This window comes from Candidatus Woesearchaeota archaeon (assembly GCA_027858315.1).
In the GTDB taxonomy this organism is placed as follows: domain Archaea; phylum Nanobdellota; class Nanobdellia; order Woesearchaeales; family UBA583; genus UBA583.
Genome location: JAQICV010000098.1, coordinates 1 through 48,698 on the forward strand (window position 1 = coordinate 1; position 48,698 = coordinate 48,698).

General features: G+C 27.8%; 55 protein-coding genes and 6 tRNA genes. 18 read left to right on the forward strand and 43 right to left on the reverse strand.

The window, feature by feature from the left end:
- Positions 1-237: helix-turn-helix domain-containing protein (locus PF569_09455; GenBank protein MDA3856462.1), on the forward strand; the 237-nt coding region annotated here is incomplete at its 5' end.
- Between the two features lie 8 nt (positions 238-245).
- On the opposite strand, the gene PF569_09460 is transcribed toward PF569_09455, so the two are convergent.
- From PF569_09460 to PF569_09475, 4 genes are all read right to left on the reverse strand, one after another.
- On the reverse strand, positions 246-542 hold the full coding sequence (locus tag PF569_09460; GenBank protein MDA3856463.1) for a hypothetical protein: 297 nt from the start codon (positions 540-542) through the stop codon (positions 246-248).
- Positions 543-545: 3 nt separating this feature from the next.
- Entirely contained in the window at positions 546-2,744 is a 2,199-nt protein-coding gene (locus tag PF569_09465) for a hypothetical protein (GenBank protein MDA3856464.1), read from the reverse strand.
- On the reverse strand, positions 2,734-2,988 hold the full coding sequence (locus tag PF569_09470) for an HxsD-like protein (GenBank protein MDA3856465.1): 255 nt from the start codon (positions 2,986-2,988) through the stop codon (positions 2,734-2,736). The genes PF569_09465 and PF569_09470 overlap by 11 nt, the downstream gene beginning before the upstream one ends.
- 68 nt (positions 2,989-3,056) lie before the next feature.
- Complete coding sequence (locus tag PF569_09475; GenBank protein ID MDA3856466.1) at positions 3,057-4,397, reverse strand: hypothetical protein; 1,341 nt, start codon at positions 4,395-4,397, stop codon at positions 3,057-3,059.
- Between the two features lie 109 nt (positions 4,398-4,506).
- Between PF569_09475 and PF569_09480 the strand changes: the two genes are divergently transcribed.
- Positions 4,507-6,552: a minichromosome maintenance protein MCM gene (locus tag PF569_09480; GenBank protein MDA3856467.1), complete on the forward strand. Its 2,046-nt coding sequence runs from the start codon at positions 4,507-4,509 to the stop codon at positions 6,550-6,552.
- Positions 6,553-6,555: 3 nt separating this feature from the next.
- Here the strand turns inward: PF569_09480 and PF569_09485 are convergent, their stop codons facing one another.
- The gene (locus tag PF569_09485) at positions 6,556-7,083 is read right to left on the reverse strand and encodes a hypothetical protein (GenBank protein MDA3856468.1); all 528 of its coding nucleotides are present in this window, start codon (positions 7,081-7,083) and stop codon (positions 6,556-6,558) included.
- A gap of 170 nt (positions 7,084-7,253) precedes the next feature.
- On the opposite strand from PF569_09485, the gene PF569_09490 reads away from it, so the two are divergent.
- The 5 genes from PF569_09490 to PF569_09510 all read left to right on the forward strand — a co-directional run bounded on the left by PF569_09490 (position 7,254) and on the right by PF569_09510 (position 10,092).
- Positions 7,254-7,326, forward strand: a tRNA-Val gene (locus PF569_09490).
- Between the two features lie 125 nt (positions 7,327-7,451).
- Positions 7,452-7,523, forward strand: a tRNA-Gly gene (locus PF569_09495).
- Positions 7,524-7,576: 53 nt separating this feature from the next.
- Positions 7,577-7,716, forward strand: a tRNA-Ile gene (locus tag PF569_09500).
- Between the two features lie 153 nt (positions 7,717-7,869).
- Positions 7,870-8,190: a 50S ribosomal protein L44e gene (gene rpl44e / locus PF569_09505; protein ID MDA3856469.1), complete on the forward strand. Its 321-nt coding sequence runs from the start codon at positions 7,870-7,872 to the stop codon at positions 8,188-8,190.
- A 138-nt stretch (positions 8,191-8,328) separates the two neighbouring features.
- Complete coding sequence (locus PF569_09510; protein ID MDA3856470.1) at positions 8,329-10,092, forward strand: ribosome biogenesis/translation initiation ATPase RLI; 1,764 nt, start codon at positions 8,329-8,331, stop codon at positions 10,090-10,092.
- An 812-nt stretch (positions 10,093-10,904) separates the two neighbouring features.
- Here PF569_09510 and PF569_09515 read toward each other — a convergent pair.
- From PF569_09515 to PF569_09530, 4 genes are all read right to left on the reverse strand, one after another.
- The gene (locus PF569_09515; protein MDA3856471.1) at positions 10,905-11,375 is read right to left on the reverse strand and encodes a DUF2892 domain-containing protein; all 471 of its coding nucleotides are present in this window, start codon (positions 11,373-11,375) and stop codon (positions 10,905-10,907) included.
- Positions 11,376-11,426: 51 nt separating this feature from the next.
- Positions 11,427-12,122, reverse strand: a complete 696-nt coding sequence (locus tag PF569_09520; GenBank protein MDA3856472.1) for a rhomboid family intramembrane serine protease — start codon at positions 12,120-12,122, stop codon at positions 11,427-11,429.
- A gap of 41 nt (positions 12,123-12,163) precedes the next feature.
- On the reverse strand, positions 12,164-12,598 hold the full coding sequence (locus PF569_09525) for a hypothetical protein (protein ID MDA3856473.1): 435 nt from the start codon (positions 12,596-12,598) through the stop codon (positions 12,164-12,166).
- 228 nt (positions 12,599-12,826) lie between these two features.
- The gene (locus tag PF569_09530; protein ID MDA3856474.1) at positions 12,827-13,567 is read right to left on the reverse strand and encodes a TraB/GumN family protein; all 741 of its coding nucleotides are present in this window, start codon (positions 13,565-13,567) and stop codon (positions 12,827-12,829) included.
- A gap of 180 nt (positions 13,568-13,747) precedes the next feature.
- Here PF569_09530 and PF569_09535 point away from each other — a divergent pair.
- From PF569_09535 to PF569_09545, 3 genes are all read left to right on the forward strand, one after another.
- Positions 13,748-13,820: transfer RNA gene (locus PF569_09535), tRNA-Asn, on the forward strand.
- A gap of 40 nt (positions 13,821-13,860) precedes the next feature.
- A tRNA-Ile gene (locus PF569_09540) sits at positions 13,861-13,935 on the forward strand.
- A 184-nt stretch (positions 13,936-14,119) separates the two neighbouring features.
- A complete protein-coding gene (locus tag PF569_09545; protein MDA3856475.1) occupies positions 14,120-15,352 on the forward strand; it encodes a DEAD/DEAH box helicase in 1,233 nt (410 codons plus the stop codon).
- A 3-nt stretch (positions 15,353-15,355) separates the two neighbouring features.
- On the opposite strand, the gene PF569_09550 is transcribed toward PF569_09545, so the two are convergent.
- The 8 genes from PF569_09550 to PF569_09585 form a co-directional block, all read right to left on the reverse strand.
- Positions 15,356-15,580 (reverse strand): hypothetical protein, encoded by a 225-nt coding sequence (locus PF569_09550; GenBank protein MDA3856476.1) that lies wholly within the window; start codon positions 15,578-15,580, stop codon positions 15,356-15,358.
- Between the two features lies 1 nt (position 15,581).
- Positions 15,582-15,734, reverse strand: a complete 153-nt coding sequence (locus PF569_09555) for a hypothetical protein (protein ID MDA3856477.1) — start codon at positions 15,732-15,734, stop codon at positions 15,582-15,584.
- A 70-nt stretch (positions 15,735-15,804) separates the two neighbouring features.
- Positions 15,805-15,993: a hypothetical protein gene (locus PF569_09560; GenBank protein MDA3856478.1), complete on the reverse strand. Its 189-nt coding sequence runs from the start codon at positions 15,991-15,993 to the stop codon at positions 15,805-15,807.
- Positions 15,994-16,048: 55 nt separating this feature from the next.
- Positions 16,049-16,474, reverse strand: a complete 426-nt coding sequence (locus PF569_09565; protein MDA3856479.1) for a hypothetical protein — start codon at positions 16,472-16,474, stop codon at positions 16,049-16,051.
- Between the two features lie 102 nt (positions 16,475-16,576).
- Positions 16,577-18,577, reverse strand: coding sequence for a hypothetical protein (locus PF569_09570; GenBank protein MDA3856480.1), 2,001 nt, complete (start codon positions 18,575-18,577; stop codon positions 16,577-16,579).
- Entirely contained in the window at positions 18,571-18,966 is a 396-nt protein-coding gene (locus PF569_09575; GenBank protein MDA3856481.1) for a hypothetical protein, read from the reverse strand. The genes PF569_09570 and PF569_09575 overlap by 7 nt, the downstream gene beginning before the upstream one ends.
- A 71-nt stretch (positions 18,967-19,037) precedes the next feature.
- Positions 19,038-21,821 carry a hypothetical protein gene (locus PF569_09580; GenBank protein ID MDA3856482.1) on the reverse strand — a complete coding sequence of 928 codons (2,784 nt, stop codon included), beginning with the start codon at positions 21,819-21,821 and terminating at the stop codon, positions 19,038-19,040.
- Complete coding sequence (locus tag PF569_09585; GenBank protein ID MDA3856483.1) at positions 21,818-22,648, reverse strand: hypothetical protein; 831 nt, start codon at positions 22,646-22,648, stop codon at positions 21,818-21,820. The genes PF569_09580 and PF569_09585 overlap by 4 nt, the downstream gene beginning before the upstream one ends.
- A gap of 241 nt (positions 22,649-22,889) precedes the next feature.
- Between PF569_09585 and PF569_09590 the strand changes: the two genes are divergently transcribed.
- Entirely contained in the window at positions 22,890-23,387 is a 498-nt protein-coding gene (locus PF569_09590) for an RNA pyrophosphohydrolase (GenBank protein ID MDA3856484.1), read from the forward strand.
- 8 nt (positions 23,388-23,395) lie between these two features.
- Here PF569_09590 and PF569_09595 read toward each other — a convergent pair whose 3' ends face one another.
- Positions 23,396-23,971 carry a hypothetical protein gene (locus PF569_09595; protein ID MDA3856485.1) on the reverse strand — a complete coding sequence of 192 codons (576 nt, stop codon included), beginning with the start codon at positions 23,969-23,971 and terminating at the stop codon, positions 23,396-23,398.
- A 51-nt stretch (positions 23,972-24,022) separates the two neighbouring features.
- Between PF569_09595 and PF569_09600 the strand changes: the two genes are divergently transcribed.
- The gene (locus tag PF569_09600) at positions 24,023-24,454 is read left to right on the forward strand and encodes a DUF1947 domain-containing protein (GenBank protein MDA3856486.1); all 432 of its coding nucleotides are present in this window, start codon (positions 24,023-24,025) and stop codon (positions 24,452-24,454) included.
- A 75-nt stretch (positions 24,455-24,529) separates the two neighbouring features.
- Here the strand turns inward: PF569_09600 and PF569_09605 are convergent, their stop codons facing one another.
- Positions 24,530-24,706, reverse strand: a complete 177-nt coding sequence (locus PF569_09605; GenBank protein MDA3856487.1) for a hypothetical protein — start codon at positions 24,704-24,706, stop codon at positions 24,530-24,532.
- 197 nt (positions 24,707-24,903) lie between these two features.
- On the opposite strand from PF569_09605, the gene PF569_09610 reads away from it, so the two are divergent.
- Positions 24,904-25,926, forward strand: a complete 1,023-nt coding sequence (locus tag PF569_09610; protein MDA3856488.1) for an AI-2E family transporter — start codon at positions 24,904-24,906, stop codon at positions 25,924-25,926.
- A 59-nt stretch (positions 25,927-25,985) separates the two neighbouring features.
- Positions 25,986-26,321 (forward strand): translation initiation factor IF-1A, encoded by a 336-nt coding sequence (locus tag PF569_09615; protein ID MDA3856489.1) that lies wholly within the window; start codon positions 25,986-25,988, stop codon positions 26,319-26,321.
- 27 nt (positions 26,322-26,348) lie between these two features.
- Here the strand turns inward: PF569_09615 and PF569_09620 are convergent, their stop codons facing one another.
- Entirely contained in the window at positions 26,349-27,560 is a 1,212-nt protein-coding gene (locus PF569_09620) for a hypothetical protein (GenBank protein MDA3856490.1), read from the reverse strand.
- Between the two features lies 1 nt (position 27,561).
- Positions 27,562-28,113 (reverse strand): hypothetical protein, encoded by a 552-nt coding sequence (locus PF569_09625; protein ID MDA3856491.1) that lies wholly within the window; start codon positions 28,111-28,113, stop codon positions 27,562-27,564.
- Positions 28,114-28,220: 107 nt separating this feature from the next.
- On the opposite strand from PF569_09625, the gene PF569_09630 reads away from it, so the two are divergent.
- Positions 28,221-28,970 carry a hypothetical protein gene (locus PF569_09630; protein MDA3856492.1) on the forward strand — a complete coding sequence of 250 codons (750 nt, stop codon included), beginning with the start codon at positions 28,221-28,223 and terminating at the stop codon, positions 28,968-28,970.
- Positions 28,971-29,030: 60 nt separating this feature from the next.
- Here the strand turns inward: PF569_09630 and PF569_09635 are convergent, their stop codons facing one another.
- From PF569_09635 to PF569_09730, 20 genes are all read right to left on the reverse strand, one after another.
- Entirely contained in the window at positions 29,031-29,555 is a 525-nt protein-coding gene (locus tag PF569_09635) for a KH domain-containing protein (protein MDA3856493.1), read from the reverse strand.
- Between the two features lie 54 nt (positions 29,556-29,609).
- Positions 29,610-30,101: a hypothetical protein gene (locus PF569_09640; protein MDA3856494.1), complete on the reverse strand. Its 492-nt coding sequence runs from the start codon at positions 30,099-30,101 to the stop codon at positions 29,610-29,612.
- Between the two features lie 73 nt (positions 30,102-30,174).
- Positions 30,175-31,164: a hypothetical protein gene (locus tag PF569_09645; protein ID MDA3856495.1), complete on the reverse strand. Its 990-nt coding sequence runs from the start codon at positions 31,162-31,164 to the stop codon at positions 30,175-30,177.
- 10 nt (positions 31,165-31,174) lie between these two features.
- Entirely contained in the window at positions 31,175-31,780 is a 606-nt protein-coding gene (locus PF569_09650) for a hypothetical protein (GenBank protein ID MDA3856496.1), read from the reverse strand.
- Positions 31,781-31,834: 54 nt separating this feature from the next.
- Positions 31,835-32,701: a hypothetical protein gene (locus tag PF569_09655; protein MDA3856497.1), complete on the reverse strand. Its 867-nt coding sequence runs from the start codon at positions 32,699-32,701 to the stop codon at positions 31,835-31,837.
- 42 nt (positions 32,702-32,743) lie between these two features.
- Complete coding sequence (locus PF569_09660) at positions 32,744-32,959, reverse strand: hypothetical protein (protein MDA3856498.1); 216 nt, start codon at positions 32,957-32,959, stop codon at positions 32,744-32,746.
- A gap of 288 nt (positions 32,960-33,247) precedes the next feature.
- Positions 33,248-33,322, reverse strand: a tRNA-Arg gene (locus PF569_09665).
- Positions 33,323-33,404: 82 nt separating this feature from the next.
- Entirely contained in the window at positions 33,405-34,241 is an 837-nt protein-coding gene (locus PF569_09670; protein ID MDA3856499.1) for a type II secretion system F family protein, read from the reverse strand.
- A complete protein-coding gene (locus PF569_09675) occupies positions 34,222-35,214 on the reverse strand; it encodes a type II secretion system F family protein (GenBank protein MDA3856500.1) in 993 nt (330 codons plus the stop codon). The genes PF569_09670 and PF569_09675 overlap by 20 nt, the downstream gene beginning before the upstream one ends.
- The gene (locus tag PF569_09680; protein ID MDA3856501.1) at positions 35,198-37,168 is read right to left on the reverse strand and encodes a type II/IV secretion system ATPase subunit; all 1,971 of its coding nucleotides are present in this window, start codon (positions 37,166-37,168) and stop codon (positions 35,198-35,200) included. Before PF569_09680 ends, PF569_09675 begins: the two co-directional genes overlap by 17 nt.
- Before the next feature lie 2 nt (positions 37,169-37,170).
- Positions 37,171-37,554, reverse strand: coding sequence for a hypothetical protein (locus PF569_09685; protein MDA3856502.1), 384 nt, complete (start codon positions 37,552-37,554; stop codon positions 37,171-37,173).
- Positions 37,555-37,962: a hypothetical protein gene (locus tag PF569_09690; GenBank protein MDA3856503.1), complete on the reverse strand. Its 408-nt coding sequence runs from the start codon at positions 37,960-37,962 to the stop codon at positions 37,555-37,557.
- Positions 37,959-38,471 (reverse strand): hypothetical protein, encoded by a 513-nt coding sequence (locus PF569_09695; GenBank protein ID MDA3856504.1) that lies wholly within the window; start codon positions 38,469-38,471, stop codon positions 37,959-37,961. The genes PF569_09690 and PF569_09695 overlap by 4 nt, the downstream gene beginning before the upstream one ends.
- On the reverse strand, positions 38,440-38,910 hold the full coding sequence (locus tag PF569_09700) for a hypothetical protein (GenBank protein ID MDA3856505.1): 471 nt from the start codon (positions 38,908-38,910) through the stop codon (positions 38,440-38,442). The genes PF569_09695 and PF569_09700 overlap by 32 nt, the downstream gene beginning before the upstream one ends.
- 41 nt (positions 38,911-38,951) lie before the next feature.
- A complete protein-coding gene (locus PF569_09705) occupies positions 38,952-39,365 on the reverse strand; it encodes a hypothetical protein (protein MDA3856506.1) in 414 nt (137 codons plus the stop codon).
- A gap of 2 nt (positions 39,366-39,367) precedes the next feature.
- Positions 39,368-39,784: a hypothetical protein gene (locus tag PF569_09710; protein ID MDA3856507.1), complete on the reverse strand. Its 417-nt coding sequence runs from the start codon at positions 39,782-39,784 to the stop codon at positions 39,368-39,370.
- 95 nt (positions 39,785-39,879) lie between these two features.
- Complete coding sequence (locus PF569_09715; GenBank protein ID MDA3856508.1) at positions 39,880-40,872, reverse strand: hypothetical protein; 993 nt, start codon at positions 40,870-40,872, stop codon at positions 39,880-39,882.
- Positions 40,863-41,411, reverse strand: coding sequence for a hypothetical protein (locus PF569_09720; GenBank protein ID MDA3856509.1), 549 nt, complete (start codon positions 41,409-41,411; stop codon positions 40,863-40,865). Before PF569_09720 ends, PF569_09715 begins: the two co-directional genes overlap by 10 nt.
- Before the next feature lie 90 nt (positions 41,412-41,501).
- Entirely contained in the window at positions 41,502-42,785 is a 1,284-nt protein-coding gene (gene eno, locus PF569_09725) for a phosphopyruvate hydratase (protein ID MDA3856510.1), read from the reverse strand.
- A gap of 66 nt (positions 42,786-42,851) precedes the next feature.
- Positions 42,852-43,076: a hypothetical protein gene (locus PF569_09730; GenBank protein ID MDA3856511.1), complete on the reverse strand. Its 225-nt coding sequence runs from the start codon at positions 43,074-43,076 to the stop codon at positions 42,852-42,854.
- 134 nt (positions 43,077-43,210) lie between these two features.
- Here PF569_09730 and PF569_09735 point away from each other — a divergent pair, with 134 nt between their 5' ends.
- From PF569_09735 to PF569_09745, 3 genes are all read left to right on the forward strand, one after another.
- Positions 43,211-43,408, forward strand: coding sequence for a 30S ribosomal protein S17e (locus PF569_09735; protein ID MDA3856512.1), 198 nt, complete (start codon positions 43,211-43,213; stop codon positions 43,406-43,408).
- A 68-nt stretch (positions 43,409-43,476) separates the two neighbouring features.
- On the forward strand, positions 43,477-44,442 hold the full coding sequence (locus PF569_09740) for an AsnC family transcriptional regulator (protein ID MDA3856513.1): 966 nt from the start codon (positions 43,477-43,479) through the stop codon (positions 44,440-44,442).
- Between the two features lie 51 nt (positions 44,443-44,493).
- Entirely contained in the window at positions 44,494-45,015 is a 522-nt protein-coding gene (locus PF569_09745; GenBank protein ID MDA3856514.1) for a nucleotide exchange factor GrpE, read from the forward strand.
- 5 nt (positions 45,016-45,020) lie between these two features.
- Here the strand turns inward: PF569_09745 and PF569_09750 are convergent, their stop codons facing one another.
- Both PF569_09750 and PF569_09755 read right to left on the reverse strand, forming a co-directional pair.
- Complete coding sequence (locus PF569_09750; protein ID MDA3856515.1) at positions 45,021-45,755, reverse strand: hypothetical protein; 735 nt, start codon at positions 45,753-45,755, stop codon at positions 45,021-45,023.
- Positions 45,756-45,881: 126 nt separating this feature from the next.
- Positions 45,882-48,446, reverse strand: a complete 2,565-nt coding sequence (locus PF569_09755; protein ID MDA3856516.1) for a hypothetical protein — start codon at positions 48,444-48,446, stop codon at positions 45,882-45,884.
- Positions 48,447-48,698 lie beyond the last annotated feature (252 nt).

The window sequence follows — 48,698 nt, forward strand, 5'->3', positions numbered from 1 at the left end:
GCATTTCAAAAAATAAAAATAATTAAAATTTCAGATAAAATAAATAAAAATGAAGATTTAACATTAAAACAAAAAGAAATTTTAGAAACAGCTCATATGCTAGGTTATTTTTCATACCCTCGAAAAATTTCTTTAACAGAACTTGCAAAACATCTTAAAGTCTCAAAAGCAACACTTTCAGAAAATTTAAGAATCTCTGAAAACAAAATCATATCTAATTATTTTTTAGAAAAATAGTTAAAATTCTAATTCAAAATAACATATTTTAATTCTTTTAACTCATTTAAAATTTTATCAAAATCTTCAGGAAAATAACACCTAACATTTTTAATCTTTGAAGAACTATCGGATAATTTTCTAAAAAATATAACCATATGTTCAACATCATCAAATTCAAATAAAGAGACATAACTATTTAATTTAAAATTTTTCAAAGAAACTTTCTTTCTAAAATTAAATACTCTAAACATATTTTTCAAACTAACATCTATATTTTCAAAATCTTTCACTAAAACTAATAATTTTCTTTCATCTATGCCCATTATTTATTTACCAAAAAAATCATTCAATGATTTTTGTTGTTCAAGTTCTTTACCAAAAACTCCCTCAACTCTTAGATTTGCAAGTTCTAAAGTTTCAATAATATAAGGATCAACTCTATACTCCTTAATAATCCTAAAAGAAGGATCAATATATTTTTTTATAGACCCTTCAGAAATTGTAAAATTAATTGAAGGCTCTCCACACTTAGTACACTTTCCAATTAAAGGTGGTCGTCTATACTTTTCATTACACTTAGTACACCTAAAAGTTTGCATAGAAAATTTTCTCAAATTTCCTTTAATATCTTTCATAAAATGTTTATCAATAACAAATGAACCAACCTTATTCTCATCAACTGCTCTAATTTTACGACCCAAATTTAATTGTAAATCAAGTTTCTCATTCATTGAAGGAACACTCTTATAAGATGAACACATTATAGTATTATTCATATCATAAGTATCATGAGTAAACTTATATCCTAAATAAGCCTTATCATAATCTTCAATACTTATCCTATGTTCAACTTTTTCAATCTTAATCGCCTTTGGAGAAGCATGTTCCTTGTTCATTCTATAAAATTCAAGTGGATAATAAGGAACAATGTCCATTCCATGAACCTCATCATCAATCTGATCCAAATACAAATGAGAAGTTAAAACCAAACTAACATCCATAGTCCTCGAACCTCTTCTATCTGGTAAATACTCTCTTGAAAAATTAATCAAACCATCAAGTAAAAGCATAATACCATTTTCATCTCCATCAAGATTTCTTCTCTGAGCAGCATGCCAAACAGGATGAGAAAAACAACCTTGGGTCTTTGAATAACCAATAATTCTTCCAACAATTCCTGCAGAAGTATGAGGTGCAAGTCCAATAATTAAATGACCAATAGTATCTTCTTTAGTTTTAAAATTATAAAACCTATCCAAACCATATAATTTTTCAAGCAAATCATCAACATATTTTCCAGTATTTACAACATAATCTGAAGCAAATTCATCTCCACTCTCAGCGCAATCAGGTAAAACTACATCTTGAGGAAAAATCTCAATTAGTTGATCATCTTTTTTTAACTCATCACCATTATAATCATGAGTGTAACCTAATTCTTTTAATTTTTCAATACTAGTTCCTATTTCAAAAGGTCTAAAATGAGTAAGACCCATCTCAATCATATCATACCTAACAGTTCCGTCCTTATTCACAAAAACATTATTTAAAGCCCTCAAAAAACCCTTCGAAACATGTTCTACAGTATGATGCTTATTAATAGTTGAAGAAATACCTTTTACAGCTTTAGGATACTCAACATTTTTTCCTAAAATCAATCTCAAATTTTTATCAATAGTTGTAATGTCAAGTTTTAATTTCTCATAATAAATCGTCTTCTCATTCTCTGAACTCTGAGGCATATAAGTATATTTCTCAAAAAATAACTGTTTACCTTCTGAGCCACAAACCTCACATCTTGAATAAATAATATGTTTATCACATTTCTCACAATGATATCTTCTAAACTCCTCTTCAATAAAACCAACATTTTTCAAAACATCAACAATATTCTTACTCCTACCACCCTGATCTCCAACTGGAAAAAGTCCATGAGATTTTGTCTCATCATTAAATTGTTTTCTCATTTTAGCCTTCTCAGGCCTACCCATTCTAGCTCCAATATAAGTCCCACCTTTATCACGAATTCCAACATAAGAACACATATTTAAAATCTCAATACTAGATTTAGCCAAATTTTCCTTAGCACAAACAATAATCTTATCAAGTTGAGAAATCCAGTCTTTAAAAGTTTGAACTCCTAAATTAATCATCAAGATTTTACTATTAAACTCATCTAAAATAATCAAATTAGCTTCCTTCTCAGATTTTATAGTCTCAATAGATGAAACTTCAAGTGTGTGCTCAATTCCTAAAATCTCAAAAATTCTTTTATTTTTATCACAAGTAAATTTAAGTTTTCCAAAACCATTTCTAACATCAGTTTTCAAATGCTCCAAAAAAGATACAAGTTCAGATGCAGAAAGCTCATTCCAATAAAATAAATATCTAGGATGTAAATCCATCCCATATTTCTCACAAATTTCAACAGCTTTCTCAAAAGAAGGAACATTCTTAAAAGGATTTTCTAAATAATCCTTAACCCCTTCATCAATATTTCCATTAATTAAACTATTATAATCCATTTTTTGAAATTTCTGAATACTCTTCCCCAATCAAATAATTTGAAAACTCATTTACTACTTCCTTTAAAGTAAAATCAACCCCTTTAGCTGAAATCTTTAAAATATTATCTTTTGTATTCTCAAACAATATATAATCACTAAAATCTTTATAAACATCAAGTGAGCTTAAAATTGCCGCCTTAGAATAAATCTCTTTATTCAAATAAACAAATGCAAAATTATCTTTAAACTCGACTCTACTCATCTACTTAAAAACAAAGATTATTCTTTTAAATAGTTTTGGGAGAAGAATGTTGGATAAAAAATAAAAAATTAATTATAAAGATTTTTTAACCAATCAAAAAACATATCTATCAAATTCTCTGATACAGGTTCCAAAACTGGTTCTCCCAAAACTGGATCTCCAACCAAAGGCTCTCCCATCAAAGGCACTCCTAAATTAACAGTAGAATTATCTTCAGGAGTCTCATCTATCTTATCAATAATTCCAGATGGTTCAATTACTGTTCGAATAATACTATTACAAGAATAATAACCAGCACTAACTGGAGGAGATAACCCTACCCCAAAACCAAAACTATCTTGAGTCCCAACTGTATCTCCTGCATTATCAAAAACTTGTGCAGTTGAAATAGAAACAAATTCACCAATACCTGTTGATCCACTTAAAGATTTCGACCCTGAAATAAAAGCGTCATAAGAATCATACAACCCAACTGTTGAATAACTTGAAATTCCAGCACTCAATTCTCCACCACTACAATAAGATAAATAACATCCATACCTACCATCATCTCCATATATTGTTCCAAGCTCAGTTGTTGCTCCAACCCCAACTACAGCTACGCTTCCTGTCCCAAAAGTTCTAGTTTCTTTTTCATCCTTTGAAGATTCATGAACTATTGAACTATAAATAGAAAGACATTCATCCTTATCAATAATTTCATCACTTGGCTTAGGAAAACACTGGGAATTAAAATTACAATTTTCAGATAAACATATTCTACATTCAAGATCTTCTTCACAATCTACTGAATCAAAACATTCCTCTCCAGTTTTCCTAGTTGAATCGCAACGCAAAACATTACAAAATAAATCTTCAGAACATGTTGGAACCACAGGATTTGATTTATCACACAACTCGCCGATTAATGGAGCATCATGACGACACTCACCATAAACATCACAAACTAATCCTGACTCACAACTTCCTTGCCCAATCCCAACACATTTCTCTGTTGAATCTCCTCTTTCTTGACAGGAAAAATCAACACAAAACAAACCAGATTCACATGCCCAATCAGCTGTGCAACTTCCGCCAACAGATTTTTTGCTCTTACAAGTAAACAAATCGCAATACAATCCCGAATCGCAATCAACATTTGTTACGCAACTAGTTCCTAAAACTCCTTGAGGTTTGCATACCTTATTAACACATTGCAAACCAGATTTACAATAAGCAATTGGAGATCCCCCACATCGCTCTCCAGAGCCAGACATACATGCTCCAAGACAAACATCAAAAACACAACCAACACCACCATTACATTCTATACCACTTCCACAACCACATTCAGCACTAACACTTGTAGCAAATATTAGAATAAAAAATAATGAAATAAGAATATTAAATGAAAATAATTTATTTCTCATACCTATTTCCAATTTAATAAGTATATAAACATAACTTATATTTTCTAGCATTTTAAAAAAACACAAAAAAAAGAAAATATTTATAATTGAACAACATTCATACATTTATATGAGCATCATAGATAGCAAATCTCTTGTAAAAAAATTTCACAAATTCTTTGAAGAATATAAAAAAAAGGAGATAAAACAAGCAATCAATGAAGATTTAAATGTAATTAAGCTTAGTTTTTCAGAAATTTCAGAATTTGATTTCGAATTAGGGGATAAAATTCTTGCAAATCCACAAGAAGCTATCTCAATCATAGAAGAAACTCTAAAACAATTCTATGAAGATGAGGATACAACAAAATTTCTAAAAGTAAGATTCACATCACTTCCAATAACTGAACAACTAATGATTAGAGATATCAGAAGTGAGCACTTAGGAAAACTAGTAATGCTCGAAGGTCTCGTTAGAAGAAAAACTGATGTAAGACCAAGACTACAATATTTAGAATACCTATGTACAAATCCTTCCTGTAATTTTTCTGAAAGTAAACTAAAAATTCCTCAATTAGAAGATAAAGCAAGAACTCTAAAAACTTGCCCAAAATGTAAATCTAGTGTTGAATTAGTAAATAAAGTACTTTTAGATTCACAAAACTTAATTCTAGAAGAGATTCCAGAACAATTAGACAATTCATCAGACCAACCAAAAAGAATCAATGTACTACTTCAAGACGACCTTGTAAGTCCATTTAAAGATTCCAAGACAAACCCTGGTTCAAGAGTATATGTAATAGGACTTGTAAAAGAAATTCCTATTGCAACAAGAACTGGAGCTGAAAGTATCAATTACGATTTAATAGTAGAAGGAAACCATATTGATTTAACAGAAGACGATTACAGTGAGATTAAAATTTCAAAAGAAGAAGAAAAAGAAATCAAAGAACTTGCTGCAAAAGATGATGTTATGGAAATTTTAGTAAAAAATACTGCTCCATCCATTTATGGTAATAATAGAATCAAAGAAGCAGTACTGCTTCAAGTCTTTGGAGGATGTGGAGGAACAAAAGGAGATGGAGTTAAAACTAGAGGAAATATTCATATGCTTCTACTAGGAGATCCAGGTGCTGCAAAATCTCAACTACTAAAAGCAGCTTCAAAAATTGCACCTAAATCAATGTTTGTTTCAGGAAAATCAGCATCAGCAGCAGGACTTACTGCAACCGTTATGAAAGATGAACTAACAAAAGGTTGGGCTCTAGAAGCAGGTGCAATGGTACTTGCAAATGGTGGATTATGCGCTATTGATGAATTAGATAAAATGAGTGATGAAGATACTTCAGCAATGCACGAAGCACTAGAACAACAAACAATTAGTATCGCAAAAGCAAACATTAGAGCAACTCTAAGATGTGAGACTACAGTACTTGGAGCAGCAAATCCAAAGTATGGAAGATTCGACCCATATGGAGACATCATGAAACAAATTGACTTCCCACCTGCTTTAGTTTCAAGATTTGATTTAATATTTATCATAAGAGATATTCCTGATAAAAAAAGAGATGACTTAATTGCAGACCATATTCTTAATAGTCATAGAGACACATCAAAAACTATTCCAGATATCTCTACTGACTTCCTGAAAAAATATGTAGCATTCACAAAAAAAATCAAACCAGTCTTAACACAAGAAGCAATTGATAAAATCAGAAATTATTATGTTGCAATAAGAAACGCTACAGGAGAAGATGATAATGGTGTAAAATCTGTACCAATTACAGCAAGGCAACTAGAAGCAATCGTAAGACTAGCTGAAGCTTACGCAAAAATCAAACTAGACAAAAAAGTTAGAGGAGAACATGCTCAACTTGCAATCGATTTACTAATGTATTGTTTAGAAAAAATTGGAATCGACCCAAGAACAGGACAACTAGATATTGACAAAATTACTTCAGGAGTAACTGCATCAACAAGAAATATTCACAAGATAATAATTCAAATAATTGAAAAATTAGAAACAGAAAAACCTGAAATCATGCTTGAAGATATCCTAGAAGAAGCAACAAAAGTAAATATTACAAAACCTGAAGTTCAAAAAATGCTCGATAAACTAAAACAAGATGGAATAATATTTGAACCAAGGAAAAACACATTTAAAAAATTACCATAAAAATTAATTTTTTATTTCTTTTGAAATTGAAACATTAACAATATCTAAAATTTTATCATCTAATGAAGATATTACTTTCTTCTTATTTTTACTGGCAAAAAAACTTCCAATCAAATAACAAGCTCCCAATCCGGCTAAAAAAGTAGCTCCCGAAACCAAAGAACCTGCTAGAACTGAGTATAATCCTTCCGATTCAGACACAATCGAACTACTCTGTTTAGGTAAATACTCACTTTGATTAATAAAAAAATTTTGCATAGCTTGATTTAAATAAAATTTTGCAGAAAAAATTCCTGAACTTACTGAAACTAACGAATTAACTCCTAAAAGAGATAAATACAAATTAGAATTATAATTTCGTATACCTTTGTTTAAATCTCTATATTCTTCAGTTAATTTTTCATGATGTAAATAATGAGGTTTCACCCCCTTTTCAGATATCAAACTATCTAATTTTTCCTTTTTTTCATTTAAATAAGTCAAATTAACCATTTTAGGTTTGTAAATATTATTAATGAAATCCCCAATCATAATTAAAGTAATACTCAAATATTTATAGCTTTTCCTCTTATAAATAGTAATGAAATGGATATTATTTATGCTGTATACTTTATCTTACATATAAAAATTAATTACTAAATATTTAAATCAAATAAAAAACTTTATAAACCAAATAGAATTCATTTTACATACTAATTAACGAGCCATTGGTCTAGCGGCTATGACGTTGCCCTTACAAGGCGAAGATCACCGGTTCAATTCCGGTATGGCTCATCAAGGTATATTCCCTTTTTTAGGGAAATGACCTAATTCTAAATACAAAAATCAACACTTAAAAATTTACTATTTCAATCTAAACAAAACTTTTATAAAGAGAATCAATTAATCTATAAATAGATGCAGTGGTGGTCTAATGGCTATGACGCCAGCTTGCCAAGCTGGTTATCCGGGTTCAAATCCCGGCCATTGCATTTTAAAATTTTACAACAAAAAAACAGTCAGATGTTATTATCTCTAAAATCATGGGGTTTTAGCTCAGCCTGGTTAGAGCGCAGGTCTTATAGGTACAACGAGTTAGTTGTGCTATCCAAATTGACGGCGCTTTATACAAAACATCTGTACTAAGAAAGCCTGAGGTCCCGGGTTCAACTCCCGGAATCCCCATTTTTCGTTTACGAAAAAAGGGGCGCCAGGAATTAAGCAATTAATTCCTTTTGTCCCACTTAAATTTTCAAACAAAGTTTATCAATAGATAAATTATCTGAAAAACTATATTCTTGTGGTAACATTTATAAACCAAATATCATTTTTTTTACTATGAAAATACCAAAAGAAATTAAAAGATATTGTCCAAAGTGTAAAATCCATACTACACAAAAGGTAAAAAACGAAAAAAATAGAGGAAAAAACAAAACACATCCTCTAACTAGATTCTCCAAAACTAGAATGCTTCTAAGAGGTTTAGTTGGTGGAATGGGTAATGATAATAAATTATCTAAAGGTGCACAAGGTGGTTGGAAGAGATTCAATAAGAAACACTCCAAAAAAACTGATTTAAGATACGCATGTACTGTATGTAAAAAGACTAACCTTTCCTCAAGCTCAGGAACTAGAACTAAAAAAGTTCAAATCGAATAAATATTTTTCAAATTCTTTTTAAACTCAGATAACAATTCGAAGAATTTTAAATGAGCACCGAACGAACCAAAGTGAGTGACTGTGTAAAAATTCAAAAAACTTTATAAAAATCACAACTTTCTTTTAAATTAGATTAAAATGGTAAGACTTGCAATTGTAGAAAAGGAAAAATGTAAACCAGACCTTTGTGGTTGGCTCTGTGAAAAAAAATGTCCTGTGAATATGACTGACTCTAATTGTATTTATGAAGGTCCAACAGGAAAAGCAGCAATTGACGAAATACTTTGTACGGGATGTGGAATTTGTCCAAAAATTTGTCCATTTCATGCCCTAACAATCATTAATCTTCCATCTGCTCTAGACAAACCACCAATTAATCAATATGGTAAAAATGGATTTAGAATCTTTGACCTACCTATTATTCAAGAAGATTCAATTACAGGAATCATAGGAAGAAATGGTATAGGAAAATCAACAGTAATCAATACTCTTGCAAATACAATAAAAGCAAACTTTGGAGATATAGAAAATCTCATCGAAAATGATGAAGATTATTTTAAAAAATTAAAAACTATATTTAAAGGAACTGTCTTACAAAATTATTTTGAAAAATTAGAAAAAAAAGAAATAAAAGTAGCATACAAACCACAACAAATAATTAGTATTCCTCAAATGTTCAAAGGAGAAGTTAGAACTCTCTTTAAAAAAATAACAAAAAATGAAAAATTAATTGAAGAAATTGCTACAAGATTAAATATTATAAAAATTCTTGACAGAGACATATCCGTTCTATCTGGCGGAGAACTTCAAAGAGTAGCAATTGAAGCTGCACTTCTAAAAGAAGGAGCAAATTTTTTCGTATTTGATGAAATTACAAATTATTTAGACATATACGAAAGATTAAACTCTTCAAGATTAATCAAGGAATCTGTTGAAGGAAAAACTGCACTTCTAGTAGAACACGACTTAGTAGTTTTAGATTATCTAGTAGATTACATCCATATCATGTATGGACAACCTAGCGCATATGGAACACTTACAGGAATCAAATCTGCAAAAGCAGGTATAAATTCATATCTTGAAGGATTCTCAAAAGAAGAAAATGTAAGATTCAGAGACAAACCAATAACATTTGAAAAAGAATCTGTAACTGAATCTAAAAGAATTGACTTACTTGCAGCTTGGGAAAAAAATAAAGTTGAAGTAGGAACTTTTAAATTAAATGTTGAAAGTGGAGATATAAAAAAAGGAGAAGTTATGGGAATCATTGGAAGAAATGCTCTAGGAAAATCAACATTTGTTAAAAATCTTGTTGATAATGGTCTTGGTGATGAAATAGTTATATCATACAAACCTCAACTAATCCCATTAAATAACAATCTAGTTTCAGAAGAACTATGTCAATTTCCAAACTACACAGATACATTCTACCAAGTATATGTTCTAGAACCTTTAAGTATTGAACCACTAATTGAAAAAAAAATATCTTCATTATCTGGAGGAGAACTTCAAAGGTATGCAATTGCAAGATGTCTTATTGAAGATGCAAACCTTTACTTATTAGATGAACCTACAGCATTTTTAGACATAGAAGATAGACTAAAAATTGCTAAAATGATTAAAAATTTCATATCTTTAAAAACAAAAAGTGCATTCATTATTGATCATGATTTAGTATTCATGGATTACCTTTCAGACAAACTAATTGTATTCCAAGGAGACCCAAGTATTCAAGGTAATGCACTAACTCCTCTATCAATGAGAGATGGAATGAATCTATTCCTGAAAGATTTAAACCTAACATTTAGAAGAGATGACGCAAATAAAAGACCAAGAGTAAATAAATCTGGCTCAGTTAAAGATCAAGAACAAAAAAAAATCGGCGAATATTATTACGCATGAAATTTTTAATTTCATGTGAGCCAAAAATATTTAAATATAATTAATAATAAAATTTATATATTAATCTATGAATAAATAAATATGAAAGTTGACCAAACTCTATTTAAATATTTTAAAGAAAGTTTATCAAAAGGACATACAATTGATCAATTAAAAAAAAGCTGTCTTGAACAAGGTTATATTGAAAATGACATTAATATTATAATTTCCGAGATTAATTCTGAAAAAAAAACATCTGAATTTTTATCATTTAAACTTTTTTTAGTTCCAACCTTAATAATTACTTTAATTTTAGTAATTTTAATTTTTTTAAAAAGCAATATCCCAATATTAAGAATATTTTACTTATTATCAATAATAATTACATTCATATTTTTATTTAAATCATTTTGGAAGAAAAAATATATTTTACCAAAAGATTTTTTTATTAGTTCTCTAATTTTTAATTTTGTTATAATTCCTATTTACTTATCATTAATACATTTTGGTTTATTATATTTAGATAATTTTTACTTATTAAAATCACAGATAAGCATAGTTTCACCTGAAACAAACCGATTCATGATTATAATTTTTAATAGTTTATTTGTAATATACTCTACAATTATATCTTTATTTTTCACAAAAAATATATTTTATATCTTATCAAAAAAAACAATTAATAAAACTGGATTATATCTATTAAATCTTTTATTATTTATTTTCTCATCCTTCATATTTTTTATTATTTCTATAAATATTTGGAAAATAATATCAAATCTACTATTTGGTTTTTTTGGAAATTATGTATAAAATAAAAAAATAATTTAATCTTACTTCTTCTTAGAAGTTGTTTTCTTAGGAGAAGCTTTCTTAGCTGGAGCCTTTTTCACTGCGGCTTTCTTAACTGGCGCCTTCTTTGCTGGAGCCTTCTTCACTGCAGCCTTTTTAGCTGGAGCTTTTTTTGCAACTACCTTAGTAGGTTTTTTCTCAGCAACTGTTTTTTTAGCAGGAGCTTTCTTCTTTGTAGCAGCTTTAGCTTCAAAATTTACTGCATTCTCTCTAACTGCCCTTTCAATATCCCTTTTAGTAATTTTATCAATACCTTTACCTTTAGAAGAATATCCAAGAAAACTAAAAAACGGACAAAACCCAATAAATCCAGTAATCAAAAAAATTATACCAAACAAATATGCAACAAAAGCATAATACGGTGTTGCATAATAGTAACCAACAATAAATAATATTAAAGCAATCACTACCCTTAAAAACATCTCAGTTCTTCCTATATTTTTATTATACATGAAAAATTATTGTCTTTAAGCTTTATAAATATTTCTAAGAATATCTAAAAATCATTTAACTTGTTTAATATAATCTTTAGTATCATCAGCTTTAACTTCTTTTTTCATCTTAAATTTTTTAAAATATTTGTTCCTTTTTTTATGCAAATAAAGACCATAAGCCAAACCAAAAAACATTCCAATCATATGTGCAAAATTTGCAACTCCAGTATCATAAAATAATCCAAAAAAATCAAGAGCAAACCATAAAATACCTAAAACCCATAATTTCATAGGAATTATAAAATAAAGTAATACTTTAGCTTGCGGATTAAGAACAATCAATGCTCCAATAACACCCATTATCGCTCCAGATGCTCCTAAAAGTATTGAATTTGGAGCATAAAAAAAAATTGCAATAAAAGATACTAAAACACCAATAATCAAATACATTGAAATAAATTTTTTAGGACCAATCCTCCTTTCAAGAAAAGCTCCAAAAAAGAAAAGAGCAATCATATTATACAAAAGATGAGAAATACTTGCATGCATGAAAACAGTAGTTAAAAGTGTCCATGGCTTTGAAAAAATAAGCGCTGGAACCAAAACTAAATTCTCAAAAATAAAAGGATAAATCTCACCTAAAACAAACAATAAAACATTAATAGAAATCAAAGGTAAGATATAACTTATATTCATAGAAGATTTAATATTATCTTTTACAGAAACCTTTTTTTCAACATCATCAATACTAACATACTCGACCATATAACTAAATAAAAACTAAAGATTTATAAGAATTATTATTTTTATTCAAGAGTAGGGAAATCTTTCAAATGTGATTCTAAAAGCATTCTTCCTTTTGTCAAAGTTTTTCTATTTTCAATACCTCTAATAGGTATGTAACTATCAATTGTTTTTTTTAAATTTCTCATTTGAACATTCAATAAAGCAGGATCACTACCAACTAAAGTTGAATGATGAAGTTTAATTTCTTTACAGTTCATTTCCAGATCCCTATAATCAAATTTACCCAATGAATTAACCAAACTTAAAACATCCTTTCTTAAACTAATATAACCTACAGGAAAATTTTGTTTAGCAATGCAAATATTAGGATTAACATCACAACCCCAATCATCTGGTAAATCAGAATATTTATCATCTACTTTAGTATCATCTTTTCCAATATGTCTATAACTTTTCGGCACTCCTGCACCCATATAACTTTTTCTATTTTCCATTTTTTAAATTTTTCACATCTTTGGCAAATAGAACTCTGTTAACTAGAAAAAATCAAGCCAACAAAATTCCAAATGTTAGCTTGGTTAATAAAATAACCCTTTAATAAAAACCTCTATGACATCATCAAATACATCAAGATTAGACTTTATTAAAACCACAAAGTTAAATTACATCAAAGAAGTATATAAATATTGTCAATATGTGTTAAAAAAATACACTATATATTATTAAATATTATCGGAATCAACAACATAAGAATAACTAATTTGAGAACTAGAATTTTTGAAAAGATTCTCATTTAAAATCTTCGAAATTCCTTCAACATGACCCGCTCCCATAACAGCAATAATTATTCCTTCATGTTTATCTTTTAGTGTCATTAATTTTTTAGCCATATATTTATTTCTATCATCAATTAAAATTTTGTATAGATCCGGAGTTCTCTTCTCTAAAACTTCAATCATTTTAATAACTACATCTTCATCAGGAACACTTTTCAAATCAAAATCAAGTAAATCCTTCTCTTCTTTTTTTGCAGGTCTCATAATACTTCCAAATAAAGATAATTTTTTGAAAAAAGAAAGTTTAGACATTTTTTTCAGAGTAACTTTAATATTAATATCTATTAAAGCAACAGGAATTTTATTATCTCTTGCAAAAATATAAGCTCCCTTCATATCAACACCAGGATCAACTCCAAGCTTTGTTCCAACTTTTTTTTGAACATAACCAGCAACTCTTGCAAAAACATAACCAAAAGCACCTAACTCAGAAATAGCGCTATAGCTCTTCTTAGCCTTTTTCTTATCATCTCCTTCACTCATCAAAGCTCTAAACCTAGGGGTATCAAGCTCCAAAGCTACAACTTCAGGAGCATATTTAGTAATTGTATCTTCTATCTCTTTAATAGAATTCTCTGCCACATGCGAAGTTCCTATCAAAACAATTCTATCGACAATTTTTATCATAAAAAACTATTACACAAACTACTTTATAAAATTAGCTAAAATGTATATAATCTTAAATTTAATAATAATTAAAATTAAAATTATTAAACAACATTTAAAATCACAATATAAAAGCCATAAAGGTAATTTTTAATCGATGCACAAAAAACTTTATAAAGCAAAGTTAAGTTCTATTTTTATGCCTTATTAGCTCAGTAGGTAGAGCGCACGACTGTTAATCGTGAAGTCGCAGGTTCGAGCCCTGCATAAGGCGCTTAAGGTATGTTCTCTTCGGAGAAATGACCTTTCCTTTTGTCCCGTTAGTTCAGCCCGGTTAGAATGCTCGACTGATAATCGAGTGGTCCGCAGTTCAAATCTGCGACGGGACATTTATTCTTAAAGATTTGTAAAAGTTCAAACTATTTTAACGAAGTTAAAATTGACCAGAAATCTTTGATTTCTAGTTTCTGCGACGGGACATTTATTTTTCTAAAATTACATAATCCAAACCTAAAATTTCACTACAACAATTCCTTTTATAAATCAATTAATCTTATTCTTATATAGATAAACATGAAATTCACTGATTTTAACTTAAGAGAAGAACTAATTAAAGCACTAGACGATTTAGAATATATTAAGCCTACAACAATTCAAGAAAAAACAATTCCTTCAATTCTAGAAGGAAAAGACTTACTAGGCATTGCGCATACAGGAACAGGTAAGACTGCAGCGTTCGCCCTACCTATTTTAAACTCATTTCTAGAACAGAAAAAGGAATCTAGGAGTAAATACCCTAGAGCATTAATTTTAGCGCCAACTAGAGAACTATGTGCGCAAATCAAAGAGAACCTAAATTTCTATTCAAAATACACAAAAATCAAATCCATAGTAACTTATGGAGGAGTTGCACATGAACCTCAAATTGAAGCACTGCAAGAGAAACAAGACATTTTAGTTGCAACACCAGGTAGGTTATTAAACCTACTAAAAGAAAAAAATGTATTCTTAGATGATATCGAATTTTTCGTTCTTGATGAAGCTGACAATCTAATAGAGATGGGACTTCAAGCTGACCTGAAAAATATCATGAAAAAAATCTCAAGAAAAAGACAAAATCTATTCTTCTCAGCAACTATGAATAAAGAAATCAAACTAATAGCAAACGAACTTTTAAACAATCCTGTTAAAGCAGAAATTGAAGCTGAAGAAATTGACATAAAATTAATTCAGCAAAATGTCCAATTCATGTTAAAAGAAAACAAAATAAAATCTCTATTAAACTTACTTAACAGAAAAGAAGTAAAATATGTAATTCTATTCGCAAATTCTAGGTCAGTAGTAGATGACCTAATCAGGTCGCTTACTAAAAACAACATCAAAGCAGAAGCGCTCCACTCAGGAAAATCAAATGTACACAGAGAAAAAGTAATTAGACACATCAAATTCAAAGAAACTAAAATTGTAGTTGCAACAGACTTAGCATCCAGAGGACTAGACCTTCAAGACATGACTCATGTAATCAATTTTGAAATTCCTAAAGACTTTGAAACTTATGTACACAGAATTGGAAGAATTGGAAGGATGGGAAAACAAGGTGCAGCATTCTCATTATGTTCTTTACATGAAAGAAAAAAATTCAAAGAAATTGAAAAACAAAATAAATATCCTCTAAAAATTGACATGCATGAATTTCATAGCAACCTAGTAAAAACAGATGGTGGAAATAAAGATAAAGCAACTCACCACAAAGCTAGACCAAAAAAAAAAGGAAGCACATACAGTAACAGAAAAGGTAAAAGATAAATCTTACATAAACAAAAGTATAACAAATAAAGAACTAACCAAACCAAAAATACTAATACTTGGAAAAACACTATTTCCAGAAATAATTCTAGGATAATATGTGAAAGTTCTATTATCTAAATTATAATTTGCTAAATCAACTTCATACTGAACATAATAATTATAAATAGTAATACCATTATCAACTAAGCTTAAATTATAACTACAATAATCTCCATAATCATCCATATTAAATAGTATTCAAACTACCTCCATCAACACCATACAAAGTTACATAATCACTACTAGTAAGCGGACTATGTTGATTAGATGAATCTCCTCCATCTTGTCTCCACAAACACTGACAACAATTATTATCTAAATCATCAGACTTAATCCACATAGAAAAAAGTCCAATTCTGACTAAGGAGTTAAATTTGTTTGAGTATAAAGAAAAGATTGTTCTCCTCTAGTTAAATTAACAAAGTCTTCTCAACTCCATAAGAACCTTCAAGTAAAGTTTGTACTCCATTAACTGTAGAATTAAATTTAGAAATATTATCTAATGGATAGTAAGCAACAAGCCCATCATTAATATCTGCAAAAAATATATTAAAAGATACTAAAAATAATAATAAAATAAGCAATCTTTTAATTAACATAAAATTTAAAGATAAAATAATTTTATAAACCTTATGAGTAATAGATAAGTAAATATTAATTTTTTGCAATAAAAAATAAATTCTTTAATGAAACAATTACAACAGGAGGTATAATAAATGCCATAAAATATAATATAAAAGTCAAAAAAAAATCATATAAAGATTTATCATTATAGAATATTTGTACAATATATTGCATTATAGAAATATTAAAAACACCATTCCCAGTTTGTATAGTAATAATAGGCGATAAAACAAAAATAATTACTAAAGAAGAAACTAAAAAATCTCTAGTTTGATTTTTAGCAATATTTAGCACTCCAACTATTGAACCTAAAATAATCAAAGTTCCTACAATAATTTGCATATTTTCTTTTTGATCATAACCAACAAAAAAACTACTAATCAAAATGATAAGCAAACCAACACCAAAAATAATGCTGCCATAATTAAATAAATTTTTTTTCATAACTTCAGTCATAGAAAAAATTTGTTTAGTTTTTTATTTAAAACTTTGTAAACCCCTAAGGTTTACAACGTCTATGAATGAAACATTCATACGATGCCAAAAAATTATTCAAGACTAGTAAAACCTAGTTTCATAATCAAAATCTGTGCTAACTGATTGAACATACTCATAAAATTCTAAATAACCATTTTCCTCAATAGGAGTTCTACTTCCAGGAATTACAAACTGGATTCTATTACTAGAAAGTTCAGGTGAAAAATCTTCTAACTCTAAAAGACCTCTCAATTGAGATTCTGCATCCATAAAAACAATAGATACATTATATACAACCTCAGGATCGTCTAAGAATTCAATCTTATTCAAAAAATCTCCTCCATTAGGCCACATTGCAGTACTATCAAATTTAAGTTCCTTATTCTCAACAGTGATAATTACTGAACCTTCACTCTCATCCATAATCCTATCACCTTGACCGTCTGCATATTTAACTAAAAATGTTTCAACATCAACATCATAAGAAATAATTGGAATCATTTCTAACTCTACAAAATTCTCACCAAAAAAAACCTCCCTTTTCAAAAGAGAAGAATCAGTATTAACTCTTTGTTCTGCTGTAAAATATCCTTCTTTCTCTCCAATAACTTTCCCACCAATACAAAATGGGTAGTCAGTAACAAGCTCAGGTTTAGGATAACCTAAAACATTTGAAGGAATCTTAGTCTCCCCCATATCACATTTCAAATTAATACATTTATACGAAACATTAACTCTATCCAAATAATTCCCATAATTATCAAGAGCAATAACTTTAAGTGGATATTCATAAGATTCATCATTACAATAAGCATCTAAATTAAAAGTTCTAGGTTCTTGAACTATACTAGTAAAACTAACTTTTTTAGGTTCATTATTCTCAACAATAATTCTAAGTGGAAATTGAAAAATATCATAATTTCCATCTTCTGAATAATCTGTAAGCTTCACAATTAAATCATAATCTAAATCATATAAATGATGATAAACTTGAATACATGGAATTGGTATTTTAGCTCCTAAATCTACTTCCATTTCCATAGACCTTACAATCTGTCCTGAACTTGGACTAACTTCAAATTCCCTATAAGGATAACTCTGAAAATAACCTTCACTATTTGTAATCTCTGTTGAAGGCATAAAAACCTCAACATTATAATTAGCAAAATCTGAATTAATATTTCCCATATCAACAACATAATTTTTATCGAAATAATCTCTAAGACCTAAAGTTCCATAATCTTCATTAAAAGAAGACTGATACAAACTCTCTTTAGAATAAGTTCCATCAAAATACAAATATCTAAAATTATTATTATTCAAATTAGCTAAATTTTTCTTAAGTTGCTCTTTAGTCCAAATTTTATTGGAACAAGAAAAACTCATACCTTCAGTTGGCATAGACTCAGGATCCCCATAATTATCTGCCGAACGAATTTGATCAATAATTAAATCCTCGAAAACATAAGTTGAACCCTCATGATTATAAACCTCAACTGCAAGTTTATACAAACTACCAAGTCTAGTATTATCAAGTTTCACATAATAATCTGAAACAGTTAAAATCTCTTCTGAATTTTTCTCATTAAATTTAACATTAAAATAAGACTCAACAACAACATTATGATCGTTAATTCTACTCTCAACTTCAAAGGTATCCTTTTCATCAATACTTATATCAAAATTAGTCATATTATTCAAATTATTATACACGCAAGAATAAGCTTCTTCTTTAACAAAATTCTCAAGCTCTCTTTGCATAGACAAAATTGTAGGAATATCTCCACGCTCAGAATCCCAATTAGGAATAATTGAACCAAAATCCGCATGCTTTGAAGGATTTGCTGCAACATCTAATGGAATCTCAATATATCCTCCTTGAAACCCTAACAAAAAAACTCCCCTAGAAGTTGCATCATAAACACAATCTTCAACAATCTCTGAAACTTGATTCTTAATCTTAGTATCATGAGGAATAAAAAGTTCATACTTTCCACTAAAAAATAAAAAACTTAAAACAATAATTAAAATAACTCCAATAATAATAAAAATACTAATTTGAGCTTTATTTTTTTTTAACATTTTAAAATCCTCCCAGGATTAATAGTCTCTTTCAAACTAGAACACTCATAAACTTTCTTATCAATAGAACCATAAAAAAAAAGGACTATATCAACAGTACCCTCACTAGAAGTATACTTGAAATCCTTAGTCTCCATAGGATTAAGCTCAAAAACTTTTTCACCTGAAACATTAAAATATATCATTTTTTCCACTTTATTTTTTACTATAAATTTAATATTATCTCCATCAAGACATTTTTTTTCAATCTCAAAATCGTAGTCAAGACAATTTTTATGATCAACCTTAAAAAAAGGACTAAGTACACTAACAATCAATATAGCCATAATCAAACTTACAATAAAAACTATAGCAATATGGGACTGCATACCTTTATTATTAAAAAACATATAAAAATCTAACTAAAATATTTTATAAATATGTGTCGTTTTCAAAAAGTAAAAAATTACTATAAAATTAATTAAGAAACAACACAAATTCCAGAAATACAAGTTTCTCCTACACCGCACATATCATCATTATCTTGAGTATCAAATACTCCCAAACTATAATCATAAAATAAATCACTACATTGAGCGCTCAAATCGCTACCATAAATAGTAGGACTAACTGTTTGCAATTTAGGCAAACAAGAACTCGAACCGACAACATCCTGACTACAATAACTCTTACTAACATAAATTTTTCCACGCCCAAATCCAAAATCTCCTGTACTCCAACCTGAAATTTGGTTCCCAACAAGAGTTGTATCATCACATAAAACATAAATGTCACTAAATTCAGTTCCATCTGGAATAGGAAAAATTCCTACATCTCCACTATCTGAATTCATATTCACAAATCCAGTATTAAAAGCCAAATCACCTTCAATAAAAAACTTAATTCCTGAAATATTATCAATATATCCAAATTCACAAATATCGTCTTGTTGTTCAACATAAGTTGCTCTTAGTACATCAACATTAGGTTCTCCTAAAATATAATTTCCATTAATATTAACCTCTACTGCATCTAGATTTTTTTGCAAATCGTTACCAACAAAAGGATTCAAATTTTTATAAAATACTGGATAAACACCTGAACATTGAGCAACAATTTGAGTTATATACAAAGAAGAAATGTCACTACCAAAAACATTCCATAAAATCTCATTTGAATAATCAAAATCATCAGAACTATAATCAAATTTTAAATACAACTCATCATCCAAAACAACTTCGCCATCTAAAACATTATCTAAATAAGGTACAGGATTGCCATCATTAATCGAATCCAAAACATCCAAAACATTACAACAACTAAGATCACCATTAATACCATCAATCTCTAATGGATGTGGACCCAAACATTGAGCAGGATAAATTTCAATAACAAAAGGCTCAATCATAGAAGACTCTGCTGAATTTTCAACTGTAATCTCAACTCTTTGAACCTTATCCGATATTGGAATCTCAAAATCTAAATCACCTGCACTCTCAAAAGTTTGAGTATAAGTATCAATCAAATTTACTCCTTCAAAAATTTCAATTCTTACAGGAAAATTACTAATAGGAACACTACAAAACCTCTTAAGTGTTAAAATTGAAGGTTGAATGTCAATACCTAAAGAAGGATCAACATAAAGTTGATAACCAAAAACACTATTATAATCAGTACTTAAATCAATAAAAACATTATCAAATGGACCCTCTATTGGAAAGAGCGAATGTCCAAAATTATTAAAATCTATACACTCAACAAATTCTTGATTATTAGTATTATCTGGAAAACCTGTAATGAATACTAAATTGTAAGTTCTAATTGCATCCCCATCAGTAATCTGTATTTCATAAGTATACAATTTCTCTCTTTTTGGTAAAAAAGTAAGCATCCCTTCAGGCGTCAAATCAAAATCTGCATCACTCCTATGAATATGCTGTTCAACAAAATAAAACTTCCAATTATCTACAATCTGTTCATCATAACTCTCATCCCATAAATTATAAGTTATAGGAACATTAGCTGAGGCTATCATGACTATAGCATCCTCTGAATAATCAACATCAAAACCTAAATCCAAATTTGTAAATTCAATATATGGTGCAACATTTTCATAAGCAAAATTAAAAACAAAAGGCCTACCTAAAATCATACTATTATAATCAATTATAGAATAAACATACTGTTTATGTTCTTCTTCATCTAAAATATATCTACTTCTAAACTCAAAACCTGAATTTTCAACTCCCACATTTGCAAATAAATTCCTAAAATAATCACTTGAAGATAAAACTTCAACAATATTTTCACCATTCAAATAATTAATACTCTTATTCAAGTCATACTTATAATTGAGAATTTTCTTAGAAAATTCATTTATAATTGCACCATATCTAACATTTAAAGTAACCTTAGAATTTTCATAAGATGTAGAAAAATCCTTATTAGAAACGCCAATAGGATAAAAAACTTCTGCACTAATATCTTCAATATTAAAAGTTACATTAACTTCGAATTTATTATTCAAATTAATAACACTCATATTACTAAGGGATTGTGGATCAACATTATTCAAAACTGAAATATCATCAAAATGTGCAATAAAATAAAACTCAGTTTCTGAAACAACTTCACCAGAAATAAAACCCTCAAAATAATCAAGCTCTAATTCATCTCCAATCTCTGCATCAAAATTCTCAATAAAAATAATACCCTCAACTAAATCAAACCATAAAACATTTCCAGTAAAATCATTATATTCAAAATCATATAATTCTTCTACATCTTCAAAATTTAAACACTTCAAAAATTCATATGTAATAAATCTTTCAAAATCTTCTTTAATAGTATGAGAATAAATTGAATTAGTAGAATCATCAATTGGTGGAGAATATATCTCAACTTGTGAATGTACTAAAACTCTTGACTGTAAATTATTCCAATTCAAATCAAGATTAGAAAATAGTTTTTTTGTATAAGTATCATGAGGAATAACTCCTCCAAAATAATATTCACCCTCATTATAAATAAATCCACCCCTCAATCCAGAAGTAATTGTTGCCCTCTTTAAACTTCTATCAATACAATGATCAACTCTCTCTTTAACAAAATTTATCCTATCATCACCAACTGAATTAATTTTAACTTTATCTTTATCAATTTGATTATTCTTATCACTAAAATTAGAAAAAATTAGAAAAATTAACAAAAACAAAATAAATACAGCAATCAAAATAAAAATTGAAATTTGAGATTTTTTACTCATTTTTTAAACATAGGTCTAAATATGAAAAATAAAATTACTCCAACTAATAAAATTGCAAGATAATTAATAAATTTGAAACTTGCATTATCTGCAACTTCAATTTTAAACTTCTCTCTATCTGCCAAACTAACTTTTTTATTAATCGTATAATTAATATCTGAGGGAATTTCTTCAACACTCCAAGCAATAAGAGGGTCCTCATCTAAAATCTCATACTCCAAATCACTAAAAATTAAATCATCTTGATTCTCTGAGTTTAAATTTTCAATAACTTCTTTAGGAATTCTACTTCCAATTTTAAGACCTTCCATTGAACCATCAATATGTAAAATCACTTGAGTTTTATCTCCTAAATCAATAAATTCTTGATTTGCAGAAATACCTGAATATAAAAATTCAGTATTTGAGAAAAAATTAACAACCTCACCTAACTCATCTTTTAGAACTGCACTAAATTCATACTCTCCATCCCCGAGCTTTGAAACTTCACAAGTAATTTTCTCATATCGCTCATCTCCTTCATTAAATGACAAATCATAAGAACAAATCACACCCTCAAAATCTTCTAAGTCTTCATCCGAACTATTAAACTTAAGATTTAGCTCAAACAAACTACTAAGACCACTTAAATAATTAATTTCATAAGAAATTTTATTTGAAGGAGCTTCTTCATCAATATATAAAAACAAGTAAGTAAGAATATCTTTTTCAACTAAAATCTCATCATTCAACGAATCATCATTGCCTAAATCTAAATTTAATGGAGCTGCAAAAATTGAACTCATCATTAATAAAGTTACAACTGCTAAAACAAACCTTTTAATCATAAGAAAAATACTAAAAAACTTATTTATAAAGCTTTGTAAACCCCAAAGGTTTACAACGGCATAGGAATTAACAATTCATTGCTTTTGTAAAGACTACATAAAGATGGCTTAAAAATTATAAAATATAATCTATTAAGTTTATAAATCGTAAAAAGTAAACAATAAAATAACATAACTCTTATAAACAACTCCAAACCATAATTAATAGGTTTAAATAGACATAGACTATTTTTTTGAAAAAATGGCAGAAAAATATAGAGATAACGTTACAGCAATTATTATTAACAAAGACAAAAAGGTTCTGATGTGCGAACACATATGGATTGATGGAGCATGGCAATTTCCGCAAGGAGGGCTAGAGAAGGGAGAAAGTAGAGAAGAAGCAGTATTAAGAGAGTTAAAAGAAGAAATTGGCACTGACAAATTAGAGGTTCTAAGCCAAATGGATGAACCAATTAAATACATCTTTCCACACTACCTAAAAGAGAAATATGGTATGAATGGGAATGAACAAAACTTCTTTTTACTATATTTCTATGGTAAAGACTCTGAAATTAGATTTGACAATCAAGAAAAACCTGAATTTAAATCATTCAAATGGGTTGAATACATGCAACCCCCTCTAGAAGTAATCTACTTTAAAAAACTATCTTACCTCAAGGCTCTTGAATATTTCAAGGAAGAAGTTGACAAAATAGAAGTAAAAGAAATAGAAGAAAAAGTAAAAAATAAAAAATAAAATAATTCTTACCTACCCATAAGTATTACAAATACTCCTATCACCAACAAAAACATAACTGCAGAGACCACATCACTATCTATATTTGAAAATACACCAGTATCAATTTCAGTATTAGTAATATCGTCAACCCCAGTATTGTAACTAGTATCAATAATATAAGAATCATTTTGAGGATTATTAATATCAAAAGAATTGTTCAAAGCAAAAAAACTTTTAACAACAATAACTAAGAATAAAAGTGCAAATGCTATTAAAATTATTTTAGCATTCTCTTTCTTAATAACTTGAGCAGTGATCTTTCCTGCATCAACTCCTAAAAACATAAAAATAATCATAAGTAAAAATACTATAAAAAATATAATCACAAACCAATTTATTGCATAACTAATTGCGTAAGTTACAACTCCACTAAAAGATACAATAATTGCTGCTAAAAGTGCTACTAGTGCATTAATTGTTTCTTTTTTCTCACCTAGTACTTCTAACTTTGTCAAAAGTGCATAAATAATTACATACATCAAAATACCAACAAATAAAACCTTTAAATTCTCTAAAAAACCTATCGCAAAAATTTCAGCCATACAAAATATATAATATAAACGTTTATAAATTTTAGCAAACAGAACTATATTATGAGATTTTTATCAAACAAAGAAAAAAAAGAACTTGAAAACAAACTTCCAAAAGGATACGAAATAAACAAAAAAGGTGAAATAAAAGAAGGTAATGATAGCGTAATTTATAATGCAAATGAAAAATTTCTAATCATAAAAGATGACAAATACATTCCACATCTAAAATCTGTTGATGATTCGAAATATTCTTCAGTATATGTAGACAAAGGCGCAATCCCTTTCGTAATAAAAGGAGCAGACTTAATGAGACCTGGAATTCAAAAAATTGAGGATAACATAAACAAAAATGATATAATTTTAGTAAAAGATGAGAATCATAACAAAACTATTGCAATAGGAATATCTATGTTTTCATCAGAAGATATGCAAAATCAAGAAAAAGGCAAGTCAGTTAAAATTATACATTATGTAGGAGATAGTTATTATTAAAATTAAAGAATTCAAAGAATATATTTATTCCTATTTGAGAAACCTCAAATTGGTTAAAAATCACTTAAGTGATTTTTATTCTTCGTCTTCTGCTTCTTCATTAGCTTCAATAACTTGAGCTAGTCTTTCTTCATACTCTTCTTGACCGATTACACCTTTCTCAATTAATAAATCGATTAAAGCATCAACCTTATCATGTGATTCATAAATTAAATCTAATTCAGTAACTTCTTCGTAATTTTCTTCTGTCATTGTAATAAATAAACTACACTTCTAAATATAAATATATCTTTTTAGAATCAAAAAGTTTACCAAAAAATGTAAATCAAATAATTAAAACAATTTTTAATTTAGTGATTATAAAATAAATACTAATTTAATCAAAAAAAACTAATTCTTACCTATAAGTTAATATAATATATTAAAATTAAAAATACCTAAAAAAAACTATGAGAAGAGAAGAGATGATAAAAGTTGAAAATTATTTCGAAGTTTTTATCATTATATCCTTAGTTAGTCTATTTTTTTATTTAATCAAAGGATTCATAATTTCATTGTTTCTTGCAGTATCTTTTGTATTCATATTCTACAAACCTTATCAAAAACTTAAACAAAAAACTAAAAATAAAACAATATCAGCAATATTCATAATTTTTTTAGCAATAACATTAATTCTCCTACCAACTTATTTACTATTAACCTCACTAATAGAACAAACAAGTTCAATCATACAAAATTCAGATAGCATTGTAAATAATCTAAATTTTGACAATTGTCAATATTTTTTTTGTAATACATTAAAAAGCAATGTTAATGTAATAGATTTGAAATTCGACTCAATTGTCACAAAAACGGGCCAATATTTAATAAATTCATTTTCAGAAATATTCAACTCTATAACAACTATAATTTTAAATTTTTTTGTATTTATCCTAGCATTTTATTATTTATTAGTTGATGGAGAAAATTTTTTACAAAGTATAAAAAAAATGATTCCTATGAAAAATGATTATAAAGATGCTTTATTTTATAGATTCAAAGATGTAACTTTAGCAGTATTTGTAGATTCAATTTTTGTTGCAATGATTCAAGGAGGATTAGTAGGATTAGGATTTTGGTTTTTCGAATTAAATTCGCCAATATTTTGGGCAACAATTGCATCATTTTTTGCACTAATTCCTATGATAGGTACAGCATTTGTATGGGTACCAGGAGTTTTATATTTATATTCTCAACAAGACTATTTATCTGCAATCCTTCTACTATTATACGGTGGAGTTGTTATTAGTCTATCAGATAATTTTATCAGACCATTTTTAATAAAACAAAAAATTAAAGTCCATTCATTTTTAATACTTTTAAGTATATTAGGAGGCCTTGAAGTATTTGGATTTATAGGTATATTCTTAGGACCAATCATTATAAGTCTTTTAATCACTATATTTCAACTATACAAACTTGATTTCAGATAAACAAAAAACAACAAAGATAAAACAACCTTTATAAATAATATAATATTAGAATTTAATAGATGAATCCAAAAAAAAAGAAATTAGCAGATCTAGAAAATCAAGAATCAACAAAAGTTAAATTTCCTAGAGGAAAACAATTCATAGGACTAGTTGAAAAAAGATTAGGTGGATCAAGAATGAAAATCAGAAGTGCAGATGGTAGAGATATCTTAGCAAGAGTTCCAGGAAGAGCTAAGAAATACCTTTGGATAAGAGAAGGAGACATTGTACTCCTAGAACCATGGGAACTAGATGAAAATAAAGCAGACCTATTCTACAAATACAAACCAAATGAAGTAAAAGCTCTTGAGAAAAAAGGATTAATTGCAGATTTTGGTAATGTCGAAGAATTTTAAAATTATTCCAATTATTTTATATTAATTCTATTTTTCCAATTTTCTATATTTAACTGGAATTTCATAAGTCAAACTTTCTACGAAATCATTAAAGTTATTAGCAATTTCTGTAACTATTTCATTTCTATCTTCTAATGTATTTTCAATTGCTTCTTTATTATATGGTGTTAAGTCATACGACCATTTTTCTAAGTTCTCTACAAATGAATATACTGATTTAATTTCAAGATTCACTTTATATTCTTCTACAGTTACTTCTAACGGAAGATTTTGTTTTTGAACTAATGAATTCACCCTATATTTTATTGCTTCTTTAATTGGAAGATTATTATATGCCTTTTCAATTTGTTTTTGCTTATAATTTTTATCAAATAATGAAATCAGGTTTTCAATACCTTTTGAAAGACCCTTATTCTTATCTTCAAAACTCTCCTCTTGAAGAAGTCTCTCATCTAATAAAAAATTCTTTTTAGTTTTATTTTTTTTCATTAAAAGTACTAGCATAGTATTTCCTTTCGCATAATCATACCTTTCAGAATATGTTCTTATTTGAATATTTGGAAAGTAATATGAACTCAATTTATTTCCACGATCATAAGATACGACATCTCCATCAATTATTTTAGTAATCCAAGACTTACTAGATTTTTCTCTATAATCCCAACTAATTATTTTATGTCTTTCCTTTATAGCTGAATATTCAATTAAACTTTCCATATCATAACTATCTAACAATACCCATCCTGCTTTTTCCATTTCAACTAATTTCTCCTTATACTCATCAGTCAGAGGAAAAGATCTTTCCCCCACACTTCCAACCATATCTGGTCTTTCAATATGAATTTTTTCGAAATTTAGTAATTCCATAGAACGAAATTTACCTGAACTTGATACCATTTGAAAACTATCTTCTGTAGGATAAATAATTGATTTATTTTGAAATCTTTCATATTTCTCAACACGAGCATAGAATTCATTTTTTTGTATACGCTCTATTTCTTTCAATTCTTTTTCTCTTATTTCCTTTCTTGTTTGAATTTCTTCTTCAGTTAATGGAGCTTCTTCTTGAACTTCTTCTTGATTATAAAGTTTTGAATTTTCAATATAATCTCTTCTTCTTCTAGATTCTCTAGCAGCAGCAGCATTTCTACTTTTTACTCTGTTTCTTGCTGCACTTTCTCTTGTTATTCTTGAATGTCTCGAACTTGAAACTTTATTACTAAATGATGATATATTCATTTTATTCTGTCCTCTCCTTTAAATTTTTAATATATATAATACCTTCTGAAGCACAAGCATATACTAATTCAACTGGAAAAGAAGCAGGAAAATATTTTTTAGATAAGTTTCTATCCCACATATTGTAATCCTCACCATTTTGACTAAGTTCAACAAACACAATCAATCTTGCAGTAAAATCAGGCAATCCTACTAAAACTAAACTTGAAATAGCTCCTAATCCTGCGGATCCTATTTGTCTACCAGCCTCTACACTCAATTTCATACTATCATCATAAAGTCCTGTTTTTTCCCATAATTTATCTTCAAAATCATAACATTTTTCACGAATTTTACTCGGTACAATAGTTCCTGGGATAAGATTCATTGCCATTTGAGTTCCAGATACTGCTAACTCAAATCCACCTTTCAAAACAGGTTTAGTACCATCCCAAACATTTTCACCTACACGAATAATATCTTCAAGTAATAAATTACCGACACTATTTTTCTTTACAGATTCCTCTGATCTCACATTACTTTGTTCGTTTGTTGTATAATTTTTATTTTCCATTTTCATTACTGTTACTACTTCATAGTTGTACAAGTATATTAAACTCACCCCCATCTATGTGGGGAGTAAACATAAAATTTATAAAGAAAGAACATAATATTATAATTATGGTTGAAGAAAGTCTTTTAGAAATAGGTTTCACTCAGAATGAAACAAAAATATATTTTGCAATTTTAGATTTAGGTGAATGTAAATCGGGTGAAATAATGAAAAAAGCCAATTTAAATACTGGGAGAATTTATGATATTATTAATTCTCTTATCAAAAAAGGACTCGTTTCACATATTATCAAAAGTAATATTAAATACTTTTACGCAACTGACCCTTCTAGTTTGCTAGATTATATCGAAGAAAAAAGAGAAATCTTAGATAAAAAAGAAAAAAGTATTAAAAAAATCTTACCAGATTTAATTCAGAGAAATCAACTATTAAAAAAAACTTATAGAACTGAAGTTTTTCAAGGAATTAAAGGTATTAAATATGCAGTAGACTATATTACTAAAGAATCTAATCAAGATAGTATTTTCTATATATTTGGAATTCCTAAAATAGACGATAGAAATCTACAACTATATTTTGCTCAGTGGCATAATGCAAGAAAAATAAATGGACATATTGTTAAGATGATTTACAATCAATCAGAAGTAGAAATTGCTAAAGATAGAGTAAAGATCCCTCATTCTGAAGTTAAAGTCATGCCTGGAGGAGTTATGACTCCTGCTTGGACTTGTGTTGTTGAAGATTATACTTTAATAATTACACTAAAAGGAGAAATTAGCTGTATTATGATAAAAAATCAAGAAGTAGCAAAATCATACATTGAGTTTTTTAATATGGTATGGAATCTATCAAAATAATTAATAAAAAACACTTTTTTCTAAAATAATTTAAAAAAAATATAAAAAATAATTGCTTAATTAAAGTAATCCTGTATTAATATTAACTTTATTTCTCTCCAAATAAGAATAAAGCGATTTGTGGGACGCTCCTTTGATTAGCATATCAAGAGCCTCATGAACAAGAATAGTATTCTCATAAGGTCCTATAACGCTCACATAGTGGTCCTTTACACTAACACTACACTTAGTAATCTCTTCAATAAGTTTTCTAGTAGAACCTTCCTTACCAATAATTCTACCCATAACAACTTTTAATCTAGTATGATCTTTCACATAACTCTTAACATCAATTGTATCTAAAACAAAAGTCTCATCCTCAAGTCTCATAGCACTATCAGGACTATGACCCATATTAACTGCAGCAATAACATTAGCTAAAATAAATTGAGTCAAAGAATCCTCAGTATCAACAACAACTTCTCCAGATTTTGAATCAACATCAATTTTACAATCAAACTTCTTCTCAATCTCCCTCTTCTTTCCACCAGCAACTCCGATAAAAACCGGAATTCTATCCTTTTCTAAAAAAAAACCTTCTTCCATAAGTCAACACTTAATAAAAAATAAGAATACTTAATTTAAATAACTTATCAAAAATTAATTAAATGCGTAATCTCGGTTATGACTTAGACCATGATGATTTTCTTGACGATGTTTATCATAATAATATAAAACCGAATTACTCAATAACTCAGCTAAATCAGTAAATAAAGTCTCAGATAAATACTCCTCATCACTATCTTTTTCCTTATTATAATCTAGATTAAATATTTTAGCATATTTTAAAATTAAATGATGTAAATCTCCTTTAGAATCATTTCTAGAATATAATTTCATATTCTCCTTACTCCTTTCAATGTAAATATTCTCAAAATCATTATCTTCTTCATCTATATCTTTAATATAAATTCTAAATACTAATTTCCCCTCTAAAACTTCATTATTTGTAGAATAATTTAACTGAGTTGCAATATATTCACTAAGAACAACCTTCTCATCCCAAATCCCTGTATGTCTAGTTATAACTGAAACAAAAGGTGGAAATTTTATTCTTTCCTCTAATTTTTCATCGTTAACTTGAATAGTCATAATACCTAGATATAGATTTTAGAATTTATAAATATAACTTATTAAAAAAATAAAGAAAAACTAAAAAATAATATTATCTTTCAACATGCTCAATTTCAATTGAAACTGAAGTTCTGTCAAAATAATCATAATCTAAAACAATAGCAATGCCTTTCTCATAATCTTCTTGACCTGTTGTATCAATAGTACAAAATACAGTAGTTTTATCTCCTGAAAGAAGAACAGTCTCAGTATTTGTTCCAGTAGCACCACAATCAACACCTGAATTCAATTCTCCAGCTTCAATAAAATAAGTAACATAATTCTCTTCAAGTGCTGCATTAGTACTTGAAACAGGATTACCATTAATCTTACACTCAGAATCTAAAACATCACTCCTATAAACTCTACCATTAGTACTCTTACCAATATGAACAATATCAAACTGAATCTGAATACTTGTAGCGCCAGCCGTATTTTGAACTACATTTTCAATTTGAACTGGAGCTCCAGAATTTGCATAATCTCTATTCCCATCCAAAGAACAAACCTCTAAATCATTATCATAACCTTGAATTGTATTTCCACTAACACAAATACTTGCTCTAGCATTAGTAGTATAAGGATAACATAAATCAAGCAAAATAGTCTTCTCTTGTGAACCTGAACCCAAATCAGACATAAACTTCAAACCTTGAAACATAACAAATTGTTTTGAACCAGGAATAACATTATCTCCTTGTTGTTTAACACCTCGAAGTTCAGGAATAGGTTGCGATGCATCTTCTGCAGTAATACCAAACTCAGTAAAACTAATTCCTGCTAAACTAACATGACCTTCACCTTCTTCGATATCATTTTCTCCAATATTTTCCAAAAGAACCCTAATTGGAAAAGGTTGAATCCCACCATCTTTTACTTTCTCAGGAGGTTGTCCTTCTGAGAACTCAACGCCAAGCGCTTCATCTCCTCCATTAAATGCTCCTTCAAGTTGAAACGAATTCGTCTTAGCATTAGTTCCACTAGTACAACCCACAAATAAAAGCATCATTGCTACAATTAAAATATATATTATCTTTTTCATTTTTCTTTAATTATTCTCCTTCTGTTACAGTCTCAGTCTTAGTTTTCTTAGGAGGTTTGGAAGGATTATCATCCTTGCTAACCATATAAAATACTCCACCAAACACTACTAATATATATAATAGTGGATCTGCAAAGAAATCGTATAATTCAGAACCTTGATTAAAACCGTCCCAACCAAATCCTCTAGCATAATAATAAACAACTACAAATAATCCTAAACCACCTAGAATATACATCACCCATTTATTATCATTAGCTGCATTTTCTCCGAAAAATTTAGTAATATCAACACCAAGCATTGCAATAACAATATATAATGCTAAAATTCCCATTGAAAATGCCGTAACACCTGGAAACAGAGTTATCATCAAGTCTCCTAAAGTCTCTCCTGTATCTGAAATTTCAAATGCTACAGAAAATAAACCAAACACTAATGAAATAATAACCCTTACAGGTTTTTTATCCTCAAATATCGTTACTTTTTCTAAGATTGTAAGAACTACAGCATAAACTAACATGAAAGGAAACACATATTGAAACCATCCATAAGCTTCCAAATCATTAAGAAATGAGTAAAAATCTACATCACTAAGAATATCTGTTAAAGTTCCCATGAGAATATGTCAGAAAAATAACTTAATAACATTTATATTCACTCAACAGTAAGTTCATTTTTTATTTAACTTGTCAAGTGCATTTTTATTCTGGATTCTACCTTCATGAATAATATCCCTAATCCTATTCTCATAGTCTTTTTTATACTTCCCATAATCTCCTTTTTCACTCAAAGAAATATCTGCATCTTTAATACTTTCTTCAAGTTTTACTTTCTTCTCTTTATCCGAATTCATCCACGAAAAAAGAGCAATGAAAATAATAAAAATAAAAACAACTGGATCAATAAAATATCCTAAAAAACTATCTTGACCTGAATTATATACATAAGCAAAGAACACAAGCAAGAATACAATTCCAATAGGAACTAAATCTATAAACATAAATACTACTCCCATAATTAAAAATGCAACTGCTAAAATAACATTCCACTGAGACTCAAAATTAAGTGGATTATAATCCCACCCAAAAATTCCTACCCCCATATAAAATAAAACACTTCCAAGTCCAATAACACCTACCGTAAAATACATATAAGCACTATGATCTTTTCTCCACATATCCTTAAAGAAATCTTTTCCTAAAATTGAACCAACAATATACATAGTAAGTATTCCCATTGTAAGGGCAGAAATACTAGGAAACATAAACATCATCATATCTCCAACCATCATCCCAGACTCAAGTTCAAAACTCACACCATAAAAAGAAGAAATCAATGCAATAAGAATAATAATTGGCTTAATTGGTTTTTTAGTTTTCTTACTCTGAAAAATTTTAACATAAGATAAAGCCGTATACATTAAAGCGTAACTTAAAAGAAAGGGGAATAAAAACTGATAATAGTTACTATCCAAAAACACCCTATGGATCTCATTAAAATCAAAACTAGAAATGAAATCAGAAACGCTATCAACCATAAAATTCTAAGATGAAAAGATTATATAAATCTTTCCACACAATTACTTCTTTTTTTTAATATTAGCTAAAATTTGATCTTCTTCTTTTAAAACTTTTCCAACCATCTTAGCAATATTCACATCAATACTCTCAATGTGCCTTTGAGTCCTCATAACTAGCTTCAATGAATAAATCATAACAAGCATCATTGCAAGAATCGTCCAAAACATAACAAAAAACAAAAAATTAACATTATTTAAACTATCTACTAATACCACAATAATAAATATTAATCAGATAATTATAAATGGATTTGTCTTAATCAATAAGTAATCAATAACTATAAACACTTTTTTTAAAACGGCCCAGAGGACACTAAAAATTTATTAAATAAATTTTTGAAGCATTTTGAGAAAGCTCAAAATTGATTCAAACCTATTTGAAATTTTTAATTTCAAATTGTTCAGAAATGCATTTTTAAATGCGACCAAAAAAATCTTAATTTTTTTGAGTATTTGGAACTAATTTCTCGCATCCTGGAAGGAGTGAGAATCTTCCTATAAAAACGGCCCCAGGGAGATTCGAACTCCCGATCTACAGCTTAGGAGGCTATCGTCATATCCAGACTAGACCATAGGGCCAATATAATAGAATATATATAAGTAATTAAAAAGCTATTAAAAACTTATCTCATAAAAATAAAAATAATAAAAATAGTAAAAACTATATGAAGAAGAAAAATGTCACAAACACTGAAATTACTAAAGCTACTACATGAGGTGCTCCATTGATAATATTATTATCTTGCATAAGTCCAAACAAAAATCCAGACAAGATAGCCAGTTCATAAGAAAGTAGAGTAAGTAAAGATAAAAAAGTCTCAATTTTTCCATCTGAAACTCCTCCAGCACCAGGATTAATAGTCTCAGTAATTCCAACAAATAAATATTTATACACCATAACAATAATCACTAAAAAAATAATAAATGAAATATATCCAGTAAAAGTATTAGATGCTAAATTACTTCTCCTCTCTTTAGTTCTCAAATTTTCATTACCAATTTTTAAAGAAAGCTCTCTTAAAATTTTCTCAACATGTCCACCAATCTTTCTTGCTTCAATAACTAAATATAAATCTCTCTTCAAAGTAGAACTACCAATATTTTTTGCAAAGTTAATCATAGCAACATCAAAATCTATTCCCCAAGAGATTTGATTGAAAAGTTTTTTTACATCCTCATTCAAAACACCATATTCATTATTAACTGTATTTTTAATCGAAGAAATAAGATCCATTCCAGATTCAACATTATCTACAATATCTCTTAAAAATCTTGGAATAACTTGCATTTTAGATTCAACTCTCTTTAAACCATACAAACTAAGAAATAAATAAGGTGTCAAAAAAATAATGAAAGGTAAAACTAAAAAGATATTTACATAAACTGGAGAAGTAATATTTGTTAAAGAATATCTAATCGCAAAAAAAAAACCTAGAAAAGTTAATACAAGTAAAACATACCTAATAATTTCCTCTCCACTAATATTTTGTAATTTCATTTTTAATTGGTTTTAACCTCGAATATAAAGGCTTCGAATAATACACTAACATCATAAATGCGCCATAAAACAAAGGCAAAAATACAAGTAAAGCGAAAATATACATAACTACGCTACCGCTATCCGAACTACCAGCTCCCCATTGAGTAGAAGTAATATTTACTAAATTCAAAATAGTAGTCATAATAGTATAAAACAATGGAGAAATTAAAAGAACTACAACATAAACTTGTGAATAAATAAGAAGAGTATCAATAGTTTTCTTTTCAATAGCATCAATCTCAATATTCAAATTATTTAACTTCCTATCCAAATAATTGTAAATATTACCTCCAGAATTAGAAATCGTAACTAAATCATTCATCAAATCAGCAAGCTCTCTTGATGGACATGAGGCCATTGCCTCCCTAATAGAACTATGAATATCATAACCCAAAACAGTAGAATAATATCTAATTTTTTCAAACTCTATCCTAATCTCTTTGTAAATCAAAAAATCACCAATAATCTCAACAATTTTTGACAATGAAAGTTCTTTTGCTAAAATTTTCATATAAGGTAACAAATAAGGCATAGATGCATTAATTTCTTGACCTCGATTATTAGAAGTCACAATTGGAAAATTATAAAAAAAGATACCCATAAGAGATACAGCTAAAACACCTCCAAAAAAAACAACTTGAGTAAACTCAGGCCTAATAAAAATATTAGCAAAAGTCATAATAAAAACTAAAACAATCATTAAAATCAAACTAAAAAGAATAGCAAAGAAATATTCTTCAGGAATAAGTCTTAAATTTGCTTTTCTTAAAACTCCTTCATAACGAATATTATAAAAATTTCTATAAAAAAAATCTTTAAAATTCTTCTTTGAGAAAAAAAATCTCCCAAAATTACGATATAAAAAATGTACATAAAACTCAATAAAAGACTCATTCATAATCCCTTTAGAATCATTATTTTTGAGTTTCATCTTCTACCTCTTTCACAAATCCTTCCATGTATTCAAAAATAGCTTTCGGATCCTTATAATAAGCCCTAATTATATGACTAACTTCCCTGAATTCCAAAATTTTATTTTTACTCATGAAATCTAAAATTCTTCTTCTTTTCTCAATCTCTGCCCAAATGGAATCCTCTTCACCACCACGACTCTCAAGCAAACTAGAAATCAAAGCAGAATTTTCTTTATATGAAAAAACATCTTCCATTGGAACATACTTTACAAACTCATTAATTAAAAAATGATCTTTTTTAGTTTCATAATCTACAATTTCTACAACTGAATTAACTCTCCTTACAACATTATCTTTAACCTTTACAGTTTTCATAAAAATAACAATATCAAGCTCAGTAAGAAGCTGTTTAGGAAGATTAATTGGCGCAATAGTCATACGATTAACTAAATCATTAAACTTGTCTGCATGAACCGTACCTAAACCAGCATGTCCTGTAGCCATTCCTTGGAATAAAATTGCAGCTTCAGCACCTCTAACTTCTCCTACAATAATATAATCTGGTCTCTCCCTTAAAGATGCTTTAAGTAAATCAAACATCGTAACTTGTCCTTTCTCATTACCTTCCTTTGAAATTAAAGGCAACCAATGTTCATGAGGAAGATTAATCTCAGGAGTATCTTCAATAGATACAATTTTTGCAGTAGGAGGTACAAATAATGAAAGAGCATTCAAAATTGTAGTCTTACCAGTAGCAGTTCCACCTGAAATCAAAAGTGATTTTTTATTCTCAACTGCAATCCATAAATATGCAAGTAAAAACGAAGGCATTGTACCAAACTCCATTAAGTGTAGTGGTGTAAAAGGTTCTACTCTAAACTTCCTTATAGTAAATGAAGAACCCTTCTCTGAAACCTCTTTACCATAAATAGCCTCAACCCTTGAACCATCAGTTAAAGCTCCTTGTAAAATTGGCCTAGACAAAGAAACTTCTTGATTAGATTTCTGTGCAAGCTTCACAATAAAAGAATTTAATTTTTTCAAATCAGTGAACTTTCTACTAACTTCAAGTGGACCATATTTCAAATGATTAATGAAAATTGGAATTCCCAAACCATCACAAGAAATATCTTCAATAAATTGATCATGCATCATAGGTTCAATCATTTCTAAACCTAAGAAATCCCTCTCCAAATAATAAACTACTTTACCAAACTGCTCCTCAGTAAGTTTAATTTTATATTTAGAACAAAGTTTCTTAGTTCCATTAATAATAATGTCCCTACTATTTGTCCCAACATTATCAAATGCAACTTTCTCAAAAACATAAATAAAAGCTTTTTTCAACTCCGCAATCACATCAAGTTCTTCTTCAGATAATTCAGGTTCAATCACATGATAAATAATTTTTTGCTCAACATCATCATATTTAATCTCAACATAAGATAAACCGTATAACTTATATTTTTCATCAACACCAGTATAATTTAAAGGTTCCCAATCAGTAGCTGAAGTCTTAATCATATTATCTGGAATCTTAGATAACTGATGAGACTTAGTAGATTTTGTTAAATCTTCTGAAAGACCATCATTATCATCAATGGAATCAGGATTAATATAATTCTTAGCAATAATATTAATTGGAGCCCCACTACCTTGATCACCAATAACATTTATCCTTGAACCCATATTTTGTTGAAAATTATTTGGTTGCATACCATAATTACCCCCAAATTGATTATTATAATTTTGAAGAGATTGAGAATTTTGTTGATTTGCTTCATTTTCTCCATTCTCCAAAGAAGGATCACCACCGTTAGGTACTGCGCCTTGTTGAGACTGAACTGCAATCAAATTATTCAGAGGAATAAATTCAGATTTATTTTGTAAAAACTTATCAAACTCTACATTATTATTAGAATAGCTCTTTTTTGCTTTTTGCATAATTTGATTAAGTTTTTTTTGATCCATTTTTAACAAATAAATGAGCTTGAATAATTATAACCTTCATAACGATAATCAATGTGATAATCATAATGAGTATAATTAAGTAAACTCCAATTTCCACTAGGAGGAATAATAGTGTTATTAGTAATTGTAAGATTACATAAATAACCATAACTTATACAATAACTCTCGAGATCATTTTCAAACTCAAGATACCTAGAGTCTATATAAGTTCCATTACTAAATTTACCAACCTTACAAGTCTCATAAACTATATTGTTCAATAAATTAAATTTGCCTGATTTTACTATATAAGTATTCTCTGTCTCTATAGAATAAATAAAAATTAAAAGTAAAAGTAAAAACAAAGATGAAAGAAGAAACAGCTGAGATTTCTTATTTTTTATCATTTAATAACACACTCCTATCCTAAAAGTTCTAAATTCAGAAACAGTGTTATTCTCAATTGAAATCACTCTCTCAGCAAAATCTTTAAAATCACCATCACAAGAATACAAACTCTCACTCAAAGTTCCATTACTAATACTAAAATCATAATCAGAAATCGAAGAATTTAAAACTAATTCAAATTTAGACCAATCCTCAGATTTTGTATCAGTAGTCAAATCTTCAAGCATAATAATATCCCTAAAAGTCTCAGAATAATATATCGAATCAGCAATAGTATCAACATTTTTCTGATAATTTAACTCCGAAGATAATGAAGGTTTTACAACTAAAAAAACAATAGTTCCTAAAAATAATAATAAAATAAAAGAAGACTCAACAACAGTAATTTGCGATTTATTAAACTTCATTTCCATACCTCAACAAAAACAATAACAGGTTCAGAATTATAGTTAGAAAAACAACTATTCATCGAAGAATAAACTCCCAAATTATCACTAGAAATACCAAAATTCAAATAAGTGGAATTACTACTTAAACCTTTAATCATAATATTTAAATTCGAATCATCTAAACCTAAAACATCAAGAATACTATGATAATTCACATCATTAAATTCTGCAATTTTTAAAGAATCCAAAGAATAATTACTTGAAGATCTAAGCCCTAAAAAATTAACATTATAAATGTCTAATTCCCAATTCACAGGATTACCATTAGTATTAACCAAAAAAAAACATAAATCCCTCGAATCAATTTCAATCTCAGAATAAATGACAGTCTTTTCAAAATTACTACTATATGAACTATAACTAGAATAAATAACAAAAAAAAACATAAAAAAAACTAATATTGCAAAAACAAAATCTATTTGCAAATAACCTTTTTTATTTAAACGACAAATCAATTTTTGAGACATTTTTATTATTTTTAAAAATTAAAAAATACGACCCAGGAAGAAGAGTCATATTACTAGAAAAATTATACCCACTACTTAAGTTAAAATAAATCTGTTCAGCATCATTACTATTTGTATGACATAAACCATTATAACAATAATCAGTTCCAAGATAATCAATCAAAGATCGATAATGAATTGTATTGCCCTCCACAACAACACTACCTTTACTAAAAGAAATCCCCATACCAAAACTTTGACCTTCAAATTTTTGTACTTGATTAGTTTTTTGAATTAAATTATTAAAATAAATTTCCATATTATTATAATCATTTTTTGCAACACTATCCTCAATAGTACTCTTAGAAAATTGGTAAGCAATAATTGAAGTCGTAACAACTAAAAGAGTAATCAAAACAAATGAAGTAATTTCAGTAACACCTTTCTTATGTAAAAACATATTAAAATACATCCCAACAACTATTAAAAATCTATGTGTAATTAATTAGTAACACTAATGCAAGAACCATTAAAACTATAAATTGAACTAAAGCCAAAACTAACATTATAAACTGAGCAAAAATTTGGACCCAAAGTACTAATATTAACTTCAACAATTTCCCCATTTTGCGCATAAGAACTATGAATAAAATTATCTTGTAAAATCACTTCCAAATTATTTGAAAAAAAATCAACATACTCCAAACTAGAACCATTATAAACTACAACATTCAAAAGCTCACTACGAAAATTAGACATAGACTTAATCATTGCTGCTTTCTCTGAAAGAATTATCATATCTTCTTTAGAACTATTATAATAACCAAAAGAAAAAGACAAAACCAGAATACACAAAATAATAATTAAAGAAAATGTTGCAAAAGATGCAACACCTTTCTTACTAAAATTGTTCATAATTAATTACTTACAATCTCAGACTCTCTGTAAATTGCTTCATCAGTCTTAATAACAACTGTTACTTTTGCACCTGTATCAATTCCACAAGTTGTTAAAGTGTAACCTGAAGTATTAATTCCTGGAGTGATTGAAACATCAGTTCCCCCTGTTGCCGTAGGACATTCACTAATTGAAATATCTGCAGTTACCGCATTAGTACTAGGATTCTTCAAAAAAACGATTGCATCAGCAGAAGAATTTTGAACCATCTCTACTGTAATACCAGAGGATGTTGCACTTTGCTCATCAACACCAGCCATTAAACCACTGTTATATGTTTGGAACCATTGTTGGAAACCAACTACAGCTACAACAGCTACTACTAAAAGTAGAGCAGTTGCAACAACTGGACTTATTGCTTTTTTATTAAATACCATTTTTTGAAATTTAGATAGTATAAAAAATATACTACTTGTAATTAAGTTTTCGAAAGAATGTAATATATAAATTTATTGTCATTGAAAAGTAGAAATTACCTTAATGAATTCAATTTTTTAAGCCTAGAATCAATCTTAATCAACTTCTCTACTGTAGAATTTGACTCAAACCTAAAATCATCATCAGATACAATTTGGGGAGACTCCAAAATTGTATTTTTAAGTTCAGAACTTAAAATATTATTATCAATTTCATCTTTTTTTATAACATTTATATCAGATTTAGTTTTAGACTTAACAAAATTATCCTTTTTTCCCAAATCACTCAAAGATTCATTAAAATTTGAAAGTTTCTTCCTTACATTAACATTATTATTTTTATTAAACTCAGTAATTTCTTCTTTAATACCTAAATATTTAGTGGTCAAATCTTTTGAAATTTTATCAATACCCTCTTTTTGAATTAATATAAGTTTCGAAACTTTACCTAATTCAGATTTATTAGAATCATTAATACTTAAAAATCCTTCTTCAATTTTTGAAAGCCTCTCATCAATACCACTAAATTTTTTTTCTAAAAGAGAATTAGTTTCATCCTTAAATTCACCAAATTCACTAAATATAGACTTAACTTCAACGAAATCATTTCCAAAATCCTCTAATTTATCAGACAAAATTTTATTAGACAAAGAAATTTTCTCTAATTCTATTCTCATTTTTGAAAATTCTCCTCCAAGCTCTTCACTAAAAGTAGAAACTGTACTTTTAAAACTTAAAGTCATTTTTTTATAAAAATCATCCATAAACTTAGCAAATTGAGATTGTTGTGTATTTAAAGATCTCATTATCATACCTTCCATACTATCTGTCAAATTTTTTCGAACCAAAGCCATTTCAGTCTTCAAATCTATCAGATTAGATGCGACAAGAGAATTAATATCCTCATCATAATCATCTTTATCCCTAAACACACCACCAGATTTTAAAAAATCAAAATCTAAATCAGGTAAATGAGTCCCAAGTTCTTTATTATATCCCTTCAATTCATCAACAACAGACTTTTTCTTGGCCATTTTATTTAAAACCACTTCTTTTTCTTAGTAACTCCATCTTCTTTCAAAACTTCACCAAACTTAGCAGCTATTTCAGTTTTAAAAGCAGGAGGAGGAGGAAGAGCTCCAGAAGAAGAATTTTCAACAGGTTTGGATTTGTCACCCAAAGAAGTTTTAGAAACTAAAGGTGGTGAATCTGAAACTTTATCTTTTTCAAGTAATTGTGCTTTCAAAACAGGTTTATTTGAAGATTTATCCGAAACAATTTTATCTTGTAACTTCTCAACTTTAGTAAAACTATCATCAACTTTAATTGAAAGAGAATCAATCTTATCCAAAACATCATTAAATTTAGCTTCAAAATCTACTTTCTCTTTTTCATCATCAGAAGAATTTGCTTCCTTAAAAATCTGAACTAGAAAATCAAGTTTAGCATTAATTTCCAAGAATAATCTTTCTTGTTCACTTTGTGATTTTTTCTTAAGACTATCAATCAATAATCTTTGTTTCAATTTAAGTTCTTCGAACTCCTTAATAAAATTAACATCAGAACTTAGACTTTCTACTTTACCCATAGATATTTTTTCATATTATACAATAAATAGATTATTAACCCCTATAAAATAAAAAAAAGAAATATTTACTTAAAAATGTTTAAAGAAAAATCATTTATATATATTCAATAAACGATTATATTTTGCTACTCTCTCCCCTCTTGCTGGAGCGCCAATTTTAATAGAAGACTCCAAAGCAACACTCAAATCGGCAATAAAATCATCAACAGTCTCTCCTGATCTATGTGAGACGATAGTGTGCCAACCCACAGCTTTTGCCATTTTATGAGCTTCAATACTCTCAGTTAAAGTTCCAATTTGATTAATTTTCAAAAGAAGCGAAGAACAAAGTTTTTTATCAATTGCAAGTTTAATTCTTTCAGGATTTGTAACTAATAAATCATCTCCAACACTAAAAGATTCTTTCTTTCCTGAAATAGGATTTTTAATCTTAAGTTTTGAAACATTTTGTAAATAATAAGCAAATCCTTCAAAGTCATCTTCAGCCATTGCATCCTCAATAGAAATAATTGGATATTTGTCAACCAAATCTGAATAATACTTAGTCAATTTCTTGAAATCTAATTTAACTCCTTTCTCAACTTCATAAAGTTTGGTAGTAGAATCGTAAAAATCTGAAGCTGCAGCATCCATAGCTAAAAACACTTCCCCCTTATAATTACTCTTCTCAATTGCATCAACAAGCAAATCTAGTGCTTCTGTTGGCTTAGAAATATCTGGTGCAAATCCTCCTTCATCACCTACAGCAGTATTTGATTTACCATATTTTTCCTCAATCAAAACTTTCAGAGTCTGATAAATTTCAGAAATTGCTCTAATTCTATCATAAACACTTCCAAAAACAGGAATAATCATAAACTCTTGAATATTTAAAGAATTTCCACTATGTAAACCACCATTAATCACATTTGCAAAAAGATTAATTGGTTCAGGCTTTGCAATAGTTTTCAAATCAAAAGACAAACCATTTGCAAGTCTATTCAAATATTCATATAAAGGCAAATTATAATACTTTGCTGAAGCTTTAGAAAAAGCAATACTAAGTCCTAAAATTGCATTAGCACCTAATAACTCTTTATTTGTAGTTCCATCATATTCTATTAAAAACTCATCAAAACTTTTTTGATTAAAATCAATATTCAAAAGTTCTTCCTTAATTTTATAAACATTATCTACAGCTTTTAAAACTGACTTACCATGAAATAAATTTTTATTATTATCTCTTAACTCACAAGCCTCGTGAATACCAGTTGAAGCTCCCGAAGGAACTCTAAACGAACCAGCAGAACCATCATCCAAAACAATTTTAACTTCAATTGTTGGATTTCCTCTTGAATCTAATATTTGTAAGGATTCAATACTAACTATTTTCATATAGTTTTAATCTAGAATAAACTTTAATTAGTTTTATCACTACTAACTAAAAAAGATAAGAAAAAATTACTCTGCATCAATCTCTTGAATTAATTTAACAATCTCATCTTTTTTTTCTCGACTAAATAAAATATTTGTTTTATATCTTTTTTGTCCATCATCAGTAAACCAACCCTTAGAAATACCAATTAACATATTTGCTCCTTCTGGAGGTTGTTTCAAATTAACCTCGATAAAATTATTTCCGCCTACATCTACAGTCTCTTGCTTTAATGTCTTCCATTCAGCCATTTTTTCATTCAAACAGATACAATTTTCAAGTACCTTAATACCTATATCATTTGCAGTATTTAAAAATTTAATCTTTTCAAATAAATAATTAAAAGAAAAACTTTAAAAAGCATAAGTCACTCTTTTTATATAGAATGGGAAGAGTTAAAAGTACATTTGTAAAGACATCTGCAAAGAAAATTTACAAGAAAGGAGCAAGCGAATTCACATCAGATTTTAATACAAATAAAACAATTGTTGACAAATACGCTAAAATTCCTTCAAAAAGATTAAAGAACACAATTTTGGGCTACATCACAAGATTAAAAAAAACTAGTGAAGTAGAAGAATAAATACTTTTTATTCCTAAAACAATATTTCTAAACAACAATTTTATAAATAAAATACTTTTAAATATACTATGACTAAAGATAAGTTATCCATACTATCTCCAAAAGACATATTAATTTTAAGAAAATTACTTGAAGATGGAAGACAAAGTTCATCAAGTATTTCAAAAGAAATAGATTTAGGTAGAGAAATAGTAAATTATAGAATTAAACGACTTATCAAAGAAAACCTAATTGTAAAATTTATTCCAAAAATAAATGATCAAGCCCTAAACTATAAAGAATACATAATATTTCTAAAATTAAATCTTGATGATGAAATCTCTAAAGAAAAATTTGTAAAAGAACACATGGGAAACAAATACTTAGTATGGATTGTAAAATCTAATTCAGGATGGGACTTAATAGTAAGATTATACGCACAAAGTATAGAAGAATTTAAAGAAAAATTAAATGAAATTCTTGAAGACTATTCAACTGTTCTTGCTAGCTACTATACAATAATTTCCACAGACGAAATAAAAGAAAATGAAAAAGAAACACTTCTAGAAAAAGTGTTCAATGAAAAAACTACAAAAAAAGATTTCAAAATTATTAAAAAAAATCAACAAATTCTTATTGACCAAAAAGACAAAGAAATAATAAAATTATTAGAAGAAGATGGTAGAGTACAATATAAAGAAATAGGAGACAAATTAGAAATCTCCTCCGACACCGTAAAGTATAGAATAGATAAACTAAAATCACAAGGAATAATCGAAAATTTTACTACTGTAATTAACTTTAATAAAATAGGATATATTCAATACGCCGCAATAATAAAATTTAAATATTTAATAAAAGAAGAAGAAGAAAAAGTAAATAAAATTTTAATTGACTCAAAATGTATTCTAAAAGCAATTAAAAATTTAAACTCCGAAGAATATTTTATAACATTAGTATTTGATGAAAACAAAGAAAAAGAAAAATTTGAAAAAGAACTAAAAGAAAAATTTGAAGATAAAATTTTAAGTCTTGAAATGTTTAAAATAGAATAAAAGTATCAAAAATGAAAAACTTTTATAAATCAAGTTCCATTAAACAATACTATGACAAAAGAAAAAAAAGATACTTCTAAAAAAGAGAAAAAAATTTCTAAAGATGAAGTCATCAAAAATTTAGTTAAACAAATTGAAGAATTGAAAAATGAACATCTAAGAACAAGAGCAGATTTTGAAAATTTCAAAAAAAGAAAAGAAAAAGAATCTCTTGAAATAAGAGATAGAGCTGTAACTGATTTTGTGTTAGACTTACTTCCTGCAATAGATAATTTTGAAATGAGTCTCAAAATGACTGACAACCAAGCAATGTTTGTAAAAGGAGTTGAAATGATTCATAAAAATCTAACTGACACACTAAAAGAACACAAATTTGAAGAATTTGAACCAAAAATTAACGATAATTTTGATCCATATATGCATGACCCAATATTAATTGAAAATGATGATGCTAAACCAGGTAAAGTGATAGGAATCCTTAAAAAAGGATATAAAAGAAAAGAGAATATAGTAAGACCTGCAAGAGTTCAAGTAAAAAAAGAACAAGAATTAGTAGAAGAAAAAACAAAATAAAAATTCTATTTCAAAAAATTAAACTTCTCAGGAATATTCAAAAATTCCTGATAAATACCAACTTCTTTATCAAAACTCAAATCCTCTAAATAATCACCAAAATAATCTTTTAAAGTATAATTAGGTCCAATATTTTGATTCCTAATAAATCCTAATTTTGTATAAAAAACTCCCGAACCACAAAATTTTGCCAAAACATTTGTCTTAAATCTAGTATTCTTTCCAAGAAGAGAAATACATACCATATTAGAACTCTTAGAAGAATTAATCATTGTGAATACTTGTCCTGAAGGGATATAAACATAACTTCCCTTACTAACTGCAACAACCTTTATCTCACGAATTTCATCCAAACTCTCTAAAATAAAAAAACCTTCCCCATGCAAAACTTCAAACAAAGCAGACTTAGACACACCATTATAATCAACAGAAAAAGAAGTAGTCTTATTATATTCTCTACCGAAAAATTTATGGTCTAAAACAAACAAATTACATTTAAAATTAAGTGACTCAAATAAAAGCTGATCTGAATTTTTAGAAATTCTCCAAAAAACACTAAAGGATTTTTTATTCAAATTTTTCATATCTAAAAGTTCATCTTTAAAATCTAAAAACCTAAAAACATCCTCTTTAAAAAAAACAGTATTCTTTGCCAAAGAAAATGAATCAAAATTAATAACTAGATTATTACTCGATTCATTCTCCAAATTTCCAAAAAAATTACTTAATTTCTTTAACATATTTTAAAATGCAAAAATCCTTCTAAAAAGATTAGTTGTACTCACCCAATAATAACAAATTTATTGTTTTAATAATTTGAAAAAAATTAATCAAACAATGACCAAAAATATAATTAGATTCTTGATTTAATCCCTATTCCTCAAATCACTCTCAACACTCCTTTCAGCAAAATAAGAGTTTTTTTTACCCCTTTTTTTAATGGTCTTATTCAAATAATCGTCAAGATCAATCTTTCCATTCCAAACCTTAGTTTTATCTTCAGAACTAGATTCTACTAAAGAAGAAATCCCATTAGAGATATTTTCTTTCTTCCTAAAAAACATAAAACTCTTTTTCTCTTGAACTTTATCCTCAAGAGAAGATTTATCTTTTTTAACTTCAGATTTATTCTCAACAACAGGCTCAACAACAACAGGACTATCCACATAATCTCTTGTAGAATTCCAAGAAGGAGTAGATTTTACCTTTTGCAAATATTCACCTAATTCATCTCTAATTTTTTCAGATTTAGATTCTCTTAAAAAAAAATTACTTTTTTTAACCCTTTGAACTTCTTCTTTCGAAGGTTTTAAATTTTCATCATAACTAGGATCTTTTTTTATTTTTTCAATCTTTTTCTTTGTTACTTCTCTTTTATTAAAAGGAATTGAAACTTCTTTTCTCTTTGATAAATCTTCTAATTTTTTCTTTTCAAAATCAGTTCGTCCTCTCTTTTCTAAATTATGTTTCCTCTCTATCTCCCTTTTAGCATCAAATTGTTTTTTAATTCTCTGTTTTTTAATTCTGTTAAAATCTTTTTCTAAATTATGGTCCTTAACTCTCTCAACACTAAGCAAAGGAAATTTTTTATTTTTCGATTTAGACTTTGACTGTTTTTTCAAAAATGTTAACTTATTCTCATCAAAAATAAAAATCTTAACAAAAATTGCTAAAATAATCAAAATAAAAACAAACCAAATCCAAGAATAAAAACTACCTTCTTCTTCAACAACTTCAACAACAACCTCAGGTTCAATAACTTCAATCGATGCACTAATTAAAGAATCATCATAAGTAATAAAATATGTATCCTCAAAAACATTTCCAACCTCATCAACAATTTCAACAATAATTTGATTAATTCCAGATTCTAAATTAAATAAAAAATCTAATTTTTCTTGTTGAATATTATCATAAACTTTTGAATCTATAACTTGGCCTGCAGATTTTAAAGTAACACTAACTTTAGAATTTTTATCAGTAGTAATATCAAAACCAAAACTCGAATCTTTAACAGTCTCACTATCAACCAAATCTATAACAAAATCTACGCTTACTTTATTTGGAGTAACTTCAATCTCTGAAGTTTGAACTTCATTATCCGCCTCATCAAAAGCTTCAATGAAAAAAGAATAAGTTCCAGGATAAACTGCTCCTTTATCTTCAAACTTTAACTTAGAACCATCATACACCTCCTCATCATCCCTAAAAACTCTATACTCAACAATACCTTCTTTATCAAAACTCTCATCCCAAGTCAAACTAACACTGCCATCCTCATTTGCAAATGCCTCAAATTCAAAATCTGAAGGCTCATTAATATCATAATAAAAATCCTTAGAATAATACTCTTTAAAATTATCTTTAGTACAATAAAACTCCAATTCATAATTTGCAACCCTATTAATGTCTAAATTATAACTAAAAGTATTTGAACTCTCAGAAAAATCAGAATCATAATCTCTAGAATCAACTCCCGTCAAAACACACTCATCCGCATTAGATTTAAATTTATATTCCTTATCATTTGAAAATTTATCATAAAAAGTATTACTTATTATTGATTCCAAAGAAATAGTTTTTTGAGCAACATTATCATTCAAATCATAAACCTTAAGCAAAATATTCCCCTCATCAAAAGGAATACTCAAAATTTTATTAAAACTAGTTCCAGAAATATCTTCAGTTATAATTAAAGTTCCTTGAACAATTTCATACTTTGTCAAATTAACATCATCTTCAATATCAAATTCAACTTCATAGTTAGAACCACTTAAAACAACAAAAACTGAATTAATTATTGGTTCAAAAATATCACCAGCAGAAAGATCATATTCAAATTCTTCCAAATTTCCAGCTTCATCTTCTAACTTAAATAAAAAACTATAATCGCCAGACTCAGACACATCATAACTATAAGTTAGAACATCTAAAACATCTGCAATAAAAATCTCAGAACTATCATACTTTCGATATAATTTTGCAGTTTTAAGTTTATTAGAATTATCACTAAAACTAAAATCAAACTCAACTTCTTGATTAGAAGAATTTAATTCTATACTATCCAAAACCATAGTTGGATTCTCTAAATCAATATAAACTAACTTAGATTCACCTAAAACAGTAATATTAAATACACTTGAACCACTAAAACTACCACCTGAACTCTCAGTTAAAGAAGACAAACTAAAAGAAGAACAATATTCTTCACTACAAATAGAAAAAGGAAAATCCTTAACCTTACCAACTCCTGACACTTCATACTCTACACTAACATTAACTGCTTCAACTTCTGATACAACAGTAATCAAATTATCAGTTAAAGAGAAATACTCTTGAACTTCATTATCCGAATTTAAAATTTCAAAACCAAAATTACTTGAAACTAAAATCAAAAAAAGTCCTAAAAATAGCACAATCTTACTTTTCATAGTATATACTAAAACTTTTTCTTTATAAAGCTTTTTTATAACTTATATTATATCATATAAAAATAGTTATAAAAATGATTAGAAATTATAATTCAAATAATTTATATTTTTTATTTTATAAACATATAGTAATATAGGCTTCATCCGATTGAGTATAAACAACAACTAATTATCTATTTTTATCTAAAAATTTATTTTTTGAATAAAAAATCTAAATTGAAAATTTAGAATAAAAGAAATATTCTTATGCAT

Coding starts and splice junctions, on each gene's coding strand:
- PF569_09615 (MDA3856489.1), top strand. CDS start 25,986: ATGAATCCAAAAAAAAAGAAATTAGCAGATCTAGAAAATCAAGAATCA.
- PF569_09530 (MDA3856474.1), bottom strand. CDS start 13,567: ATGATAAAAATTGTCGATAGAATTGTTTTGATAGGAACTTCGCATGTG.
- PF569_09580 (MDA3856482.1), bottom strand. CDS start 21,821: ATGAGTAAAAAATCTCAAATTTCAATTTTTATTTTGATTGCTGTATTT.
- PF569_09605 (MDA3856487.1), bottom strand. CDS start 24,706: ATGACAGAAGAAAATTACGAAGAAGTTACTGAATTAGATTTAATTTAT.
- PF569_09595 (MDA3856485.1), bottom strand. CDS start 23,971: ATGGCTGAAATTTTTGCGATAGGTTTTTTAGAGAATTTAAAGGTTTTA.
- PF569_09470 (MDA3856465.1), bottom strand. CDS start 2,988: ATGAGTAGAGTCGAGTTTAAAGATAATTTTGCATTTGTTTATTTGAAT.
- PF569_09600 (MDA3856486.1), top strand. CDS start 24,023: ATGAGATTTTTATCAAACAAAGAAAAAAAAGAACTTGAAAACAAACTT.
- PF569_09565 (MDA3856479.1), bottom strand. CDS start 16,474: ATGACTGAAGTTATGAAAAAAAATTTATTTAATTATGGCAGCATTATT.
- PF569_09625 (MDA3856491.1), bottom strand. CDS start 28,113: ATGGAAAATAAAAATTATACAACAAACGAACAAAGTAATGTGAGATCA.
- PF569_09570 (MDA3856480.1), bottom strand. CDS start 18,577: ATGTTAAAAAAAAATAAAGCTCAAATTAGTATTTTTATTATTATTGGA.
- PF569_09460 (MDA3856463.1), bottom strand. CDS start 542: ATGGGCATAGATGAAAGAAAATTATTAGTTTTAGTGAAAGATTTTGAA.
- PF569_09705 (MDA3856506.1), bottom strand. CDS start 39,365: ATGAACAATTTTAGTAAGAAAGGTGTTGCATCTTTTGCAACATTTTCT.
- PF569_09675 (MDA3856500.1), bottom strand. CDS start 35,214: ATGAAACTCAAAAATAATGATTCTAAAGGGATTATGAATGAGTCTTTT.
- PF569_09525 (MDA3856473.1), bottom strand. CDS start 12,598: ATGGAAAATAGAAAAAGTTATATGGGTGCAGGAGTGCCGAAAAGTTAT.
- PF569_09745 (MDA3856514.1), top strand. CDS start 44,494: ATGACAAAAGAAAAAAAAGATACTTCTAAAAAAGAGAAAAAAATTTCT.
- PF569_09680 (MDA3856501.1), bottom strand. CDS start 37,168: ATGGATCAAAAAAAACTTAATCAAATTATGCAAAAAGCAAAAAAGAGC.
- PF569_09590 (MDA3856484.1), top strand. CDS start 22,890: ATGGCAGAAAAATATAGAGATAACGTTACAGCAATTATTATTAACAAA.
- PF569_09695 (MDA3856504.1), bottom strand. CDS start 38,471: ATGTCTCAAAAATTGATTTGTCGTTTAAATAAAAAAGGTTATTTGCAA.
- PF569_09750 (MDA3856515.1), bottom strand. CDS start 45,755: ATGTTAAAGAAATTAAGTAATTTTTTTGGAAATTTGGAGAATGAATCG.
- PF569_09630 (MDA3856492.1), top strand. CDS start 28,221: ATGGTTGAAGAAAGTCTTTTAGAAATAGGTTTCACTCAGAATGAAACA.
- PF569_09485 (MDA3856468.1), bottom strand. CDS start 7,083: ATGATTGGGGATTTCATTAATAATATTTACAAACCTAAAATGGTTAAT.
- PF569_09730 (MDA3856511.1), bottom strand. CDS start 43,076: ATGGCTGAATGGAAGACATTAAAGCAAGAGACTGTAGATGTAGGCGGA.
- PF569_09575 (MDA3856481.1), bottom strand. CDS start 18,966: ATGTTTTTTAATAATAAAGGTATGCAGTCCCATATTGCTATAGTTTTT.
- PF569_09640 (MDA3856494.1), bottom strand. CDS start 30,101: ATGACTATTCAAGTTAACGATGAAAAATTAGAGGAAAGAATAAAATTT.
- PF569_09610 (MDA3856488.1), top strand. CDS start 24,904: ATGAGAAGAGAAGAGATGATAAAAGTTGAAAATTATTTCGAAGTTTTT.
- PF569_09555 (MDA3856477.1), bottom strand. CDS start 15,734: ATGTGGATTAAGTCTGATGATTTAGATAATAATTGTTGTCAGTGTTTG.
- PF569_09655 (MDA3856497.1), bottom strand. CDS start 32,701: ATGGTTGATAGCGTTTCTGATTTCATTTCTAGTTTTGATTTTAATGAG.
- PF569_09650 (MDA3856496.1), bottom strand. CDS start 31,780: ATGGGAACTTTAACAGATATTCTTAGTGATGTAGATTTTTACTCATTT.
- PF569_09545 (MDA3856475.1), top strand. CDS start 14,120: ATGAAATTCACTGATTTTAACTTAAGAGAAGAACTAATTAAAGCACTA.
- PF569_09755 (MDA3856516.1), bottom strand. CDS start 48,446: ATGAAAAGTAAGATTGTGCTATTTTTAGGACTTTTTTTGATTTTAGTT.
- PF569_09560 (MDA3856478.1), bottom strand. CDS start 15,993: ATGTTAATTAAAAGATTGCTTATTTTATTATTATTTTTAGTATCTTTT.
- PF569_09710 (MDA3856507.1), bottom strand. CDS start 39,784: ATGGTATTTAATAAAAAAGCAATAAGTCCAGTTGTTGCAACTGCTCTA.
- PF569_09510 (MDA3856470.1), top strand. CDS start 8,329: ATGGTAAGACTTGCAATTGTAGAAAAGGAAAAATGTAAACCAGACCTT.
- PF569_09735 (MDA3856512.1), top strand. CDS start 43,211: ATGGGAAGAGTTAAAAGTACATTTGTAAAGACATCTGCAAAGAAAATT.
- PF569_09480 (MDA3856467.1), top strand. CDS start 4,507: ATGAGCATCATAGATAGCAAATCTCTTGTAAAAAAATTTCACAAATTC.
- rpl44e (MDA3856469.1), top strand. CDS start 7,870: ATGAAAATACCAAAAGAAATTAAAAGATATTGTCCAAAGTGTAAAATC.
- PF569_09515 (MDA3856471.1), bottom strand. CDS start 11,375: ATGTATAATAAAAATATAGGAAGAACTGAGATGTTTTTAAGGGTAGTG.
- PF569_09465 (MDA3856464.1), bottom strand. CDS start 2,744: ATGGATTATAATAGTTTAATTAATGGAAATATTGATGAAGGGGTTAAG.
- PF569_09520 (MDA3856472.1), bottom strand. CDS start 12,122: ATGGTCGAGTATGTTAGTATTGATGATGTTGAAAAAAAGGTTTCTGTA.
- PF569_09740 (MDA3856513.1), top strand. CDS start 43,477: ATGACTAAAGATAAGTTATCCATACTATCTCCAAAAGACATATTAATT.
- PF569_09475 (MDA3856466.1), bottom strand. CDS start 4,397: ATGAGAAATAAATTATTTTCATTTAATATTCTTATTTCATTATTTTTT.
- eno (MDA3856510.1), bottom strand. CDS start 42,785: ATGAAAATAGTTAGTATTGAATCCTTACAAATATTAGATTCAAGAGGA.
- PF569_09585 (MDA3856483.1), bottom strand. CDS start 22,648: ATGATTAAAAGGTTTGTTTTAGCAGTTGTAACTTTATTAATGATGAGT.
- PF569_09690 (MDA3856503.1), bottom strand. CDS start 37,962: ATGAAGTTTAATAAATCGCAAATTACTGTTGTTGAGTCTTCTTTTATT.
- PF569_09685 (MDA3856502.1), bottom strand. CDS start 37,554: ATGATAAAAAATAAGAAATCTCAGCTGTTTCTTCTTTCATCTTTGTTT.
- PF569_09645 (MDA3856495.1), bottom strand. CDS start 31,164: ATGAAAAAGATAATATATATTTTAATTGTAGCAATGATGCTTTTATTT.
- PF569_09620 (MDA3856490.1), bottom strand. CDS start 27,560: ATGAATATATCATCATTTAGTAATAAAGTTTCAAGTTCGAGACATTCA.
- PF569_09700 (MDA3856505.1), bottom strand. CDS start 38,910: ATGTTTTTACATAAGAAAGGTGTTACTGAAATTACTTCATTTGTTTTG.
- PF569_09550 (MDA3856476.1), bottom strand. CDS start 15,580: ATGGATGATTATGGAGATTATTGTAGTTATAATTTAAGCTTAGTTGAT.
- PF569_09670 (MDA3856499.1), bottom strand. CDS start 34,241: ATGAAATTACAAAATATTAGTGGAGAGGAAATTATTAGGTATGTTTTA.
- PF569_09635 (MDA3856493.1), bottom strand. CDS start 29,555: ATGGAAGAAGGTTTTTTTTTAGAAAAGGATAGAATTCCGGTTTTTATC.
- PF569_09720 (MDA3856509.1), bottom strand. CDS start 41,411: ATGGGTAAAGTAGAAAGTCTAAGTTCTGATGTTAATTTTATTAAGGAG.